Source organism: Mesorhizobium sp. CO1-1-8, assembly GCF_020164875.1.
In the GTDB taxonomy this organism is placed as follows: Bacteria; Pseudomonadota; Alphaproteobacteria; order Rhizobiales; family Rhizobiaceae; genus Mesorhizobium.
Genome location: NZ_JAIUGZ010000001.1, coordinates 504,149 through 557,432, shown reverse-complemented (window position 1 = coordinate 557,432; position 53,284 = coordinate 504,149). Strand labels below are relative to the sequence as shown.

General features: G+C 63.0%; 62 protein-coding genes and 1 riboswitch (2 of these 63 cut by a window edge). Of the genes, 31 read left to right on the top strand and 31 right to left on the bottom strand.

The window, feature by feature from the left end; genetic code table 11:
* A protein-coding gene (locus tag LB558_RS02820; RefSeq protein WP_224696104.1) for an anion transporter crosses the window boundary here: on the top strand, positions 1-949 show its 3' portion. It extends 278 nt beyond the left edge of the window; 949 of the gene's 1,227 nt are visible here — the last part of the coding sequence; its start codon lies beyond the left edge, outside the window; its stop codon occupies positions 947-949.
* Here LB558_RS02820 and LB558_RS02815 read toward each other — a convergent pair.
* Entirely contained in the window at positions 946-1,533 is a 588-nt protein-coding gene (locus tag LB558_RS02815; RefSeq protein ID WP_224696103.1) for a TetR/AcrR family transcriptional regulator, read from the bottom strand. The genes LB558_RS02820 and LB558_RS02815 overlap by 4 nt on opposite strands.
* Before the next feature lie 88 nt (positions 1,534-1,621).
* Between LB558_RS02815 and LB558_RS02810 the strand changes: the two genes are divergently transcribed.
* Positions 1,622-2,503: a crotonase/enoyl-CoA hydratase family protein gene (locus LB558_RS02810; RefSeq protein WP_224696102.1), complete on the top strand. Its 882-nt coding sequence runs from the start codon at positions 1,622-1,624 to the stop codon at positions 2,501-2,503.
* Here LB558_RS02810 and LB558_RS02805 read toward each other — a convergent pair.
* The 5 genes from LB558_RS02805 to LB558_RS02785 all read right to left on the bottom strand — a co-directional run bounded on the left by LB558_RS02805 (position 2,464) and on the right by LB558_RS02785 (position 6,708).
* Positions 2,464-2,772 carry a cupredoxin family copper-binding protein gene (locus LB558_RS02805; protein WP_224696101.1) on the bottom strand — a complete coding sequence of 103 codons (309 nt, stop codon included), beginning with the start codon at positions 2,770-2,772 and terminating at the stop codon, positions 2,464-2,466. The genes LB558_RS02810 and LB558_RS02805 overlap by 40 nt on opposite strands.
* An 11-nt stretch (positions 2,773-2,783) precedes the next feature.
* Positions 2,784-3,308, bottom strand: a complete 525-nt coding sequence (locus LB558_RS02800) for a DUF4142 domain-containing protein (RefSeq protein ID WP_224696100.1) — start codon at positions 3,306-3,308, stop codon at positions 2,784-2,786.
* Between the two features lie 117 nt (positions 3,309-3,425).
* On the bottom strand, positions 3,426-4,100 hold the full coding sequence (locus tag LB558_RS02795; protein ID WP_224696099.1) for an RNA polymerase sigma factor: 675 nt from the start codon (positions 4,098-4,100) through the stop codon (positions 3,426-3,428).
* Between the two features lie 131 nt (positions 4,101-4,231).
* The gene (locus LB558_RS02790; protein WP_224696098.1) at positions 4,232-5,293 is read right to left on the bottom strand and encodes an HPP family protein; all 1,062 of its coding nucleotides are present in this window, start codon (positions 5,291-5,293) and stop codon (positions 4,232-4,234) included.
* Between the two features lie 233 nt (positions 5,294-5,526).
* Positions 5,527-6,708 (bottom strand): cystathionine beta-lyase, encoded by a 1,182-nt coding sequence (locus LB558_RS02785; RefSeq protein ID WP_224696097.1) that lies wholly within the window; start codon positions 6,706-6,708, stop codon positions 5,527-5,529.
* Positions 6,709-7,221: 513 nt separating this feature from the next.
* On the opposite strand from LB558_RS02785, the gene LB558_RS02780 reads away from it, so the two are divergent.
* The 7 genes from LB558_RS02780 to LB558_RS02750 all read left to right on the top strand — a co-directional run bounded on the left by LB558_RS02780 (position 7,222) and on the right by LB558_RS02750 (position 14,296).
* The gene (locus tag LB558_RS02780; RefSeq protein ID WP_224696096.1) at positions 7,222-7,857 is read left to right on the top strand and encodes a DUF1326 domain-containing protein; all 636 of its coding nucleotides are present in this window, start codon (positions 7,222-7,224) and stop codon (positions 7,855-7,857) included.
* Positions 7,858-7,866: 9 nt separating this feature from the next.
* Complete coding sequence (locus LB558_RS02775) at positions 7,867-8,742, top strand: DUF2182 domain-containing protein (RefSeq protein ID WP_224696095.1); 876 nt, start codon at positions 7,867-7,869, stop codon at positions 8,740-8,742.
* A 440-nt stretch (positions 8,743-9,182) separates the two neighbouring features.
* Positions 9,183-10,211, top strand: coding sequence for an amino acid ABC transporter substrate-binding protein (locus LB558_RS02770; RefSeq protein ID WP_023814120.1), 1,029 nt, complete (start codon positions 9,183-9,185; stop codon positions 10,209-10,211).
* 63 nt (positions 10,212-10,274) lie between these two features.
* Positions 10,275-11,462, top strand: a complete 1,188-nt coding sequence (locus LB558_RS02765) for an amino acid ABC transporter permease (protein WP_224696094.1) — start codon at positions 10,275-10,277, stop codon at positions 11,460-11,462.
* Between the two features lie 9 nt (positions 11,463-11,471).
* Positions 11,472-12,629, top strand: coding sequence for an amino acid ABC transporter permease (locus LB558_RS02760; RefSeq protein WP_224696093.1), 1,158 nt, complete (start codon positions 11,472-11,474; stop codon positions 12,627-12,629).
* Between the two features lie 136 nt (positions 12,630-12,765).
* Complete coding sequence (locus LB558_RS02755) at positions 12,766-13,515, top strand: amino acid ABC transporter ATP-binding protein (RefSeq protein WP_031213892.1); 750 nt, start codon at positions 12,766-12,768, stop codon at positions 13,513-13,515.
* Between the two features lie 112 nt (positions 13,516-13,627).
* Complete coding sequence (locus LB558_RS02750; RefSeq protein WP_224696092.1) at positions 13,628-14,296, top strand: TIGR02117 family protein; 669 nt, start codon at positions 13,628-13,630, stop codon at positions 14,294-14,296.
* Positions 14,297-14,311: 15 nt separating this feature from the next.
* On the opposite strand, the gene LB558_RS02745 is transcribed toward LB558_RS02750, so the two are convergent.
* From LB558_RS02745 to LB558_RS02730, 5 genes are all read right to left on the bottom strand, one after another.
* Positions 14,312-14,635 (bottom strand): BrnA antitoxin family protein, encoded by a 324-nt coding sequence (locus tag LB558_RS02745; protein ID WP_224696091.1) that lies wholly within the window; start codon positions 14,633-14,635, stop codon positions 14,312-14,314.
* Positions 14,613-14,729 (bottom strand): hypothetical protein, encoded by a 117-nt coding sequence (locus tag LB558_RS33095; protein ID WP_412033431.1) that lies wholly within the window; start codon positions 14,727-14,729, stop codon positions 14,613-14,615. Before LB558_RS33095 ends, LB558_RS02745 begins: the two co-directional genes overlap by 23 nt.
* Complete coding sequence (locus LB558_RS02740) at positions 14,684-14,902, bottom strand: BrnT family toxin (RefSeq protein WP_412033428.1); 219 nt, start codon at positions 14,900-14,902, stop codon at positions 14,684-14,686. The genes LB558_RS33095 and LB558_RS02740 overlap by 46 nt, the downstream gene beginning before the upstream one ends.
* A gap of 71 nt (positions 14,903-14,973) precedes the next feature.
* The gene (locus LB558_RS02735) at positions 14,974-16,197 is read right to left on the bottom strand and encodes an FAD-dependent monooxygenase (RefSeq protein ID WP_224696090.1); all 1,224 of its coding nucleotides are present in this window, start codon (positions 16,195-16,197) and stop codon (positions 14,974-14,976) included.
* A gap of 19 nt (positions 16,198-16,216) precedes the next feature.
* Positions 16,217-16,462 (bottom strand): zinc-finger domain-containing protein, encoded by a 246-nt coding sequence (locus LB558_RS02730; RefSeq protein ID WP_224696089.1) that lies wholly within the window; start codon positions 16,460-16,462, stop codon positions 16,217-16,219.
* Positions 16,463-16,708: 246 nt separating this feature from the next.
* Here LB558_RS02730 and LB558_RS02725 point away from each other — a divergent pair, with 246 nt between their 5' ends.
* Positions 16,709-18,910 carry an RNA degradosome polyphosphate kinase gene (locus LB558_RS02725; protein WP_224696088.1) on the top strand — a complete coding sequence of 734 codons (2,202 nt, stop codon included), beginning with the start codon at positions 16,709-16,711 and terminating at the stop codon, positions 18,908-18,910.
* On the top strand, positions 18,910-20,445 hold the full coding sequence (gene ppx, locus LB558_RS02720; protein WP_224696087.1) for an exopolyphosphatase: 1,536 nt from the start codon (positions 18,910-18,912) through the stop codon (positions 20,443-20,445). The genes LB558_RS02725 and ppx overlap by 1 nt, the downstream gene beginning before the upstream one ends.
* A gap of 48 nt (positions 20,446-20,493) precedes the next feature.
* On the opposite strand, the gene LB558_RS02715 is transcribed toward ppx, so the two are convergent.
* The 4 genes from LB558_RS02715 to LB558_RS02700 all read right to left on the bottom strand — a co-directional run bounded on the left by LB558_RS02715 (position 20,494) and on the right by LB558_RS02700 (position 23,743).
* The gene (locus LB558_RS02715; protein ID WP_224696086.1) at positions 20,494-20,895 is read right to left on the bottom strand and encodes a DoxX family protein; all 402 of its coding nucleotides are present in this window, start codon (positions 20,893-20,895) and stop codon (positions 20,494-20,496) included.
* A gap of 157 nt (positions 20,896-21,052) precedes the next feature.
* The gene (locus tag LB558_RS02710; protein WP_127289105.1) at positions 21,053-21,472 is read right to left on the bottom strand and encodes a DoxX family protein; all 420 of its coding nucleotides are present in this window, start codon (positions 21,470-21,472) and stop codon (positions 21,053-21,055) included.
* Between the two features lie 237 nt (positions 21,473-21,709).
* The gene (gene fumC / locus LB558_RS02705; protein ID WP_224696085.1) at positions 21,710-23,107 is read right to left on the bottom strand and encodes a class II fumarate hydratase; all 1,398 of its coding nucleotides are present in this window, start codon (positions 23,105-23,107) and stop codon (positions 21,710-21,712) included.
* Positions 23,108-23,263: 156 nt separating this feature from the next.
* A complete protein-coding gene (locus LB558_RS02700) occupies positions 23,264-23,743 on the bottom strand; it encodes a cupin domain-containing protein (RefSeq protein WP_224696084.1) in 480 nt (159 codons plus the stop codon).
* 87 nt (positions 23,744-23,830) lie between these two features.
* Between LB558_RS02700 and LB558_RS02695 the strand changes: the two genes are divergently transcribed.
* Positions 23,831-24,814: a LysR family transcriptional regulator gene (locus LB558_RS02695; protein ID WP_318011601.1), complete on the top strand. Its 984-nt coding sequence runs from the start codon at positions 23,831-23,833 to the stop codon at positions 24,812-24,814.
* Between the two features lie 75 nt (positions 24,815-24,889).
* Here the strand turns inward: LB558_RS02695 and LB558_RS02690 are convergent, their stop codons facing one another.
* Both LB558_RS02690 and betI read right to left on the bottom strand, forming a co-directional pair.
* On the bottom strand, positions 24,890-25,648 hold the full coding sequence (locus LB558_RS02690) for an SDR family NAD(P)-dependent oxidoreductase (RefSeq protein WP_224696082.1): 759 nt from the start codon (positions 25,646-25,648) through the stop codon (positions 24,890-24,892).
* A 123-nt stretch (positions 25,649-25,771) separates the two neighbouring features.
* Positions 25,772-26,410: a choline-responsive transcriptional repressor BetI gene (betI, locus tag LB558_RS02685; protein WP_224696081.1), complete on the bottom strand. Its 639-nt coding sequence runs from the start codon at positions 26,408-26,410 to the stop codon at positions 25,772-25,774.
* Positions 26,411-26,491: 81 nt separating this feature from the next.
* Here betI and choX point away from each other — a divergent pair, with 81 nt between their 5' ends.
* A complete protein-coding gene (gene choX / locus LB558_RS02680) occupies positions 26,492-27,430 on the top strand; it encodes a choline ABC transporter substrate-binding protein (protein ID WP_224696080.1) in 939 nt (312 codons plus the stop codon).
* 20 nt (positions 27,431-27,450) lie between these two features.
* Positions 27,451-28,251, top strand: coding sequence for an alpha/beta fold hydrolase (locus LB558_RS02675; RefSeq protein ID WP_224696079.1), 801 nt, complete (start codon positions 27,451-27,453; stop codon positions 28,249-28,251).
* On the opposite strand, the gene LB558_RS02670 is transcribed toward LB558_RS02675, so the two are convergent.
* Complete coding sequence (locus LB558_RS02670) at positions 28,248-29,027, bottom strand: NIPSNAP family protein (RefSeq protein ID WP_224696078.1); 780 nt, start codon at positions 29,025-29,027, stop codon at positions 28,248-28,250. The genes LB558_RS02675 and LB558_RS02670 overlap by 4 nt on opposite strands.
* 97 nt (positions 29,028-29,124) lie before the next feature.
* Here LB558_RS02670 and LB558_RS02665 point away from each other — a divergent pair, with 97 nt between their 5' ends.
* Positions 29,125-29,799 carry a TetR/AcrR family transcriptional regulator gene (locus LB558_RS02665; protein WP_224696077.1) on the top strand — a complete coding sequence of 225 codons (675 nt, stop codon included), beginning with the start codon at positions 29,125-29,127 and terminating at the stop codon, positions 29,797-29,799.
* Positions 29,800-29,863: 64 nt separating this feature from the next.
* Here LB558_RS02665 and LB558_RS02660 read toward each other — a convergent pair whose 3' ends face one another.
* Positions 29,864-30,457 (bottom strand): hypothetical protein, encoded by a 594-nt coding sequence (locus LB558_RS02660; protein ID WP_224696076.1) that lies wholly within the window; start codon positions 30,455-30,457, stop codon positions 29,864-29,866.
* Between the two features lie 115 nt (positions 30,458-30,572).
* On the opposite strand from LB558_RS02660, the gene LB558_RS02655 reads away from it, so the two are divergent.
* Positions 30,573-31,703, top strand: a complete 1,131-nt coding sequence (locus LB558_RS02655) for a metallophosphoesterase (RefSeq protein ID WP_224696226.1) — start codon at positions 30,573-30,575, stop codon at positions 31,701-31,703.
* A gap of 55 nt (positions 31,704-31,758) precedes the next feature.
* Here the strand turns inward: LB558_RS02655 and LB558_RS02650 are convergent, their stop codons facing one another.
* Positions 31,759-31,947, bottom strand: a complete 189-nt coding sequence (locus tag LB558_RS02650) for a CsbD family protein (RefSeq protein ID WP_224696075.1) — start codon at positions 31,945-31,947, stop codon at positions 31,759-31,761.
* A 191-nt stretch (positions 31,948-32,138) separates the two neighbouring features.
* On the opposite strand from LB558_RS02650, the gene LB558_RS02645 reads away from it, so the two are divergent.
* The 7 genes from LB558_RS02645 (at position 32,139) to LB558_RS02615 (ending at position 35,681) form a co-directional block, all read left to right on the top strand.
* Positions 32,139-32,792 carry a glutathione S-transferase family protein gene (locus tag LB558_RS02645; protein ID WP_224696074.1) on the top strand — a complete coding sequence of 218 codons (654 nt, stop codon included), beginning with the start codon at positions 32,139-32,141 and terminating at the stop codon, positions 32,790-32,792.
* 424 nt (positions 32,793-33,216) lie between these two features.
* Positions 33,217-33,426 carry a cold-shock protein gene (locus tag LB558_RS02640; protein WP_010915421.1) on the top strand — a complete coding sequence of 70 codons (210 nt, stop codon included), beginning with the start codon at positions 33,217-33,219 and terminating at the stop codon, positions 33,424-33,426.
* A 362-nt stretch (positions 33,427-33,788) separates the two neighbouring features.
* Positions 33,789-34,016, top strand: coding sequence for a hypothetical protein (locus LB558_RS02635; RefSeq protein ID WP_013532399.1), 228 nt, complete (start codon positions 33,789-33,791; stop codon positions 34,014-34,016).
* Complete coding sequence (locus tag LB558_RS02630) at positions 34,016-34,423, top strand: hypothetical protein (RefSeq protein ID WP_013532398.1); 408 nt, start codon at positions 34,016-34,018, stop codon at positions 34,421-34,423. Before LB558_RS02635 ends, LB558_RS02630 begins: the two co-directional genes overlap by 1 nt.
* A 1-nt stretch (position 34,424) precedes the next feature.
* Positions 34,425-34,592 (top strand): hypothetical protein, encoded by a 168-nt coding sequence (locus tag LB558_RS02625; RefSeq protein ID WP_224696073.1) that lies wholly within the window; start codon positions 34,425-34,427, stop codon positions 34,590-34,592.
* Positions 34,593-34,596: 4 nt separating this feature from the next.
* Positions 34,597-34,968 carry a YkgJ family cysteine cluster protein gene (locus LB558_RS02620; RefSeq protein WP_224696072.1) on the top strand — a complete coding sequence of 124 codons (372 nt, stop codon included), beginning with the start codon at positions 34,597-34,599 and terminating at the stop codon, positions 34,966-34,968.
* Positions 34,969-35,069: 101 nt separating this feature from the next.
* Complete coding sequence (locus LB558_RS02615; protein ID WP_127260712.1) at positions 35,070-35,681, top strand: LysE family translocator; 612 nt, start codon at positions 35,070-35,072, stop codon at positions 35,679-35,681.
* A 96-nt stretch (positions 35,682-35,777) separates the two neighbouring features.
* Here LB558_RS02615 and LB558_RS02610 read toward each other — a convergent pair whose 3' ends face one another.
* The 3 genes from LB558_RS02610 to LB558_RS02600 are packed head-to-tail and all read right to left on the bottom strand — an operon-like array spanning position 35,778 to position 37,666.
* Positions 35,778-36,164, bottom strand: coding sequence for a nuclear transport factor 2 family protein (locus tag LB558_RS02610; protein ID WP_224696071.1), 387 nt, complete (start codon positions 36,162-36,164; stop codon positions 35,778-35,780).
* Positions 36,165-36,180: 16 nt separating this feature from the next.
* Positions 36,181-36,627, bottom strand: a complete 447-nt coding sequence (locus LB558_RS02605; protein ID WP_224696070.1) for an OsmC family protein — start codon at positions 36,625-36,627, stop codon at positions 36,181-36,183.
* 31 nt (positions 36,628-36,658) lie between these two features.
* Positions 36,659-37,666 (bottom strand): zinc-dependent alcohol dehydrogenase family protein, encoded by a 1,008-nt coding sequence (locus LB558_RS02600; protein WP_224696069.1) that lies wholly within the window; start codon positions 37,664-37,666, stop codon positions 36,659-36,661.
* Between the two features lie 102 nt (positions 37,667-37,768).
* Between LB558_RS02600 and LB558_RS02595 the strand changes: the two genes are divergently transcribed.
* A complete protein-coding gene (locus LB558_RS02595; protein WP_224696068.1) occupies positions 37,769-38,377 on the top strand; it encodes a TetR/AcrR family transcriptional regulator in 609 nt (202 codons plus the stop codon).
* Between the two features lie 96 nt (positions 38,378-38,473).
* Here LB558_RS02595 and groL read toward each other — a convergent pair whose 3' ends face one another.
* From groL to LB558_RS02580, 3 genes are all read right to left on the bottom strand, one after another.
* On the bottom strand, positions 38,474-40,129 hold the full coding sequence (gene groL, locus LB558_RS02590; RefSeq protein ID WP_224696067.1) for a chaperonin GroEL: 1,656 nt from the start codon (positions 40,127-40,129) through the stop codon (positions 38,474-38,476).
* 62 nt (positions 40,130-40,191) lie between these two features.
* Positions 40,192-40,488 carry a co-chaperone GroES gene (groES, locus tag LB558_RS02585; RefSeq protein WP_006203049.1) on the bottom strand — a complete coding sequence of 99 codons (297 nt, stop codon included), beginning with the start codon at positions 40,486-40,488 and terminating at the stop codon, positions 40,192-40,194.
* Positions 40,489-40,653: 165 nt separating this feature from the next.
* Complete coding sequence (locus tag LB558_RS02580; protein WP_224696066.1) at positions 40,654-41,451, bottom strand: class I SAM-dependent methyltransferase; 798 nt, start codon at positions 41,449-41,451, stop codon at positions 40,654-40,656.
* A 198-nt stretch (positions 41,452-41,649) separates the two neighbouring features.
* Between LB558_RS02580 and LB558_RS02575 the strand changes: the two genes are divergently transcribed.
* Complete coding sequence (locus tag LB558_RS02575; RefSeq protein ID WP_224696065.1) at positions 41,650-42,417, top strand: hypothetical protein; 768 nt, start codon at positions 41,650-41,652, stop codon at positions 42,415-42,417.
* Between the two features lie 27 nt (positions 42,418-42,444).
* On the opposite strand, the gene LB558_RS02570 is transcribed toward LB558_RS02575, so the two are convergent.
* On the bottom strand, positions 42,445-43,071 hold the full coding sequence (locus LB558_RS02570) for a TetR/AcrR family transcriptional regulator (RefSeq protein ID WP_224696064.1): 627 nt from the start codon (positions 43,069-43,071) through the stop codon (positions 42,445-42,447).
* 123 nt (positions 43,072-43,194) lie between these two features.
* Between LB558_RS02570 and LB558_RS02565 the strand changes: the two genes are divergently transcribed.
* The 3 genes from LB558_RS02565 to LB558_RS02555 are packed head-to-tail and all read left to right on the top strand — an operon-like array spanning position 43,195 to position 46,818.
* On the top strand, positions 43,195-44,382 hold the full coding sequence (locus tag LB558_RS02565; protein ID WP_224696063.1) for an MFS transporter: 1,188 nt from the start codon (positions 43,195-43,197) through the stop codon (positions 44,380-44,382).
* A 13-nt stretch (positions 44,383-44,395) separates the two neighbouring features.
* Positions 44,396-45,676, top strand: a complete 1,281-nt coding sequence (locus LB558_RS02560) for a D-arabinono-1,4-lactone oxidase (RefSeq protein ID WP_224696062.1) — start codon at positions 44,396-44,398, stop codon at positions 45,674-45,676.
* Complete coding sequence (locus tag LB558_RS02555) at positions 45,673-46,818, top strand: alanine racemase (protein ID WP_224696061.1); 1,146 nt, start codon at positions 45,673-45,675, stop codon at positions 46,816-46,818. Before LB558_RS02560 ends, LB558_RS02555 begins: the two co-directional genes overlap by 4 nt.
* Positions 46,819-46,822: 4 nt before the next feature.
* On the opposite strand, the gene LB558_RS02550 is transcribed toward LB558_RS02555, so the two are convergent.
* On the bottom strand, positions 46,823-47,656 hold the full coding sequence (locus tag LB558_RS02550) for an AraC family transcriptional regulator (protein WP_224696060.1): 834 nt from the start codon (positions 47,654-47,656) through the stop codon (positions 46,823-46,825).
* A gap of 293 nt (positions 47,657-47,949) precedes the next feature.
* A riboswitch (cobalamin riboswitch) is annotated at positions 47,950-48,157 on the top strand.
* Between the two features lie 160 nt (positions 48,158-48,317).
* Here LB558_RS02550 and LB558_RS02545 point away from each other — a divergent pair.
* The 3 genes from LB558_RS02545 to LB558_RS02535 all read left to right on the top strand — a co-directional run bounded on the left by LB558_RS02545 (position 48,318) and on the right by LB558_RS02535 (position 51,226).
* Complete coding sequence (locus tag LB558_RS02545; protein WP_224696059.1) at positions 48,318-49,106, top strand: ABC transporter ATP-binding protein; 789 nt, start codon at positions 48,318-48,320, stop codon at positions 49,104-49,106.
* Between the two features lie 50 nt (positions 49,107-49,156).
* On the top strand, positions 49,157-50,104 hold the full coding sequence (locus tag LB558_RS02540) for an ABC transporter substrate-binding protein (protein WP_224696058.1): 948 nt from the start codon (positions 49,157-49,159) through the stop codon (positions 50,102-50,104).
* A gap of 135 nt (positions 50,105-50,239) precedes the next feature.
* Positions 50,240-51,226 (top strand): FecCD family ABC transporter permease, encoded by a 987-nt coding sequence (locus LB558_RS02535; RefSeq protein ID WP_224696225.1) that lies wholly within the window; start codon positions 50,240-50,242, stop codon positions 51,224-51,226.
* Positions 51,227-51,256: 30 nt separating this feature from the next.
* Here the strand turns inward: LB558_RS02535 and LB558_RS02530 are convergent, their stop codons facing one another.
* The 3 genes in view from LB558_RS02530 to LB558_RS02520 are tightly spaced (each overlapping or abutting the next) and all read right to left on the bottom strand, a layout consistent with a single transcriptional unit that may run on beyond the window.
* A complete protein-coding gene (locus LB558_RS02530; RefSeq protein ID WP_224696057.1) occupies positions 51,257-52,192 on the bottom strand; it encodes a phosphatidate cytidylyltransferase in 936 nt (311 codons plus the stop codon).
* Positions 52,192-52,854, bottom strand: coding sequence for a lysophospholipid acyltransferase family protein (locus LB558_RS02525; protein WP_224696056.1), 663 nt, complete (start codon positions 52,852-52,854; stop codon positions 52,192-52,194). The genes LB558_RS02530 and LB558_RS02525 overlap by 1 nt, the downstream gene beginning before the upstream one ends.
* On the bottom strand, positions 52,851-53,284 hold the 3' portion of the coding sequence (locus LB558_RS02520) for a hypothetical protein (protein ID WP_224696224.1). Its footprint extends 10 nt past the window's final position; 434 of the gene's 444 nt are visible here — the last part of the coding sequence; its start codon lies off the right edge, out of view; it ends in the stop codon at positions 52,851-52,853. Before LB558_RS02520 ends, LB558_RS02525 begins: the two co-directional genes overlap by 4 nt.

Here is a 53,284-nt window from a genome sequence, read left to right as displayed (position 1 = left end):
CGCGCCCTTCATGCTCTTGGTGATGGTGACGCTGCTGACCGGCGTGTTGTCCGCCTTCCTGGTCAACGACGCCATCTGCCTTGTCATGGCGCCGATCGTCGTCCACGTCACCCGCATCATCAAGCGCAACCCGATCCCGTATCTGATCGCCACCGCCACCGCGTCGAATTGCGGCAGCGTCGCCACCATCACCGGCAATCCGCAAAACATGGTCATCGGTGCGCTGTCGGGCATTTCCTATCCGGCCTTTTCGGCAGCGCTCGCTCCGGTCGCCCTGTTCGGCCTCGTCGCGGTCGTCGTCATCATCCGTATCGTCTTCCGGGCCGAATTCGCCCGCACAGTCCAACTGACGCCCGAGGTCTCGCGCGGCCGTATGCACAGGGGGCAGGTGCTGAAGGCGGTGGTGGTCTGCATCGGGCTGGCGATCGCCTTCTTCGCCGGCGTGCCCGTGGCCAAGGCAGCACTCATCGGCGGCGCCATCCTCTTGCTCACCCGCGCCATCAAGCCCGAACGCATCTACCGCGAGATCGACGGGCCGCTGCTGTTCATGTTCGCCGGTCTGTTCGTTGTCGTCGCCGGCGCCGAAAAGACGCTTCTTTCGCCCGACATGATCGCCTCGGCCAAGAACCTGGCGCTGGACGATGTCTGGCGGCTGTCCGGTTTCACCGCGGTGCTCTCCAACATCATGAGCAATGTCCCGGCCGTGCTGGCGCTTCGGCCCTTCATACCCGGCCTCGAAAACCCCGAGCGCGCCTGGCTGGTCGTCGCCATGAGCTCGACGCTGGCCGGCAATTTCACATTGCTGGGTTCGGTCGCCAACCTGATCGTCGCCGAGCAGGCACGGGCCGCCGGTACGACGCTGTCGTTTGGCGCTTTTTTCAAGGTCGGCTTGCCGTTGACGCTGATAACGCTGGCCGCCGGCACGGCGTGGCTGGCTTTCGGGTTCTAGACCTGGCTGCCTGAAATTCGCGCCCGCACCAGCGTCGCCGCGGCGCGTCCGGCGGACTCGATATAATCGGGGTTGCGGTGGATCAGCATGATCGAAAAGGAGCCGTCGATCAAAAGCACGATCTCGCGTGCCAGGGTCTGCGGCTCCGCGACGCCATGGTCAGACAAGGCGCCGGCCAGCCATGTTTCGAAATTAAGCTTGTGCCGCGCACCGACCTTGACCGCCGGATGTCCGGGCATCGAGGCGAGTTCGGCGGCCGTGCGCAGGAAGCCGCATCCTTTCCATTTCGGGTGGCGAGCGGACCTCGCCAGATTGGTGAAGATCGCCTCGACCTTGCGGTCCGCGCCGCCTTCGGCAGCATCGAACCAGCCGGCCATCCGCTTCAGATTGGGTTGGTCGCGGCCATCGAGATAGGCGGCGATCAGGTCGTCCTTGCTCTTGAAATGGTAGTAGAGCGTGCGCTTGGTGAGACCCGCTTCCTCGGCGACGGCATCGACGCTGACACGACCGATTCCTTCTGCATAGAAGAGCCTAGTCGCGGCATCGACAATGCGTTTGCGGGTGGGACTTTGCGTGTCAGGCATGAGCCTAGGTATACCGACTAGTGAATATACACAAGCGAAAAAGGGGATAGTCTTCCGGTTCGTATGCATGATGAAGGAGAAAGAGCCGATGACCGATCTTGTCCTTAGCGAGACCAGGGATGGGATTGCCATCCTCACCCTCAACCGGCCGGATAAACTCAACGCGCTGAACTATGCCCTGATCGATCGCCTGCTTGCGATCCTCGACGACATTGAAGTCGATGACAGCGTCCGTGCGGTCATTTTGACCGGAGCAGGGGAGCGGGCGTTTTCGGCGGGCGGCGACATTCACGAGTTCTCGGCCAGCGTGGCGCTTGGCGTCGATGTCGCGATGCGGGACTTCGTCATGCGCGGGCAGCGGCTGACGGCAAGGCTGGAAGCCTACCGCAAGCCCGTCATCGCTGCCGTCAACGGCATTGCCTTTGGTGGCGGTTGCGAAATCACCGAGGCGGTGCCGCTCGCCATCGCCAGTGACCGCGCTTTGTTCGCCAAGCCGGAAATCAACCTCGCAATGCCGCCGACCTTTGGTGGAACCCAACGCCTGCCCAGGCTTGCCGGGCGAAAGCGGGCGCTCGAACTGCTGTTGACTGGCGACTGGTTTGCGCCGCCGCGGGCGCTTGAGCTAGGTCTCGTCAACGAGGTTGTGCCGCATGCCGAGTTGATGCCGGCCGCGATCGGCCTGGCCAGGCGTATCCTGCGGCACTCCGATCTGGCGATTGCCGGCATCCTCACGGCGGTGGCGCGCGGCCTCAACCAGAGCATCGCCGAAGGCTTGCTGATCGAGGCCGAGCAGTTCGCCCGCATGGCCCCGACCGCTGATCTGCGCGAAGGGCTGAATGCCTGGATGGCACGCCGCGAGCCGGGCTATGACGGCTCGTGGACGCATATCGCGCGTCCCGACGAGGCCAGGCGAGCCTCGTTGGCGCTGGATCAGGGCGCCACCACCAAACGGCCCTTCATGTTGGGGTGAAAGCGGCAGAAATAGTCGACCGGTCCTGCGGCATTCAATGTCAGGCTTGCGGATTTCTTCGGCGGGATCATCACCTCCCAGCCGCCTTTCACGGTGGCCGTGTGGGCGAACACATCCTTGTTCACCCACTCGATCGTATCGCCGACCTTGGCCTCGACGGTGGCCGGAGAGAACACCAGCCTGTCGATGGTAACCTGGATGGTTTCAGCCTGCGCCGGTGCGATACCTGCGGCCAGCGTCAAGGCAATCCACAGATGGCGTGTCGGCATGCTCCCGATCCTTACTTCAGCATGCCGGCGACATGCTCGGCATGCTGCTCATGGCCCTGGAAAATCTTCAGGCCGGTTTCCAGCAGGCTCTTCAGTTCGGCATTCTGCGCCGACGGGATCAAAAGGGTTTCGAGCGCGGCGTTGACCTGCTTGTGGTAGGCGACTTCATTGTCGACATAGGCCTTGTCGAAGGCAGAGCCCTTGAGTTTGGCGAGTTTGGCCCGCTCCTCCGTCGCAGCTTTGGTCAGCGCCTTGCTGGTGGCGTTGTCTTCCGGCGTGACCTTCAGCTTCTTCACCAGGTCGAGGGCCTGCACGTTCACAGCTTCATGGTCGCGCACCATGTCGTTGGCGAAATCCACGACCTCCTTGTTCTTCGATTTCTCGATCGCCAGCTTGGCCGCTTCGACGTCGATGACCCCGGCCGTATAGGCGATGTGGGCGATCTGCGGGTCGGTTGGCTTGTCGGCGGCCTGTGCGAACGGGGACGCGCCAAGCAGCAGCATGGCGGCGAGCGCGGCAGTGTGTCGGATGGACATGGCATCTCCTTCGTCGGAACGCTGAAATCGCGCCGGACTGTGTTTTTCGGTTGACGGTCATTGGATGCTGGTCAGCGGCAAACGTTCCCGCCAAAATCAACTGAATCCGGTGAGGCCTCAGCTTTCCAGCCCGAGCCGCCGCATCACCGCGCTGGTCAGTCGTTCGCAACGCCGGCCGGCGAAGGGGAAGGCATCGAGCAGCACCGGTCCGATCTGGTCGTCCAGCGCCTTGCGCACCAGGGCGCGCGCGCGGTGCAGCCTCGTCTTGACGGTTTGCGGCCGCACGCCGAGGAGATCGGCGGTCTCCTCGATGCTCAGCCCCTCGATCACTCGCGCCACGAACACCGTCCGGTAGACGTCGGGTAGGCTGTCGGTGGCCTGCTCGACCAGTTGGAGGATCTGCCTTTGCGCCATCGTCCGTTCCGGATCGTCGCTGAGATTGAGGGGGAACCGGATGATCTCGGCTTGCGGATTTTCCGGCAGTGCGATCGTTCTGCGCCTTTTGCGCAGGCGGCCGAGCGCCTCGTTGATGACGATGCGCGACAGCCATGTGGCGAGCGAGGAGTCGCCGCGAAACGCATCGAGATGGGCGAAAGCCTTGACGTAGGCCTCCTGCACGATGTCCTCGGCCTCGCTGTCATTGCGTACGACACCGCGCGCGATCCGGTAGAGCCGCTGATTGTGTGTCTTGATGATGGTGCGGAAGGCTTCGCTGTCGCGCGCCAGCGCGCGGCTCACAAGCTGCATCTCGCCTGGCACGGCGGAAGGCACGGCCGTCAAGACAGCAGGCATGGCCAGTTTCCTCAACCCAATCTCCGGACCGGAACCTCGATTGAGAGATTGGACGCTGTTGCCGGCAAAAAGTTCCCGAAGACTTTTCGCGAGGCCCGGCGGCGGTACCTTACCGCGCGAGTGAAGGCTTGTCAGGCAGCCTGCAGGCGCGCCGTGGCCGCCAACAGATCGGTCTGGGTGATCAGCCCGAGAATCCGCTTGTCGTCGTCGACGATGATGACCGCATGGCTGCGGCCGTCGGTGAGCACCGGCAGCAAACCCATGGCGGCGAAGCCGGCAGCGGCTGTTGCCGCGGGCGATATAACGGATCCGACCGTCCCGGAGGCCTGGGTGAGTTCGCGCAACCCCACGGTGCCTGCCAGCCTGGCTTCCGCATTGACGACCGGCAGGGTCCGGATGTTGTGGTCAAGCAGCAATTGGCGCGCCACCTCGGTGGAGGTGTGAGCATCGACCGAGATCACATCGCGCGACATGATGTCCTCGCACAGGAGGGTCTTGTGCGTGCGCACCATCGCCTGCAATTCGACCTGCCGCAGCAGCCGGTCGAGATCGTTGCGATCGATATCGAACGTCTCGTCGAGTGCCCCAAGCGCGGCATCGATGTCTTCGGACCGGAAGCCCACGCGCAGCTGCGCCGGCGGATCGCCGGTACCGTGGCTGTTCACCGGCGCTGCAACCGGTACATGCGGATAACTGCGGCGGGCCAGCCTGTGGAAGCCGTAGCCGAGCGCCACCAGCAGGATCGAGTTCAGCGCCACCGGCACGAATGGAAACAGGAAGCCGGCGCTGATGACGGCAGGCCCTCCCAGCACCGCGGTCAGCGCGGCCGCTCCGCCCGGCGGATGCAGGCAGCGCGTGAACGACATGGCAGCGATGGCCAGTGCCACCGCGATGCCGCTGGCAAGGGCGGTTTCGTGGATGAAATGCGCCACGATCACGCCGACCAGTGCCGATATCGTGTTGCCGCCGATGATCGACCATGGCTGTGCCAGCGGACTGGCGGGCACGGCGAACAGCAGCACCGCCGACGCCCCCATCGGCGCCACCAGCAGCGGCACGTGCGGGCCGTTGCCGAGCACAAGGCTGGCGATCACACCGGTGAGTGCAATGCCGATCGTCGCGCCGATACAGGCGACGAGACGCTCGCGCAGCGTCGCGCCGGCAAGAATGGGAACAAAAAGGCGGAAAGCCATGGGGTCGAAAACTCTGCCGGTATTCCAGGGGAAGTCGAAAATGTGCCGATCGCACCGCAATGACGCGGCATCGTTGAATTTGAAAGCCAAACCGATCCGGGAAACCGCAATTTTAGGGAATAGAATTCCGCTAGTGCATGTCGCCCAAAAGTGACCTCGGTTTTGGGAAAACGACATGCACCAAAACAAAGACCTGATGCGGGTCGCCTGAACCCCTTCAGGCGCGACACGCTTTAGGCCGCCGCAGCGGCGGTCAGGCCGCGCGAGATGTCGGCCTTCAGGTCGTCGACGTCCTCGAGACCGATCTGCAGGCGGATCAACGGCCCCTCATAGGAGGCTTTCGCGACAACGCGGTCACCGAGCCAGACAGGCACGGCAAGGCTCTCGTAGCCGCCCCAGGAATAACCGAGGCCGAAGATCCGCAGCGCGTCGAGGAAAGCGTGCTGCTGCTTCTGGCCGCCACCGGCAAGAACGATGGAAAAGATGCCGCTCGAGCCGCGGAAGTCGCGCTTCCATAGATCGTGGTCCGGATGGCTGGGAAGGGCAGGGTGGAGCACGCGCGCCACGCCCTTCTGGCCCTCGAGCCAGGAAGCGATGGCAAGCGTGCTGCGCTGATGGTGCTCGAGGCGTACGCCCATGCTGCGCAGGCCGCGCAGCACCTGGTAGACGTCATCGGGTCCGGCGCAGCAGCCAAGCGTGCAGAAGCTTTCGTAAAGATGCTTCCAGCAGCTCTCATTGGCCGACACCGTGCCAAGCAGCACGTCGGAATGGCCGGCCGGGTATTTGGTCGCCGCATGAATCGAGATGTCTACGCCATGGTCGATCGGGCGGAAATAGAGTGGCGTCGCCCAGGTGTTGTCCATCATGACGATGGCGCCTGCGGCGTGCGCCGCCTTGGCGATGGCCGGGATGTCCTGCACCTCGAACGTGTTGGAGGCCGGCGATTCCGTGAACACCACCTTGGTGTTGGGCTTGATCAACGCCGCGATGCCGGCGCCGACATCGGGGGCGTAATACTCGACCTCGACGCCCAGCCGCTTCAGCATCGTGTCGGCGAAATTGCGGGTCGGATGATAGACGGTATCGACGATCAGCAGATGGTCGCCGGCCGACACGAAGGCGAGCAGCGGCACCGTCACCGCCGCAAGGCCCGACGGCACCAGGATCGTCCCTGCCGAGCCTTCCAGCGCGTCTATGGCATGGGCAAGCGCATCGGTCGTGGGCGTGCCGCGCGTGCCGTAAGTGTATTTCTGGGTTCGCGCCGCCATAGAAGCCGCGTCGCGAAAAAGCACGGTCGAAGCATGCACCACCGGCGGATTGACGAAGCCGAAATAGTCATGCGGATTGTTGCCCGAATGGGCCAGCCGCGTGTTGATGCCCATCCCGCCGCTAAGGTGCTCGCCGTCTTTCGCCATTCTGCGCCGCCTTGTTTGACAAGCCGCTAGCCATAGTGCGGCGGCATGGACCGTGCAACAGCCACCGTCCGCCAGGAGATGGACTTCGAATATGCCAATTCGTCGCGGCAAAACAGTGATGCGGGGACAGGGTGTTAAACGAAAAAACCCGCCTGTGCGGCGGGTCATTGGCGCAAATCAGCACCATGGATGAATATGTACCATAGCTGAGAGCATGGAGTCAAGAAAAAATTCCTATTATGAAAAGCGACGGCACGAAAGCTGCCGGCAAAAAAGCTGCCGACATCCCCCGAGCTGGTCGTCGTCAGGTCTTTTGTTGACCTGAGTTCGGAGCCCTTTTCCCCACCCATCGGCCTATTGTGGGCGGCTGTGAATGGTATATGATCGCTGCCTAATATTAATCGCCGGATTGCTTCGATCAGATGCTGCCGGATGGTTGCTGCCGGTTGACTTCTGGTCCTCCAGGATCCGGATCGCGCTCACGAAGCGTGAGCGCGGCAAGGGAGGAATGCCATGCCGGACGTGAAATGGGCCATGAAGGCGAGCGAATTCATCAACTGCAACTGCGCCTATGGCTGCCCGTGCCAGTTCAACGCCATGCCGACATACGGATTCTGCCAGGCGGTCGCCGGCATGGAAATCGAGAGCGGCCATCACGGCGACACCAAGCTCGACGGGTTGCGGTTCGTCGGGATTTTCAGCTGGCCCGGCGCCATACACCAGGGCGGGGGCGAAGCCGCGGTGGTTATCGACGAGAGGGCGACGGAAGCCCAACGTAGCGCGCTGCTTCGCATATTGGGCGGTCTGGACACCGAGCCGGGTGCAACGATCTTCCAGGTCTTTTCGACCACGCTGGAGAAATTCCACGACCCGATCTTTGCACCGATCGAATTCAAGATCGATGTCGACGCCCGAACCAGTCAGCTGCATGTCGAGGGTATAACCGACGGTCGCGGCGAGCCGATCCGGAATCCGGTCACCGGGGCCGCGCACCAGGCGCGCATCGACCTGCCACACGGCTTCGAGTACGCGATCGCCGAGGTCGGGCGCGGCTGGACCAAGGCGACGGGCCCGATCAAGTTCGAGCTGGCAGATACGCACAGCCATTTCGCCAATCTGCATCTTACGCAGAGCGGCATCGTGCATTGACCTGATCCAATGGGCGATACGGCCCTCGAGGCGGTGCTGCGGCGCGATCGCGCGGTCGTGATGGCCGCGCTCGTGGTGATTGCCGTGCTCGCCTGGGCCTATGTGCTGTGGCTCGCCGCCGACACGGTCATGCCCGGTTCTCCCTTGCCGGACAGCGGAGGCGGTGACATGGCCGGAATGGACATGTCGAACATGGACGGGTCGAACGCGGGTATGGCCAGCATGGATATGGGCGCCGCAGTGGCGCCCGGCTTCCGCGCCTGGGCATTGGCCGATTTCGCTTTCACTTTCACGATGTGGGCGGTGATGATGGTCGGCATGATGACGCCTTCGGTCGCACCGATGTTGCTGCTCTATGCCGGGGTCGGCCGCAAGGCGCGGGCGGATGGCAGGCCTATCGCTTCGACGGGATGGTTTTTTGCGGGCTATCTCGCTGTCTGGGTCGTCTTCAGCCTCCTGGCGACCGGTGCGCAATGGCTGCTCGCCCGTCTTGCCTTGCTCGATCCCTCGATGGCGACCGGCAGCGCGGTCCTCGGCGGCCTTGTTCTGATCGCCGCCGGTCTCTATCAATGGACGCCGATGAAGGGCGTCTGCCTGCGCCAATGTCAGGCGCCGATCGCGTTCCTGGCCGGCCATGGCGGATTCCGCTCCGCCCCGCTCGGCGCGCTTCGGCTCGGTATGGATCACGGCGTCTATTGCCTGGGGTGCTGCTGGGCGCTGATGGCCCTGCTGTTCGTCGGTGGTGTGATGAACGTGCTGTGGATCGCCGGCATCGCCATCCTTGTTCTGCTGGAGAAGACGGTGCCGACCGGGCAGCTGATTCCGCGCGTTTCAGGCGCGTTGATGGCTGCCATCGGGACCTGGATCGTCTTTCAAGCCTTTTGAGAACAGTCTTTGTCTGCGACATATATTGTTCCGCAGGCGACAGTATATCGTCAGATGACAATCTTGGGACATGGTAATTCCTCGCCGCGGAGGTCAACAACGACGAGGTATTGCCTGGGATGGATCTCGCTGTCGCGGCCCGTATTGGCGCCGCTTTGGCGTTGCATGAGCTTTGCCGCCTTTATTAGCCCTGCCGGCTAAATCGCGGGCGTGTTTGTCTGTAAATCGGGCATTTACGGCAATCGGTTTTCAAACTCTTCGGGTTTGGGTCATTTCCCTTGACCTCACAGGAATTATCGCCTTCGATGACATTTGTGAATGGGAGGCGGCGCGTCGGTTACGATGCGGGGTTTCGGGATGGGCCGGGATGAAGCCGCGTTCACACGGGAGAAAAAAATCAGGATTTACTCCTGAAAAACAGAGAAAAGGGTCTGTGGGTCATGAAACATATTGCTATCGGCATTCTTGGCGCCGCCACGCTTGGATTGATGGCGTCCGCCGCGTCGGCGGCCACTCTCGACACGGTCAAGGCGAAGGGCTTCATCCAGTGCGGCGTCTCCACCGGCCTGGCCGGCTTTTCGGCGCCGGACGACAAGGGTGACTGGCAAGGCATCGATGCGGATTTCTGCCGCGCTGTCGCGGCCGCCGTCTTTGGTGACGGCTCCAAGGTCAAGTTCACGCCGCTCAGCGCCAAGGAGCGGTTCACCGCGCTGCAGTCGGGCGAGATCGACATTCTGTCGCGCAACACCACTTGGACCATCAACCGCGATACGGCACTCGGCCTGAATTTCATCGGCGTCACCTACTATGACGGCCAGGGTTTCATGATCAACGCCAAGAAGCTGCCGGGCGTCAATTCGGCATTGCAGCTTTCGGGCGCCGCCGTCTGCGTGCAGAGCGGCACCACCACCGAGCTGAACCTCGCCGACTACTTCAAGGCCAACAAGATGGAGTACAATCCCGTCGTCTTCGAAAAGCTGGAAGAGGTCAACGCCGCCTATGATGCCGGACGCTGCGACGTCTACACCACCGATCAGTCGGGCCTCTATGGCATCCGCCTGACGCTGGGAGCGCCGGCCGACCATGTCGTGCTGCCCGAGATCATCTCCAAGGAGCCGCTCGGACCAGCCGTTCGCCAGGGCGACGACCAGTGGTACCACATCGTCAAGTGGACCTATTTCGCGCTGCTGCAGGCTGAAGAGCTCGGCATCACCAAGGCCAATGTCGATGAGATGAAGAACTCGGCCAGCCCCGAGATCAAGCGCGTGCTCGGCCAGGAAGCCGATACCAAGATCGGTACCGATCTCGGCGTTTCCAATGACTGGGTGGTCAACATCGTCAAGGCGGTCGGCAATTATGGCGAAATGTTCGAGCGCAATGTCGGCTCGGGCAGCCCGCTGAAGATCGCGCGCGGCATCAACGCGCTGTGGACCAAGGGCGGCCTGCAATACGCGCCGCCGATCCGCTGATCGAAATGTGATCCGGGGGGCAGATCATCTGCCTCCCGGTTTCTCTTTCCAGGGGACGGTCGAATGGCATCGCAGGACGTACTTCGCGAGGAGCCCAGCCGCGGCTCCTTCATCAACGATCCGAAAATCCGGGGCATATTCTTCCAGGTGCTGGTCGTCGTGCTGCTGGTGGCGGGCGTCTGGTGGATTGCCCACAACGTCATCGACAACCTGACGCGGCTGCGCATCGCTTCAGGCTTCGGCTTCCTGAAGGGCCGCGCCGGCTTCGACATCAGCGAGAGCGCCATCGCCTATTCGTCGGATTCGACCTATGGCCGCGCCATTCTGGTCGGCCTCATCAACACGGTCATCGTCGCCATCGTCGGCATCATCACCGCGACAATCATCGGCTTCGTCATCGGCATCGGCCGGCTCTCGCAGAACTGGCTGATCAGGAAGATCTGCACCGTCTATGTCGAGGTCTTCCGCAACATCCCGCCGCTGCTGGTCATCTTCTTCTGGTATTCCGGCGTGCTGGCCGTGCTGCCGGCACCACGCGACAGCATCGGTTTGCCGTTCGGCTCCTTCCTCAACCAGCGCGGTTTCTATTTCCCACGCGCCGTGTGGGGCGACGGCTCATGGCTGATCTTCGTCGCCCTGCTCGTCGGCATCGCCATGGCGTGGTTCGTCGCGCGCAAGGCGCGGCAACGGCAGATGGCGACCGGCCAGCAATTTCCGGTGTTTTGGACATCCGCGGCGCTGATCGTCGGGCTGCCGCTGCTCGCCTATGCGCTGAGCGGCTTTCCCCTGAGTTTCGACTACCCGAAGCAGTCGACTTTCAACCTGACCGGCGGCTTCCAGGTCCGGCCGGAGTTCCTGTCGCTTTATCTGGCGCTGTCCTGCTATACCGCCGCCTTCATCGCCGAGATCGTGCGCGCCGGCATCAGGGGTGTCAGCGCGGGCCAGACGGAAGCTGCCGGTGCGTTGGGGTTACGGTCCGGATCGATCCTGCGGCTGGTCGTCGTGCCGCAGGCCATGCGCATCGTCATTCCGCCGCTGACCAGCCAGTATCTCAACCTGACCAAAAACTCGTCGCTGGCCATCGCCATCGGCTATCCGGACCTGACGGCGACCGCCGGTACGGTGCTGAACCAGACCGGCCAGGCCGTCGAGGGCGTGGTGATCATGATGGTGATCTATCTCGCCATCAGCCTCCTGACCTCGCTTGTGATGAACTGGTTCAACGCCAAGATGGCGCTGGTGGAGAGGTGAGGTAAGGACATGCAAGAACATGATATGTCCTGGGTGCGCACCGAAATGGTGCTGGCGCAGCCGGCGCCCGCCAGCGTCACCGGCCTCGGTGCGTGGGTGCGCAAGAACCTGATCGCTTCTACCGGCGACACCATTTTGACAATCGTCGGCATCGCCCTGGTGGCGATGATCCTGCCGCAGATCATCAACTGGGCGTTCATCAACGCCGTGTGGACGGGACCGGACCGGACCGTATGCGCCACGGTGGCGCAAGGCGGCATCCAGCCGGATGGCTGGACCGGCGCCTGCTGGGCTTTCGTCAACGCCAAATTCGGCCAGTTCATGGTCGGGCGCTATCCCATCGAGGAGCGCTGGCGGCCGATCCTGGTCGCCATCCTGTTCGTGGCGCTGCTGGTGCCGATGCTCATCCCGAAGGTGCCGCGCAAAGGGCTGAATGCGGTTTTGCTGTTCTTCGTGCTGCCGGTCGTCGCCTTCGTCCTGCTGGTCGGCGGCATGTTCGGCCTGCCGCATGTCGAGACCTCGCTGTGGGGCGGGCTGCTGGTAACGCTCAGCCTGTCCTTCGTCGGCATTGCCGTGTCGCTGCCGCTCGGCATCGTGCTGGCGCTCGGCCGCCGTTCCAAGATGCCGATCATCAAGACGCTGTGCGTCGTCTTCATCGAGACGGTGCGCGGCATCCCGCTGATCACCGTGCTGTTCTTTGCCAGCGTCATGCTGCCGCTGTTCCTGCCGGCCGGCGTCTCCTTCGACAAGTTCCTGCGGGCGCTGATCGGCGTGTCGCTGTTTGCCGCCGCCTATATGGCCGAAGTGGTGCGCGGCGGCCTGCAGGCGATCCCCAAGGGCCAGTATGAAGGTGCCGATTCGCTCGGCCTCGGATATTGGCAGAAGATGTATTTCATCGTCATGCCGCAGGCGCTGAAACTGGTCATTCCGGGCATCGTCAACACCTTCATCGGCATGTTCAAGGACACCAGCCTGGTCATCATCATCTCGATGTTCGACCTGCTCGGCATCGTCAAACAGAATTTTTCCGATGCAAACTGGGCAACCGCGCAGACGGCCAGGTCCGGCCTGATCTTCGCCGCCTTCGTCTTCTGGCTGTTCTGCTTCGGCATGTCGCGCTATTCAATGTACACCGAACGCCGGCTCGACACCGGCCACAAACGCTGATGCATGTCGCCCAAAAGTGTATAGCGGTTTGGGGATAACGACATGCATCATAACCAACGATAAAGAAAAAGGGGATCCTGTCATGGCCACCGAAAATGCCGTCAGCGCCGAAGAGATCAAGGTCAACGCCGCCAAGATGCAGATTTCCACCACCGATGTCGCCATCGACATCATCGCCATGCACAAATGGTATGGCGAGTTCCATGTGCTGAAGGACATCAACCTGAAAGTGATGCGCGGCGAGCGTATCGTCATCTGCGGCCCCTCCGGCTCCGGGAAATCGACGATGATCCGCTGCATCAACCGCCTGGAGGAGCACCAGAAGGGCAAGATCATCGTCGACGGCAAGGAACTGACCAACGATCTCAAGAAGATCGACGAGGTGCGCCGCGAGGTCGGCATGGTGTTCCAGCACTTCAACCTGTTCCCGCATCTGACCATCCTGGAGAACTGCACGCTGGCGCCGATCTGGGTGCGCAAGACGCCGAAGAAGCAGGCCGAGGAAATCGCCATGCATTTCCTCAAACGCGTCAAGATTCCGGAACAGGCCAACAAATATCCCGGCCAGCTTTCCGGCGGCCAGCAGCAGCGCGTGGCGATTGCCCGGTCGCTGTGCATGAACCCGCGCATCATGCTGTTCGACGAGCCGACCTCGGCGCTCGATCCGGAGATGATCAAGGAAGTGCTGGAGACCATGGTTGGCCTTGCCGAGGAAGGCATGACCATGCTGTGCGTCACCCACGAGATGGGCTTCGCCCGCAAGGTCGCCAACCGGGTGATCTTCATGGACCAGGGCCAGATCGTCGAGCAGAACACGCCGGCCGAGTTCTTCGACCACCCCCGTCACGAGCGCACGAAGCTGTTCCTGTCGCAGATACTGCACTAAGGCCTCGACAGTCACGAAGAGCCCGGCTGAAACACTGCCGGGCTCTTTTGCGTATGGGGTAACAGGCGGGCGTTCGTGTCGCGCCGGAGCGCGTTTGCAGGGCCGCCTTTCAATGAAAAGACTGGGACGTTTTCTAGGTCTTCTGTTGATTGTCGTCGCACTCGCCGTGACGACGGGCACCCTCGTGCCGCGGCCGCTGTGGCCGGCGGCGGCCGCCATGCCCGCTACGACGCGTCACATCCTGGTGCTGAACAATCCGATCCACACGGACATCGCCATCCCGGTCGACGACGCCGTGCGCCGACGTTTCGACTTCCTGGTCGACGCCGGCATACCGGCCGACAGGCCGGAGGTCCGCTACATCGTCTTCGGCTGGGGCGGCCGCGCTTTCTACCTGGAGACGCCGACATGGTCTGAGCTGAAGGCGGCGCCGGTGATGAAGGCACTGACCCTCGACGCGTCGGTCATGCATGTCGATGTCGCAGGTGACATCCTCGAACCGCGCCCTGATATCGTGGGATTCGACATCGGTGAGGACCGGTTCGCGGCGTTGCTCGATTTCGTCGATGCGAGTTTCCAGCGGGGACCGAAAGGCCCGATCCTCGTTCCGGACGCAGGCTACTCCAGGTTCGACGGCTTCTACGAAGCCAATGGCCATTTCAACGCAGTGGTCGGCTGCAACACCTGGACGGCGGCCGCCTTGCGCACCGCCGGCCTGCGCACCGGCTGGTGGAACCCGCTGCCTGTATCGCTCGGGCTGTCGATGCGGCTGTATAATTGAAGGCCATTCCGGTGATCAGCCGGCCTTGCGATCCTGTTTGGACACATACTCTCGAAGTGCTCTGTTGATTGCACTCTGGTAGCCGCGACCATCCGGTGCGCGCCTTTTGAACCAGGCGACGAGGTCAGAATCGAGACGCAGGGTCAGTTGTTGCTTGACCGGCTTGAAATAAGGATTTCGGACGGCGTTCTGCCAGAATTCCTCGGTCAATTCGGGAAGGTCGCTCGTGTCGACATCACCCTCTGGTCGCGCCTTCAAAGCCGCGATCTCCGCTCTCTGCGCTTCTGTCAGAGGAGGCGGATTGGTTGGGTCAAATTCATATCGAACGATTTTGCGCATAATGCCTTTTCTCTCTGGACGTGGCTCGCCGCGCTGAAATGATGCGGATCACCTCGATCCCGTCTTCCTCTCGATCTGCGTGTGCAACCAGCAATACCAATGCGGTGTCAACCAAGCCGGTTGTCTGCCAACGATATTCGCCCCTTCAATTCGATCATGCTCCAATAGCGCGAAGGGATCGGCGAAAACGCGAACGGCGGTGTCGAAGCTTACGCCATGCTTCCGAAAATTGGACTTCGCCTTTTCGGCGTCCCATTCAAATCGCAATTTGCGCCTCGTTGACTACAAAAATGTAACTACAAATTGCCATTACGTCAAGGTCGATAGATGTAGACATTCTAAGGAGCCCGCCAGCCATAGAGCCAGTCCAGATCCGCCGCGAGTTTTTCCGACGAGCGCACCTTCAGGAACACATTGCGCGCAATCGCCACTGGACCCGAGGCATGCCAGGCCAGCCGGTTGACAGCGCCGCGTCGGGCGACCTGCGCGACACGCGGTCGCCGTGACTGTTCCCAGGTCGCAAGTGCGGCCAGGGGGTCGGCAGGGGAGGCGTAGACGGCGTCGGCAAGCGTCGCCGCATCCTCGATCGCCATGGCCGCGCCTTGCGCCGCGAATGGGGTCATCGCATGCGCGGCGTCGCCGATCAGCGCGATGCCGTTCGATGTTGTCCAGGGCTGTTGTGGGTCGACTGTGTGGATCGGCCATGCGGTCCACGGGCCGGCCTGCTCGACTAGACGGGCAAGTTCTGCCGAGGTGCCGCGCAGGGCTCGGGTCAGGATCCCGGCGTCGGCGTTGCCGGACCAGCCCTCGGCAATGCGGTCGCCCCTGGTGAAGGCTGCGAGATTGAAGGCCGCACCCTTGCTGACGGGATAGGCGACCATATGGAAGCCGGGATGCAGGAAGGTGGTGACGCAGTCCCTGGCGCCGATGGCGGCAAAGCTCCGACCGGCGGCACTGTCGGCCGCGACGGTGGCGCGCCAGGCTAGTTCGCCGGAGAAATGGTTTCTTGGCGAAGCCGACCCCTTGGCCGAATCGGCGAGTGTGCGCACCGACGACCAGACGCCATCGGCGCCGACCAGCAGGAAGCCTTCAGCCTTGATGGTCTTGCCGTCGATCTCGACTGTCGCCGCGATGCCATGGCTGTCAGTGGCAACACCGCTGACGCGCCCGCCGGTGATGAGATGGATATCCGGCATCTCGGCAACGCGCGCGGTCAGTGCGCTCTGCAGATCGGCCCTGTGCGCGACGAGATAGGGTGCCCGCCAGCGCGTTTCGGCGGCTTGCCCCAGCGGCACGCGCGCCAGTTCGCGCAAGGTCGCGGCCTTCAACACCACGGCTTCGGGCCGCACCGCCGCCTGCAGCAGCCGGTCGAGCACGCCAAGCTGGCGAAGGATACGGGTCGCGTTTGGAGAGAGCTGGATGCCGGCGCCGGCAGCTTCCAGGCGCTGCGCCTGTTCGAACACCCGAACAAGGTAGCCGCGCTCGGCGAACGCAAGGGCTGCGGTCAATCCGGCGACACCCGCCCCGGCGATGACAATTTGCCGGGATCGCGTGTCGTTCATCGGGCTAGTCGCGAAAGACTCAGGCGGCCTGGTCGATGTAGATGCAGCCGGCCGGCAGCGTTTCGGTCGCCTTCAGCTTCGGCGAATAGCGGTAGAGCGTCGAGCAATAGGGACAGACTTTTTCATTGTCGTCGCCCATGTCCAGAAACACATGCGGGTGGTCGAAAGGCGGATTGGCGCCCGTGCACATGAATTCCTTGACGCCGATGTCGATTGCCTGAAAGCCCGCATCGTTCTGAAAATGGGGAATGGAACCGCCTGCCATCGTCGTCTCCTTAACGCAGTCTCGTCTGCATCTGGATCATATCAGGTCTCTTTGCAAGTTCGATGAAATCAAACTGTCGCAAAAGCCTGTCAGAGGATAAGTTAAGCCGGTTAACGCATGGCCCCGAAGACCTCCCCCGGTTTTCGGCAAGGACCATGCGTCGCCTTGGAGTGGCAGAGCGTCCTTTGCGCGTCCTGAATGACGCGCGGCGCTTTAACTGGCTGACGGTGTGGAAGAGCGGGAATCATGAACGAACTGAAGCCGGTGCAGAACGAATTCGTGGATGTCGAGGTGGCTCGTCCGGAGGGCGGCAATCCGGATCGCTTCGTCAATCGCGAGTTTTCCTGGCTGCAGTTCAACCGGCGCGTTCTCGAGGAATCGCTGAACCTCAATCATCCGCTGCTGGAGCGCGTCCGCTTCCTGTCGATCTCGGCCGCCAATCTCGACGAGTTCTTCATGGTCCGCGTCGCCGGTCTTGCCGGCCAGGTGCGCGAGGGCATCACGCTGAAGAGCCCCGACGGACGCACCCCCGAACAGCAGCTCGAACAGTTGCTGCGTGAGGTCGAGCGGCTGCAGGAAGACCAGCAGAAGAGCCTTTCGGCGCTTACCGTGCTGCTCAACAAGGAAGGCATCGAGAGCATCACCCGCGATGCGCTGACCAAGGACGAGAAAATCTGGCTGGAAGACCATTTTCAGGGGCAGGTGTTCCCGGTGCTGACCCCGCTGTCGATAGACCCGGCGCATCCGTTCCCGTTCATCCCCAATCTCGGCTTCTCGATGGCGCTGCAATTGCGCCATCGCAAGAACGGCGAAGAGATGAGCGCGCTGCTGCGCCTGCCGGTGGCGCTGAAGCGCTTCATCCGTCTGCCGGACCGCAAGCACCATGTCCGCTTCATCCCGCTGGAAGAGGCGGTCGGCCTCTATATCGGCAAGCTCTTCCCCGGCTACGAGGTCAAGGGCTCCGGCACGTTCCGCATCATCCGCGACAGCGATATCGAGGTCGAGGAGGAGTCCGAGGACCTGGTGCGCCTGTTCGAAACGGCGCTGAAGCGGCGGCGGCGCGGTTCGGTGATCCGCATCGAATTCGACAGGCTGATGCCTGGCGAATTGCGCGACTTCGTGGCAGGCGAGCTTGGCGTGTCGTCGAGCCGCATCAGCGTGCTCACCGGGCCGCTGGCGCTCAGCCAGATTTCCGAGATCGTCGCCGTCCCTCGCGACGACCTGAAATTCATGCCCTACAATCCGCGTTTTCCCGAGCGCATCCGCGAGCATGGCGGCGATTGTTTCGCCGCCATCCGCGAGAAGGACATCGTCGTCCATCACCCCTACGAATCGTTTGACGTCGTGGTGCAGTTCCTGCGCCAGGCGATGGCCGATCCGGAAGTGGTGGCGATCAAGCAGACGCTTTACCGCACCTCCAATGACAGCCCGATCGTGCGCGCGCTGGTCGACGCGGCCGAGGCCGGCAAGTCGGTCACCGCGCTGGTCGAGCTCAAGGCGCGCTTCGACGAAGAAGCCAACATCCGCTGGGCGCGCGATCTGGAGCGTGCCGGCGTGCAGGTCGTGTTCGGCTTTCTCGAGCTGAAAACCCATTCGAAAATGTCGCTGGTGGTGCGGCGCGAGGACGGCAAGCTGCGCAACTACGTGCACCTCGGCACCGGCAACTACCATCCGGTAACGGCGCGCATCTACACCGACCTGTCCTTCTTCACCACTGATCCGACGATTGCCCGCGATGTCGCCCAGTTGTTCAATTTCATCACCGGCTATGCCGAGCCGACGGACGAAATGCGGCTTGCGATCTCGCCGTTCACGCTGAGAAGCCGAATCCTGAAGCACATTGCCGACGAGATTGCCTACGCGGTGCAGGGGAAACCGGCGCGCATCTGGATGAAGATGAACGCACTCGTCGATCCGATCATCATCGACGCGCTCTACGATGCCAGCCGGGCCGGCGTCGAGGTCGACCTTGTCGTGCGCGGCATCTGCTGCCTGCGGCCGCAGGTTCCGGGCCTGTCGGAAAACATCCGCGTAAAATCGATCGTCGGCCGTTTTCTCGAGCACAGCCGCATCTATTGTTTCGGCAATGGTTACGGCCTGCCGTCGGACGAGGCGATCGTCTACATCTCTTCGGCCGACCTGATGCCGCGCAATCTCGACCGCCGCGTCGAAACCATGGTGCCGATCACCAATCCAACTGTGCATGAACAGATCCTTGGCCAGATCATGCTGGGCAACATCATGGACAATCAGCAAAGTTTCGACGTATTGGCTGATGGAACCTCCCGGCGCGTCGTGCTGGAGGAGGGCGAGGAGCCGTTCAACGCGCAGGAATATTTCATGACCAATCCGAGCCTGTCGGGACGGGGTGACGCGCTGAAGTCGCATGCGCCCAAGCGCATTGCGCAGTTCAAGCGCCGCAAGAAGAACGCTGCAGCGTCCGGCTGATGCTGTCTGATTCCCAGGGCCGGCTGCAGGACCGCCGACCGCTGTCCATCATCGACATCGGATCGAACTCGATCCGTCTCGTCGTCTATGAAGGGCTGGCGCGCTCGCCGACCATGCTGTTCAACGAAAAGATGCTGGCCGGTCTCGGCCGGGGCATCGTTTCGACCGGCAAGCTCGACCCCGAGGCCGTGACGCGCTCGATGGAAGAGTTCCGCCGCTTTCGCGCGCTTTCCGACCAGGCCGGCGCCGAAAATATGTATGTGCTGGCGACCGCCGCGGCCCGCGAGGCGGTCAACGGCCCCGATTTCATCCACCGCGCCGAGGATGTGCTGAAGACCGAGATCCGTGTCATCAGCGGCCGTCAGGAAGCCTATTATTCCGCGCTCGGCGTCATTTCCGGCTTCCATCCGGCCAATGGCATCGCCGGCGATCTGGGCGGCGGCAGCCTCGAACTGGTCGACGTCGCCGGCGAAGCGATCGGTGACGGCATCACTCTGCCGCTGGGCGGCCTGCGCCTGCAGGACATGGCGAAGAACTCGCTGGCCCAGGCGGCGAAGATCGCGCGTGACGAACTGGCGAAGGCCAAGCTGTTGAAAAGCGGGCAGGGCAGGCCCTTCTACGCCGTCGGCGGCACCTGGCGAAATCTCGCCCGGCTGCACATGGAAATGACCAACTATCCGCTCGGCGTCATGCACCATTACGAGATCAGCGCCGAGAGCGCGTCGAACTTCCTCAAGCAGGTGGCCAAGGCCGAGATCGAGAAGGTCAAGGGCATCGAAGGCGTTTCCAAGAACCGCCGTTCGCTGCTGCCCTATGGCGCCATCGTGCTGCAGGAGATCATGGCGGCGATGCAGCCGTCGAAGATCATCGTTTCGGCTCTGGGTGTACGCGAAGGCTTTCTCTATTCGCTGCTCGACGAGGCGGAGCAGAAGGCCGATCCGCTGATTTCGGCCTCGGAGGAGCTTGCCCGCCTGCGCTCGCGCTCCGTCACCCATGCGCATGAACTTGTCGACTGGACCGCCAAAACCTTTGCCGCTTTCGGCATCGAGGAGACCGAAGACGAGGCGCGCTACCGCCACGCGGCCGCATTGCTGGCCGACATCGGCTGGCGCGCGCATCCCGAATATCGCGGCAAGCAATCGCTCAACATCATTGCGCATGCGTCCTTCTTCGGCGTCGACCATCCCGGCCGTGCCTTCCTGGCGATGGCCAACGCCTATCGTCACGACGGCATCTTCAACGAAGCCATCGCCCCCGAGATCAAGGCGCTGGCGCCGCCGCGTTATCTGGAGCGCGCCCGCGTGCTCGCCGCGATGATGCGCGTCGTCTACCTGCTGACGGCGTCGATGCCCGGCATCATGCCCAGACTGAAATGGGAACAGCGCGCCAACGGCGTGCTGGCGCTGGTCTTGCCGGCATCGCTGGCCGATCTCTATGGCGAACGGCCGGCCGGGCGCCTGGCGCAACTGGCCAGGATCACCAACCGCCGGCTGGTGCTGGCCGTCGAGGGTGGGCCGAGCGTGTCGGTGAAGTAGTGTCGGAGCAGAGTGGAACCTGTTCGGTCGACGTCTCCAACCAACCTGTCAGGCGCCACGCCCGTCGACCGACCATGCGCCGGCGCCGGCCATGGCAAGCGCCAGGAAACCGCCGGATATCGCAATGTCCTTCATCAGCATCTGCTGGTGCAGGAAGGCGAGCATCGCGTCGCCGCCGCCCTGGCCGTAATGGCCGATGACACCGGCGGCAATGCAGAAGGCGGCGAGCAGCAGCGCCGCGATCAGGGTTTGGAAACCGACCAGGATGAGCAGCCCGGCGATCAGTTCGAACAGTCCCGTGCCCCAGGCGGCAAGTGTCGGCAGCGGCAGGCCGAGGCCGGCGAAATAGCCTGTCGTCCCGGCTATGTCGCTCAATGCATAGAAACCGGAAGGCACCAACAGGGCGGCAAGCAGCAGCCGGGAGAGCAGGAGCAGCGCGTTGCGGGGCATGTTCACCTCCGTTATCGGCCGCCGGTCGGCGTCGTCCCGATAGCCCCGATCCTATCAGAAAACTCAGGCTGGCGGATCGGCTGGCATGTCCCAACAACGAAAAAGCGGCGCGGAAAATTCCGCGCCGCTTTTTCGTTCGGCTATTGCCAGGCTTGGCTCAGCCGCGCTTGGCGTCGATCGAATAGGCGCCGGCGCCCGAGGAGGCCAGCACGAGGAAGCCGCCCGCGATGGCGAGGTTCTTGAGAAACTGGATCATCTGCATCTGGTCGGCCCAACCGGTATGGGCGACCAAACCGGTAGCGACCGTGAAGATCGCCAGCACCCAGGCAACAATCCGGGTCTTAAAGCCGACGAGGATGGCGAGGCCGCCGAGAAGCTCGATCAAGCCGACGACAATGGCCGTTACGGTCGGCAAGGGCAGGCCGAGGCTGCCGAAATAGCCCGCCGTGCCGGTGATGGCGGTCAGCTTGCCGAAGCCTGAAAGCAGGAAGATGACGGCAAGCAGGACGCGGCCGAGGAGAATGGTGGTCGAGGCATTGGATGCGCCGGAACCGGCGACTGAAGTGTTGATGGACATTGGTGGCTCTCCGGGATGGGTTGATACCGGGGAGATAGAGCAAGCCGACTGTTCACCAAAGCCACCAGACCGGCGACACATTGTTCACAGTACTTACGTTTCCGTGATCGGGCGGCCCGCGCAAAATTCGCTTCGGGTCAGGTCGTGAGGGGAGTAAATTCTCCCATCACGAAATACCGGGCTTTTGGTTGACGCGATTCCGGACGGAAAACCGCAAGACACTTTTCCTGGAATTGTCTACCCCGGATGCGTCATATCCTCCGGCCGCACCAGCCGGTCGTAGTCGGCCTCGCTGACCAGCCCGGTGGCAAGCGCTTCCTCGCGTAGCGTGGTGCCCTTCTTGTGCGCGGTCTTGGCGATCTTGGCGGCATTGTCGTAGCCGATGGTCGGCGCCAGCGCCGTCACCAGCATCAGCGAGCGGTCGAGTGCCGCCTTGATGTTGTCTTCGCGGGCTTCGATGCCGACGACACAATTGTCGGTGAAGGAGACCGAGGCGTCGGAGAGCAACTGCACCGACTGCAGGAAGTTGTAGGCCATCAGCGGGTTGTAGACGTTGAGCTCGAAATGACCCTGGCTGCCGGCGAAGGTGAGCGCCGCATTGTTGCCGAACACCTGCACGCAGACCTGCGTCATCGCCTCGCACTGGGTCGGATTGACCTTGCCCGGCATGATCGAGGAGCCCGGTTCGTTTTCCGGCAGCGACAGTTCGCCGAGGCCCGAACGCGGGCCGGAACCGAGGAAACGGATGTCGTTGGCGATCTTGAACAGCGCCGCGGCCGCCGCGTTGATGGCGCCGTGCGAAAACACCATGGAATCATGGGCCGCCAGCGCCTCGAACTTGTTGGGCGCGGTGACGAAGGCAATGCCGGTGATGGCGGCGATGCGATCCGCCACCCTTTCGGCGAAGCCGACCGGCGCGTTGAGGCCGGTGCCGACGGCGGTGCCGCCCTGCGCCAGTTCCTGCAGGCCGGGCAGCGTCAGCTCGATGCGCTTGATGGAGGACGCGACCTGCGCGGCATAGCCTGAAAATTCCTGGCCGAGGGTAAGGGGGGTGGCGTCCTGCGTATGCGTGCGGCCGATCTTGATGATGTGGTTGAAGTCCCGGCTCTTGGCGGCGAGCGCCTTGTGCAGGTGTTTTAGCGCCGGCAAGAGGTCGTACACGATGCGCTCGGCGCAGGCGATGTGCATGGCCGTCGGATAGGTGTCGTTCGACGACTGGCTCATATTGACGTGGTCGTTGGGGTGCACCGGTTTCTTGGAGCCCATGACGCCGCCCAGCATCTCGATCGCCCGGTTGGAGATCACCTCATTGGCGTTCATGTTGGACTGCGTGCCCGAACCGGTCTGCCAGACCACCAGCGGGAAATGCTCATCGAGCTTGCCATCGATGACCTCTTGCGCCGCCTCGACAATCGTCTTGCCGATCGAAGGATCGAGCCGCTTGAGCTCCATGTTGGCCTCGGCCGCCGCGCGCTTGACGATGCCCAGCGCACGCACGATCGACGCCGGCTGCTTTTCCCAGCCGATCTTGAAATTGCCAAGGGAACGCTGCGCCTGCGCGCCCCAATAGCGGTCGGCGGCGACTTCGATCGGGCCGAACGTGTCGGTTTCGGTTCTGGTCTTTGCAGCGGTCACGGGTCTCTCCTTGTCGAAGTCGGCAACGGCGTATCGCGTTGCACAAACGGCTTCAAGCGGAGATTGCGGGCGGCAAGGATGCAAATCGGTTGAAGGCGCGACGCTTCTCTCCTTCTCTCACAAGGGAGAAGAAGAGGGCTGCGCAGATCCGACCTCTCACCCCAGCGGCGGACCGACAATGTCGATGCCATTCTTTGCGCAGATTTGCGTCAGCGCTTCGATCATCTCGGGTGTCGGCCGCGATAGCGGCGGCAACTCCGGCTGTTCGGCGGAACGGCTCGCCTGACGCAGCATCGTCTCGAAATCCGAACCGCGCGTAATGGTGAGCGTACGCGCGCCTTCGCGCGATTCGACCCGGTAGGTGTGCGGCAGGCCTTTCGGCGCAATGACGGTCTCGCCCGCTTCCGCAATGCGTTCGGAGCCGTCGATCTGAAAGCGAAGCCTGCCGTCGAGGATGTGGAACACTTCGTCTTCCCTGCGATGCACATGCAGCGGCGGAGAGTCGCCATAGGGCATGCGATGTTCGACGACGCAGGTACCGTCCTCTCCTGCCGCCGACGAGACGTGGATCGCGACGAGCGTGTTGTTGAACCAGAAGAGTTCCTTGCCTGTGATCGTGCCGGGGGTCATTGTCATGGCTGTCTGATCCTTCTTTTGCCTGTGCCTGCTGTGCCGATGACGACCTAACCAAGGACATGCCGACAACGGAAATCGAATGATCGTATGGGGCGAATTGATGCGATGAATTTGAATGCGCTCGACCTCAATCTCGTTAGGGTGTTCGACGCCCTTCTGCGGGAGAGAAGCGTTACGCGTGCCGGCGAGCAGATCGGCCTCAGCCAGCCTGCCGTCAGTGCCGCGCTCAATCGCTTGCGTCATCTCCTCAACGACCAGTTGTTCGTGCGGCGCGGCAACGACATGGTGCCGACCCCGCGCGCCGAGAGCATGGCCGAGCCGTTGCGCGTGGCGCTGCGCGAGATCGAACGCGTTTTCCAGTCGGGGAAGGATTTCGATCCTGCCGGCCTGGAGCGAACCTTCACCTTCATGGGCGCGGACTTCTTTTCCATGCTGCTGATGCCGCCCTTTGCGGCGCGCGTCGCGGCCGTGGCGCCCGGCGTGTCGTTCCGCTTTCTCGACAGCGCGCGCGGCGACGTTTCGCGGCTGCTCCAGGACGATGAAATCGACGCCGCACTCGAACGCCCGCTGGAGGTTTCCGACTGGATCTCCAGCGCGCCTCTGTTCCATTCGCCATTCTCAATCATTGCCGCGAGGGACAACACCACGATCAGGCAGGCCGGGATCGCGGACGGCGAGCGTCTGCCGATAGAGCTTTTCTGCGAACTGCCTCATGTGCTTCGCTCCATCGACGGTTCGATGTCGGGTTCCACCGACGAGGCGCTGGACAAGATCGGGCGAAAGCGCCGTGTGAGCCTCGCGCTGCCGCATTTTCAAGCTGTCGCATTGGCAGTGGCAAATGGAAACTACCTCTCGGCGGTTCCCAGGCAGTTCGCAGTTTGGGCGGCGAAGACCCTGCCGCTCGTCATCTTTGAACCGCCGCTTCCCATTGCTGTTCCTGAAATCAGGATGTACTGGCACGCGCGTCACGACGACGAGCCACCCCATCGCTGGGTTCGCACGCAGATCCTGGAGGCGGTAGCCGCACTCGGATTTGTGGAAAGCGGCGCCCCTGAAATTGCCGGCGCCTAGCTCTTCGTTTTGACGCAATTCCGTACGGAAAAGCGTGTCACACTTTTCCTGGAATTGCTCTGGCGCCCGGAGGGATCACCCCGCCGTATATCCACCGTCGATCGAGAAAATGCCGCCGCTGGTCCAGGCCGCCTCGTTGCTCGCCAGATAGACCGCGATGCCGGCCAGATCGTCGGGGCGGCCGATTCTGCCGAGCGGATAGCTGCGCTCGACATAGGCTTTCAGCTCCGCCTTTGCCTCGGCCGGCAAATTGTCGACGGTCTTGCGTCGCATGGCGGTGTCGACGGTGCCCGGCGCAATGGCGTTGACGCGGATGCCGCGCGGGCCGAGTTCGAAGGCGAGCGATTTGGTCAGCGAGTTCAACGCGCCCTTCGACAGGGAATAGAGGCTCGACGGCCGCTTCGGGATCATCTTGTTGGCGAAATAGGACGAGATGTTGATCACCGATGCGCCGGTTGCCAGATGCGGCAGCAGGCCCTGGGTGAGGAAGAACACCGCCGTCACATTGAGCGCGAAGGATTCTTGGAACTGCGCCACGCTGACGGTCTCGAACGGCACCAAAAAGGCCACCCCGGCATTGTTGACGAGGATATCGAGAGGCTTGCCCGATTTTTTCACCTCCTCGACGACGGCCGCGATGCCGGCCGATGTGGCAAGATCGGCCGACAGCGTCTCGATAGTGCCGCCGAGCTGCTCGCTGGCGGCATCGAGCTTCTTGGTGTCGCGGCCGACGATCAGGACGTCCGCACCCTCGTGCGAAAAGGCTTGGGCGATCGCCAGGCCGATACCGTCCGATCCACCGGTGACCAGCGCGCGCTTGTTGTGAAGTCTCATGGGATGCTCCGAGATTTCAGCGTCGTCGAGAGCGCCGGACATTGGCGGCCAAGGTCAAGCCGTCAGCCTAACCCACGGTATGAACTTCGACCGCTGCCATCCGGCAGGCCAGCCGAGTCTGGTTTAAGCGCCGGCGGTTGCAAACTCCCCCAAAGCCAGCCGGCCCGCGACATAATTCTTGACCTGGCGGACCGCCTGTTCGCGCGACACGCTGCCCGGCTGCAGGCCGAGCCGCAGCCAAAGCCCGTCGATCAGCGCGGTGACGCCAAGCGCGATGTCGTCGGCATCTCCAGGCGAGGCGAGGCCGTGCAGGCCCGACAACAGGTTCGAGCGCATGCGCGCGTGGATCACCCTCTGGATACGGGCCATCTTCTCGTCGCGCGGCACCTCGGCGCAGAGCGACAGCCAGGCATGGCACAGGGGCGGCTGGAACAGATGCTCCTCGAAATTGCCCTCGATCACGGCATCCATGCGTTCCATCGGCGTACGCGCCCGGCGAAGCCGCGCGATCACCGCCTGACACAGGACGGCGTTTGCCTCGCGCATCGCGTGCTCGAACAATTCCTGCTTGTTGCGGAAATAGTGCAGCACGATGCCCTTGGAGGCGCCGGCCTGCGCCGCCACCTTTTCCAGCGTCGCGCCGGCAATGCCTTCGCGCTCCAGCACGGCGAAGGCCGCCTGGCGCAGCTCCTTGCGGCGTATCTCACTGAGACGCTTGAGTTTCACGGGATCGGTCCATGCATTTCGAATCCACGTTGACATTTTCGTCCGCTCAGATCAAGAATTGACCCATGGGACAATAAAAAGACCAATTGGTCAATTTTACGAACGAGGAGAATCGAAATGTTCCGCATCCTTGCAAGTGGCGTCTGCCTTGCCGCCCTCATGTCGGCCTCTCATGCGGCCCAGGCGGCCGAGGCCGAGCAGTGCAAGACGGTCCGCATGGCCGAACCCGGCTGGAACGACCTTGCCTTCACCACAGGAGTCGCCAATGTCTTGTTGGAGGCGCTCGGCTATCAGCCGCAAAGCCAGGTTCTTGGCATCAACGTCATCTACGAGGGCATGAAAAACAGGGACCTCGACCTGTTCCTTGGCTACTGGGACCCGGCCATGGTCACCTATTACGAGCCCTACAAGAAGGACGGCTCGGTCGAGAATGTGCGCGTCAATCTCGTAGGCGCCAAATACACTTTCGCCGTCCCGACTTACGCCTGGGATGCCGGCGTCAAGGACATTTCCGACCTGCACAAGTTCGCCGACAAGTTCGGCAAGAAAATGTACGGCATCGAGCCCGGTTCAAACCAGTTGATGATGGACGCCATCGCCGATCCGGCCTTTGGGCTGGACGGCTGGCAAGTGGTCGAGTCGAGCGAAGCCGGCATGCTTTCCGAGGTCGGCTACGAGATCAAGGAAAAGCAGTTCATCGTTTTCCAGGGCTGGGCGCCGCATCCGATGAACACGATGTACGACTTCAAGTACCTGACCGGCGGCGACAAGTTCTTCGGCCCGAACTTCGGCGCCGCGACGGTGACGACGCAGGTGCGCAAGGGCTATCTCGATCAATGCCCGAACGTCGCGCAATTCCTCAGGAATCTCGCCTTCGACATCGATTTCGAAAATGTCGGCATGGGTTATCTGATCAATGACGGCATGAAGCCGGAGGACGGCGCGCTGAAGGCTATCACGGCCAACAAGAACCGTCTCGATGCCTGGCTCGGCGGCGTCACCACTTTTGACGGCCAACCGGGCCTCGCCGCGGTCAAGGAAAAGCTCGGCCTGTGAGAGCGGCGGTGCTGGATGCTATGCCGGAACAGGACGCCTGGGCCGGCCGCAAGCAGTTCGTCGCTGTCGGCGATCTCGACATCGCCTATGTCGAGATATCGGGCGCCGAGCCGGCACTGCTGTTGGTGCACGGCTTCACCGACACCAGCCGCAGTTTTTCGCTTCTTGCGCCATATCTGGCCGGCCGCCGGCTGGTCATGCCGGATCTGCGCGGCCACGGCGCCTCGCAAGCGGGCAAGGGCTGCGGCATCATCGATTTCGCCGGCGATATTGCCGGGCTGATCCAGATCTTGCGGCTCGACCGGCCGGTCGTCATCGGCCATTCGCTGGGCGCCATGGTGGCTGTCGCCTTGGCTGGGCGACACAAGGACCTCATCGGTGGACTGGTGGTGCTGGCCGGCACGTTGAAGCCTGATTTCGCGCCGGATCATCCGCTGATCGCGGGCGTCGAGGCGCTGCGCGACCCGATATCACCGGCCGATCCGTTCTATGCCTGGTGGCATGCCTGTAGTCCTGACGTGCCAGCAGCCCTTCTCGCCGGCTTGGCGCATGAGGCCTCGGCGATGCCGACGCCGCGCTGGCGCGCGATTCTCGAGGAAATCCGCCGCGCCGATCTGACCGATGCTGCGCGGGCCGTGCAGGCCCGGACGCTGATCATCGCCGGCGCGTGCGACCCGCTGTTCGGCGAGGCGCACCAGCAGGCGTTGCAATCCGCTCTTGCCGGAGCCGTCTTCGTCCGCGCCGAGAGCTGCGGCCACAACCCGCATTGGGAAGATCCAGGCCTCGTCGCGGAGGCCATCATCGAGGCATATGAAGTCTAACGCCCGACCAGTGATTGCGATGTCGGCGACAGCCGCAAAGTCTCCGTTGGTTCGGTCAGACCAGCTTGCGCGGCCTGCCAAAAATCCTGCCATGCCGGCGAGGCGGCGAGGGCGGCCTTGTGGCGGGCATGCGCTTCAGTGCTGGCAAAACCCATGACGCTGGTGAAGACGTTTTCTTCAGCCCGTACAGGGAGGCGCGGAAAACTGTTTTCGGCATGCTCGGTAACGAAAGCGGCGAGCAGGCGTGCGTCGGCCGTCATCAGGCACGCCGCTTTAATCTCGAAGCGAGTGGCGAAATCTGCCTCCGTGCCGGGCTGCAAATGATGAATCTCGATGACAACGATGCCGGTCAGCGGCTTGTTTTGAATGGGCTTTTCGTCGGCGGCCGGGCTTGGCCGCTGCGCGCCCGCCAGGTCGAAGCCGGCGCCCGGCCACGCCGGTTTGAGAAGCAGCACATCGTCGGAATCGATCATTGTCTCGTTGGCCGCATGGCTGTTCGCCGCCCAGACCGGCCCGCCGTAAAACGCGGCGAGAGCATTTTTCCGCGCATCCATGCCGTCGAAGCCGCGCATCCAGACGAACATGTCCGGGCGGTCGAGGTCTCGGAACTGGCCGATGATGGTCATGCCGGCGTCCTCCTGGCCCTCGATCAGTCTGCCGTCGAAGATGTCGATGAGCGTGTCGCGCCGGCCGGGCTTCAACGTGTATTGCCGCAACTCCACGACAGGCGAGGCGAGCGCCGTGGGTTTCGGCGCCACGTTCTGGGGCAGGTTCATCCGGCACTCTCCTTAAAACAGGGTGATCGTCCTGTTTTCAAAACAGACCGGTTGTCCTGTTTTGTCAACATGCTAAAGTTCGGCAATGTCAGCAGAGATGACCGTCCAGCCAAAACCGCTCCCGGGAAAACGCACCAACGACCCCGAAGGCATGCGCAAGAAAGTGCTCGATGTCGCCGAGGATGCGTTCCAGTCGCGCGGCCATCACGCTTCCAGCATCGGCGACCTTATGGCGGCGGCTGATGTCAGCGGCGGCGCGCTGCATCACCATTTCCCGACCAAGAAGGCGCTGGCGCTGGCTGTGATCGACGAGCGTGTGGCGGCAGCGGTCGAAGAGACATGGATCGCGCCGGTGCTGGCGGCGGCATCAGCGCGCGAGGGCGTGCGCGCGGTGTTCGAGGCCGTGGCGGCGGAACTGGAGCAGCAGGGGTTCGTGCGCGGCTGCCCGCTCAACAATCTGGCGCACGAATTGTCGCTTGCCGATCCCGATTTCCGCATTGCCCTTGCCGGTATTTTTGCCGGGTGGCGGCGCGCGATTGCCGACAAGGTGCGTGCCGACCAGCAGGCGGGCAGGGACGAGGGCACGGACCCCGAACGCTTCGCCGTGCTGACGGTCGCCGCCTATTCCGGGGCGATGTCGATGGCCAAGGCCGCGCAGGATGCGAGCGTGCTGCGCGATTGTCTGGCGGGGCTGGAGCGCAGCGCGCCGTCGCAGGGCGGATTGGCAGCCAGGCGACGCAACAGGATACTGCCACGGCCGAGAACCCCTTGACTTTGCGGCGCTGCGTTCTTCATCCGATGCCCGACGAGGTGGGGAACGCCGGGCTCTGGTTCAGCTACTCGGCCAGCGGCTTGATCGTCTCGTAGCCGTTGACGGATTCCGAACCAGTGCCTTCATCGTAGCGCCGTGCGAGCGCGGCTTGCAGATCGGGCGCATAGAGCGCGGTGAACGTGTCCAGCGTTTCGCCGGCGCCGTTCTTGAACGTCTCCTTGACCGCCAGGACATTGTATTTGCAGTCGCCCAGACTGAATGTCTCCTTGCCCTCGACGACAAGGCTCAGCGTCTTGGTGCCCTTCGGCGGCTTGTTCGGCGACAACTCGACGAACTCTATCGCGACCTTTGCCCCCGCCTTCAGCGGGAACAGTTTTCGCAGATCGGAAAATGGGATCATCGCCTGGCGACCGGTGTCGCTGTCGCGAAGCACCTCGATCAGGCCGGCGAACAAATATTGGGTTTGGGGCGATTGCGATTCGTAGGTGTTGATAACCGACATCATCCCGCCAGCCACGGGCCGAAATTCGCTCTGGATGTCGGGTCTCGCCAGAACGAAACCCTTCCTGGCGGACTTGGCATCGACGCAACCGGCGGCATGCGCGGTGCTCGCGCACAACATCGCGGCCAGAACCATGCAGATAGGTGCGGCTTTCATTTTTCGTCCTCCTCCGCTTGCGCAAGGAGAGACATGCCAGACCCGTGGCGTCATGTCGATGATGGCGGCGCACAGAGGCGCTGGACGACCGGCCGCTGCCATGCTGAATCAGCGTATGATGAATCGCCGTTCGAGTGGATCGCTTTCTCGACGCAGCTTCCTGGCGCAGGCTGCTGGATTTGCCGCCGCCGGCGCCTTGTCGCGCCCGGCCTTCGGCCAGACCGGACAACGCGTCCAGTCGATCGACGCCACCTTCCTGTTCATCGCCGATGTCCATGCCTGCCGCATGGCGAGCGGGTTGAGCCCCAACTGCCTGCAGGAAGGCAAGACCGATGCCGCGCTGCTGCGCAACGTGGCGGTGCTGAATGCGCTTGGCGACAAGGACTGGCCGGCGGAGATCAATGGCGTCGCCACCGGCCTGCGTTCAGCCGGCAGGATAGGCACGCCGCTCGGCCTTGTCGTCGGCGGCGACATCACCGACGATGGCGGCGGCCAGATCACCCAGCCGAGCGAGGGCACCCAACTGCTCCAGTTCAGCCAGCGTTACAGCCAAGGCGTCGGCCCGGATCGCGTGCACATGCCGGTTTATATCGGGCTCGGCAACCATGATCTCGACCAGAACGGCCCGCCGCACCATGTCGACTGGTACCGGCGCGAACTGCGCGACTATGTCGAGGTCAACCACCGCGCCGGCGTGTTCTTCAAGCCGCCAGTGCCGGCCACCGACTATGATGTCGAGACCGACTGCTACTCTTGGGATTGGGGCGGCCTGCATCTGATCCAGACGCATCGTTTCGCTGGCGATACCGGCCACGGCGCCGAGAGCAGCCTGCCATGGCTGAAGCAGGATCTGGCGACCTATGCGGCGGACGGCCGTCCGGTCGTCCTGTTCCAGCATTATGGCTGGGACACTTTCTCGGTGGAACGCTGGGACGCCGCGAAGAGGCACTTCGATGATGATGGTACCGGTGCGCCGCACTGGTGGAGCGAGGCCGACCGGCAAGCGTTGCTGGCGGCGCTGAAGGGCTACAATGTCGTCGGCATTTTCCATGGCCACCAGCACGAAACGCCGCTGATCTATCGCAGGGATGGGATCGACCTGTTCAAGCCGAAGGCTGCCTATATGGGCGGTTTCGCGCTGGCCAGGGTGACCAGCGACGGCATGGACGTGGTGCTGGGCGAAGCGACCGGTGACCACGGCGAGGTCGCCTTCACCAATGCTTTCAGCAAGGGTTGGAGCACCTGAAAAGGCGGCCGTCGCGACCGCCTTTACCTCGAGAAAGCGCATCTCTCGATGTGGATCAGAGCGCCTTCTTGGCCTTGTCCTTCACGTCGCCATAGGCCTTCTGCACCTTGCCGGCGCTCTTGTCGGCCGTGCCTTCGGCCTGGGTCTGCCTGTTGCCGGTTGCCTTGCCCGCGGCTTTCTTGACCGAGCCCTTGACCTGCTTGGCCACGCCCGCAACCTGATCCTTGTTCACCTTTTTGCGCATCTCCTGGGATTCTGAATTCGGGGGAATTCATTGCGGGTAGCTAACGAGCCGATGTCGGTTAGGTTCCAGGCGTCGCCCGGACGGCAGATCAGGTCGCGCGGCCGCCGCCTGGGGCAAGGTCGGTGGGCTAGGCTGTGAACACGCGCCGACAATGGGAATTGGGTGGCCAGGCGTGCGGGGAGAAAAGAAAAATGGCAGAATTTACGCTCTTTATCGGCAACAAGTGTTTCTCCTCATGGTCGCTGCGGCCATGGGTGGCGATGAGGCATCTGGGGATCCCGTTCGAGGAAGGTTTCGTGCGGCTGCGCACGCCTGAAACCTTTGCCAATCTGGCAAAAGTGTCGCCGACCGGTCAGGTGCCGGTGCTGAATCACAACGGCAAGATCGTCTGGGAAACCCTTGCCATCCTTGAATATCTTGCCGACCTGTTTCCCGAGAAAAAGCTCTGGCCCGCCGATATCGACGCTCGTGCGCTGGCGCGTTCGGCCGCGACCGAGATGCATTCCGGCTTTCGCGAGGTCCGCTATGGCTGGCCGATGAATTTGCGCCGGTCCAAGGGGCACAAGCCGCTCGATGCCGAGGGCGAGGCGCAACGCGCCCGCATCGAGGCGCTGTGGCGCGAGTGCCGGGAAAAATACGGCAAGGGTGGCCCGTTCCTGTTTGGCCATTTCACCGCGGCCGACGCCATGTATGCGCCTGTCGTCACCCGTTTCGACACATATGGCGGCACGCTGGCGCCGGATACGCGCGCCTATGTCGATGCCGTGCTGGCAACGCCGGCAATGCGGCACTGGTATGCCGAGGCGGCCAGGGAAACGTGGCCGGAACCCGGCCCGGACGAATAGGGGACAAACGAAAACGCCCCTCGCACCTTTTATCGTGCGGGGGGCGTCTTTGCCATCAACTGTTCTTTCGATTGCTCTCATGAACTGCTGGTGACACGGAATAAATGCGCGGCTGCGCCGATGGTTCCTGGATACCGCAAAAATTTTTTCAGGTTGGCGCAAGCGCGCTGTTTGGCGCCCGTTTTGCTCCATGCCAGGTGTTTTGGCCAGGTGTTTCGGGAGAATTCCGCAGCTGTGGCTTTATGCAAATTTGACAGCGCGCCAAAAGAAGCCTATAAGCAAATTGTCGATATTTGTTTGACTGACTTTTGTTATCCGCGCTTTCGAGCGCGCCTTTGACGAACTTCCACATCAAAAATCGGGACAAACGACGTTGTGCATCCGCATGGCGTCGAACGAATATTTGCCATGGAAAGGGTTCGTCATGAGCACCGGCACAGTTAAATGGTTCAACGCCACCAAAGGTTTTGGTTTTATTCAGCCTGACGACGGCTCTGCCGACGTTTTTGTCCACATCTCGGCCGTAGAGCGCGCCGGCATGCGTGACATCGTCGAGGGCCAGAAGCTCGGCTACGAGATGGTCCGCGACAACAAGTCGGGCAAGATGTCCGCCGACCAGTTGAAGGCGGCCTGAAAAACGAATTCAGCTCTCCCGGTGACCACGGATGTACTGGCACCGGTGAGTGGCGAATTCGGGCACATGGCCGCGGAGACCTGAGTTTCCACGGCATATCATGTGCGTAAGCAGGGCGTTCCCGTGCATCCCGGTACATCCTTTTGGATGTCATCTGGTTGCGCGACGCTCTCATGAAGGTCAGGCGGTGCCTGGCCTTTTTCATTTTGCCGCCTTGCCGCCGAAAGTGCGCTGCGCGCCGGCCTGGACGTGCTAAGGGACGCTCCAGCAATTTGAATTCGCCGCGCGTATTGCTTTGTGCGTGATCCTGACCGAAGACCCGGTCTCGCTCCATCGGCACAGGCTCCTGACAGGAGAAAGATTTGACCACCAGTTCAAAGACAACCGTCGATCAGGCCGTGTCCCTGTTCAGCAAGACGCAAACCCAGTCGATGTCGCTCAACCGCATCAATTCCGAGCGCGACGCCGTCAGCGAGGCACGCGAAGCCAAGACCGCGCGTCTGCGCGAATTGCGCCTGGAGAAGGAGGCCGACGAGATGGCCGCTGCCGCCGCGCTAGCCGCTTTGCCGAAGCGGGCCGGAAGACGCTGATGGCCACCAAACGCGTACCGCCAACACCGATCGCCGCCGACGCAACCATTGCCGATATGGTTGAAGGCCTCGACAAGCCGGTCGAATTCGTCCGGCGCGTGCTGGAAAAGCTCGAACGCTGCAAGCGTGCCCACGGCGATGCCCAGGTGCGCGTCGGCGTGCGCGGCCGCGCCGAATGCCCGAACTACCTGATCGAATATGTCCGCGAAGACGCCAAGACCCATGAGCGGGTGACTTATCAGGACGCCGCCTACAGCGGCAGCACGCATCGCGAGTTGGCGGCCCATCACATCGAGGCGGTGAAAAACTGGTCGCCCGAGGAAATGAACATCACGGCCGTTTCGGCGCTGATCGGCCGCCTGCGCAATCCGCGCGCCCCATCATCGCGCTTCGCCGACGAGGACTGACATGGCCATAAAATTCTCCTCCAAGCATCAGCCGGCAGCCTCGGGTGCTGCGGCAAAACCGGCCAAGCCGGTTGCCGCGCCGAAAGCCGGCGACGCCACCGAGGCTGCGACCGATCTGTTCAAGTCGCCGGCGGATTCGCCGAAGGGCAAGACGGCTAAGAAGAAATAGCGCCTTGCCGCAAGACGCCGATCGCAACCCCGCCGCGCCAGGGCTGTCCGCTCTGGTAGCCGCCGCAAGCGTTTTGTCGTCGCAACAGGGCACCTTCGATTGCCAAAGCTGCGGTGCCTGCTGCTCCTATTCGGCCGAGTGGCCGCGCTTTTCCACCGAGGATGACGCACAGCTCGACCGTATCCCGGAAAAATATGTCGCATCTGACCTGTCAGGCATGCGCTGCGAGGGCGTGCGCTGCTCGGCGCTGTCCGGCGAGATCGGCAAGTCGACCGCTTGCGGCATTTACGAAGTCCGCCCGGACGTCTGTCGCGCCTGCATGCCCGGCGACGAGGAGTGTCTGATGGCACGCCAGGCGCTCGGATTGCCGGTGTAACCAATCTCTCCACAAGTGGGAGATTAAGCCAGTCGCCGCCGCTTGTGCGTAGACCCTCGTCTCGATACCTTCCGCGCCGGGCAGGGCAGCGGAGGATTTTCATGAGCATCGAATTTCTGTTGACGTCCCTGATTGTCGTGGCTTCGCCCGGCACCGGCGTTCTCTACACGCTGAGCGCCGGGCTCTCGCGCGGTGCGCGGGCCAGCGTCATCGCCGCCTTCGGCTGCACGCTCGGCATCATCCCGCATATGGCCGCCGCCATCACCGGCCTTGCGGCTCTGCTGCACACCAGCGCGGTCGCCTTCGAGACGCTGAAATATCTCGGCGTCGCCTATCTGCTTTACATGGCCTGGAACACGCTGAAGGAAAAGGGTGGCCTCAGCGTCGAGCAGGATGTGACGCCACGCTCGGCCGGCAAGGTCATCGCCACCGGCATCCTCGTCAACGTGCTCAACCCGAAACTGTCGATATTCTTCTTCGCCTTCCTGCCGCAATTCGTCAGCACCACGGAGCCCAATGCGCTGTCGAAGATGCTGGAACTCAGCTCCGTCTTCATGCTTTTGACCTTCGTGGTTTTCGTCGGCTACGGCATCTTCGCCGCCTCGATCCGCAGCCACGTCGTCTCGCGGCCAATGGTGCTGACCTGGATGCGCCGGACCTTCGCCGGCGCCTTCGTCATGCTCGGCGCAAAACTGGCGCTGGCGGATCGGTAGCGCCACGGGGAGCGGTTCAGTCTCGCTGATCCGCTCCTCTTTGTTGGGCTGCCGGGCGAAAAGCCGTTATGCCTTTCGGGGAATTGCTCGGGCACGCTACCCCTTCACATAGCCCATCGCTTCGATGATCCGCCCGTCGGCCACGCGCATGAGGTTGACGCCGCGCAGCGAATTGCCGTCGGTCATGAAATAGCGCCAGCGGATCGTTGCCCGGTCGCCGGCAACGAAGGTTTCCTCGATATCGAAGCGCGTGCCGGCCTGGGTTGCTATCGCCGTCCAAAGCCCGACGCACGCCGCTTGACCGGCATAACGGGCGCCGTCCGGCGCTGGAACGGTGTTCTCGATCACGCAATCCTCAGCCACCAGTTCGGCGAGTGCCGAAGGATCATGGCGTTGGAATACGTCGTTGTAGCGCCGCATGATCTCGGCCGTCTGCTGGGACAGGGAGTACGCGGTTGCGTCCATGACCAGTTCTTGTGTCATCTTCTTTCTCCTGGCTTCATTGGCCTTTGGTGGCTTCGACGAGTGTTGCCTTGAGGGTGATCTGAGACACGCCGGCAAGGGCCCGCGAGACGAGGCAGCCCGCCTTGGCGGACTGTGCAAGGCGCTCGAATTCATCTTCGGCAAGTCCCGCGACCTCTGCCTCGGTTTCGAGCTCGATGCGGGTGATCGTCGGACCGGCAGCGGTTGCGCCAAGATGCACCTTGGCGACGGTGCTGATGCTTGTCGGGACATGATTGGCGTTGCCCAGTATGGCGCTCAGCGCCATCGAGAAGCAGCCTGCATGCGCTGCGGCGATCAGCTCCTCCGGGTTGGTGCCCGGACCGTTCTCGAAACGCGACGGGAAGGAATAGGCGCCTTCGAAAACGCCGCTGCCGAGCCGCAACCGGCCCGCCCCTTCCTTCAGCGTCCCTTGCCATTTGGCCGAGGCTTCACGAATTGTCATTGTCGTTCTCCTTGGTTTGAGGACTGATGGGTCAGGCGCCGTCGATGATGACCTTCCCGAAGACGTCGCCCTGCTGGAAATAGCGGTAGGCATCGCCGGCCTCGGTGAAGGCGAAGACCTTGTCGATGACGGGCCGCAGGCGGTGCTGCGAGACGGCGCGCAGCATGGCTTCGAGATTGATCCGGTTGCCGACGAACAGGCGGCTGATGGTGGCGAGGCTGCGCTGGTAGAGTGCCGCCGGCAGCTGGATCGATCCGCCTTTGGCATCCTGCAGCGTCAGCAGTACGATGTGCCCGTAAAGCGTGCTGGCGATCAGCGACTGCGCGAAGGTCGCCGGGCCACCGGTCTCGACGACGAGATCGATGCCGCCGGTCTGGTCGCGGACGGCCGCGCCCCATTGCGGCATATCCGATGTCGAGATCACCAGGTCGGCGCCCAACGCCCGCAGCCTGTCGGCTTTCTCGCCGCGCGAGGTGACGGCGGCGACACGGCAGCCGAGCAGCTTGGCGAACTCCAATGCAAAGAGCGAGACGCCGCCCGAGCCGATGACCAGAACCCATTGGCCGGGCTTCGGAATTCCGGCGCCCGTCACCGCGTTCCAGGCAGTCAGGCCAGCGCAGGTCAGCGTCGCCGTCTCATGCCAGTCGAGATGATCGGGCAGCCGCACCGCGCATTGTTCGTCGAGAACGGCGTATTCGGTCAGCATGCCGTCCAGCGTGCAGCCGAGCTGATCGATGAGCCCCGCATTGATGCGACCATCGATCCAGCGCGCGAAATAGCTGCCGGTGACACGGTCGCCGACGGCAAAGCGGGTGACTGCATCGCCGATGGCGACAATATCACCGGCCCCGTCGCTCAGCGGAACGACGCCTTGGCGCGGCGGCAGCGGATAGGTGCCGTTGAGAATCATTGCATCGCGCCGGTTGAGCGAGGTGGCGCGAACGCGCACCACGATCTCATGCGGTTTCGGCTCCGGCTGCGCCGCGTCGCGCATTATCAGGGATTCGGCCCCAGATCCTTCGAGACGGTAGCTTCGCATGTCGATCCTCTCAAGGAATATATAGACTGATCTACATATTATGTAGACCGATTGTCATATTCTGCGCAAGGCCTATAATGATTCCTCCTGACAGAGGTTGACATGGCCAACGACACCCGCACCCGCATACTCGAGACGACTGGGCTGCTGCTCAGGCAGCGCGGCTATTACGGCACCTCGCTCAACGACATATTGAGCGCCAGCGGCGCCCCGCGGGGCTCGCTCTATTTTCATTTTCCCGGTGGCAAGGACCAACTGGTCATCGAGGTGACGCGCGCCAGCGTTGCCGACGTGACGAAGAGGCTGGGCGAAGCGCTGGCTACCGAAGAGGACCCGGCGGTGGCCGTCCATCACATCTACCAATCGGTGGGACGTATGCTGGAGGACAACGAGTTTTCGCTGGGCTGTCCGATCGCGCCCGTCGTGCTGGACTCGCCGACCGACGTGCCGGAACTGGTGGAATTGTGCCGCTCGGCTTTCGAGCAATGGATCGGCCTGCTGCGGGACGCCTTCGTCAGGGCAGGGATGCCCGAGCGCCGCGCGCAGGCATTGGCACTGCTGGTCGAATCGTCACTGGAAGGGCTGATGGTGATCGCCCGCGCCACCCGCGACCGCGCCCCGGTGCTCGCAGTGGCTGACGAGGTCGCGGCGCTGATCGAAGCAGCGGTGCTTGCCGGCGAGGTAAAGCAACCCGCGAATGCTGCCGTCTGAGAGGACCGATAGAGGCGCGGCGATAGAAGCTCGCGCCAAACAAAAAGGGCGGCATCTCTGCCGCCCTTTCCGTATCTGAAGGCTGATAGGGCTGGATTAGAAATCCATACCGCCCATACCGCCCATGCCGCCGCCCATGCCGCCAGGCATGCCGCCGCCGCCAGCCGACTCCTTCTTCGGAGCCTCCGCGATCATGGCTTCGGTGGTGACCAGCAGGCCGGCGACCGAGGCCGCGTCCTGGAGAGCCGTACGGACAACCTTGACCGGATCGACGATACCCATGGCGATCATGTCGCCATATTCGCCGGTCTGGGCGTTGTAGCCGAAGGTCAAGCCCTTGTTCTCAAGGATCTTGCCGGCAACGATCGATGCTTCCGCACCGGCGTTGGCCGCGATCTGGCGGGCCGGAGCCTGCAGCGCACGACGAACGATGTTGATGCCGGCGGCCTGGTCGGCGTTGATGCCGGTGGCCTTGATGTTGGCCGAAGCGCGCAGCAGGGCTACGCCACCACCAGCAACGATGCCTTCTTCGACGGCCGCGCGGGTCGCGTTGAGGGCGTCATCGACGCGGTCCTTCTTTTCCTTGACTTCGACTTCCGTCGCACCGCCGACGCGGATCACCGCAACGCCGCCGGCGAGCTTCGCCAGACGTTCCTGCAGCTTCTCCTTGTCGTAGTCCGAAGTGGTCTCTTCGATCTGCTGCTTGATCTGGGCGACGCGGCCCTGGATCTCGGCCTTCTTGCCGGCGCCGTCGACGATGGTGGTGTTCTCCTTGGAGATCGACACCTTCTTGGCGCGGCCGAGCATGTTGAGGCCGACGTTCTCGAGCTTGATGCCGAGGTCTTCGGAGATGACCTGGCCACCGGTGAGGATGGCGATGTCTTCCAGCATGGCCTTGCGGCGATCACCGAAGCCCGGCGCCTTGACGGCGGCGATCTTCAGGCCGCCACGCAGCTTGTTGACGACCAGCGTGGCCAGAGCCTCGCCTTCGACGTCTTCCGAGATGATCAGCAGCGGCTTCGAGGTCTGCACGACCGCTTCGAGGACCGGCAGCATGGCCTGGAGGTTGGACAGCTTCTTCTCGTGCAGGAGGATGTAGACGTCCTCGAGCTCGGCAACCATCTTGTCGGCGTTGGTGACGAAGTAGGGCGAGAGATAGCCGCGGTCGAACTGCATGCCTTCGACGACTTCGAGTTCGGTCTCGGCGGTCTTGGCTTCTTCAACCGTGATGACGCCTTCGTTGCCGACCTTCTGCATCGCTTCCGCGATCATCTTGCCGACCGACTCGTCGCCATTGGCCGAGATCGTGCCGACCTGGGCAACTTCCTCGGAGGTCTTGATCTTCTTGGCAGCCTTGCCAAGTGCTGCGACGACTTCGGTCACGGCCAGATCGATGCCGCGCTTCAGGTCCATCGGGTTCATGCCGGCGGCAACGGCCTTGTGGCCTTCCTGGACGATCGACTGTGCCAGAACGGTCGCGGTCGTGGTGCCGTCGCCGGCGATGTCGTTGGTCTTCGAAGCAACTTCGCGGACCATCTGCGCGCCCATGTTCTCGAACTTGTCCTCAAGCTCGATTTCCTTGGCGACGGTGACGCCGTCCTTGGTGATGCGCGGGGCGCCGAACGACTTGTCGATGACGACGTTGCGGCCCTTGGGGCCGAGCGTGACCTTCACCGCGTCGGCGAGGATGTTGACGCCGCGCAGCATGCGCTCGCGGGCATCACGGGAGAATTTTACGTCTTTGGCAGCCATTTTTAGCTCCTGGCAGGGGCTTTGATCGAGCCCGGGAATTCAGTTGACGGAAAGGCCTGATATCAGCCGATGATGCCCATGATGTCGGATTCCTTCATGATCAGAAGGTCTTCGCCATTGAGCTTGACTTCGGTGCCCGACCACTTGCCGAACAGGATGCGGTCGCCGGCCTTGACGTCCAGCGGGACCAGCTTGCCAGCTTCGTCACGAGCGCCGGAGCCGACGGCGATGATCTCGCCTTCCTGCGGCTTTTCCTTTGCCGTGTCGGGGATGATGATCCCGCCAGCGGTCTTGGATTCGGATTCGACCCGGCGAACGACCACGCGGTCATGAAGCGGGCGGAACTTCGACTTTGCCATTTTTTCTTCCTCGATGAGAACGGTGAGAAACAGTTCCTCCATCCGGCGGCGCCGGACATGTGGTTAGCACTCACCAAAGGCGAGTGCTAACGTGGCGCTGAAATAGGCTGGCGGCTCGCCGGAGTCAAGGCACTCGGAGCACCTCTTGGCGTGATGATGATGAACTTACCGGTGCCTGGCCGAACCGAGCACCAGCAACGGGCACCGTTCCGCCAGCGGATAGCTGCCGCTCGGCACGACGCGCACCTCGCCGAACCAGTTGGCGGCCTCTTCGATCAGCGTGGCCAGCGTCGCGAAGCTGTAGCTTATGTCCGAACCTGCATAGACGTCGATCGTGTTGATCGACGTCATGCTCCATCCTGTTTGCGCGGCAAGAGCTTCGCGGTCTGGGAACAGGCTGCCGAACGTATCGCGGATCGTTGCCACCTTGATGGCGAAATCGCGGTCGTCGGTCGTGGACGCCATCGCTATCCGCCATTTGAGCGCGTGGAAATTCTCGATCCCGCCGGCCAGAACCAGAGCTTCGATGCCGCGCAGATTATCCGCCGTTTCCGGTCGTGCGAAGACGCGGATCGCTGCGCGCCTGCCAGGCTTCAGCACCCTGGCGATCTCGCTAAACAACGAACTGCGCGCGGCCTGGGAATCGACCGCCGACAGGCATCCGTCGCCGATGACGGCGTCGATGCTTGCGTGATCCACCGGCAGGTTAAGCCAGTTGCCGGCGATTGCCCTTCGCGAGCCGTCGTCGCCGGCCCATACGCCGGAAATCATGGCCGCCGACTGGTCGACCGCCAACATAGACCTGCCCAGAATTGCCAATTCCGGGGTAACCCCCAAGAGAAGGACATCGGCATTTCCGAGATCAAGTTCGCGATCGAATATAGCGACGGTTTCCGCTGTTGGCCGGAGTGGCGCTTCCAGAAGTTTCCAATGGCGGTGGTAATCGTCCCAATGATTTGTCATGCAATGCTATTCGCCCCTGGACGCCTGGATTTTAGATACCACCGGGGCTTAATAGAGGTCGTTGGACAAGCCAAGACATTTCAAGACAACTACAGACAGTCCAGGGGGTAGATAGTGGCGCGCATCGCTGTGATAACGCATGAGCATGACAGGTTCCTGGGCAGGCGCGACATTCTGCTGCGCAGGAGCAGCCCATACATGCTGTTCGACATTCTTGCGGAATTGAAAAGGCGCGGCCATTCGGTTCGGGTTCAGCAAGGCCTGTCGAAGCCGGTCAGCGCGGATATGGCGGTATTGCATGTCGATGCCACGGTGACGCCCACGGACTATGTCGACTACGCCCGGAGTTTTGCATTCTGCCTCAACAGCGGCGCCGCCGACATATCCAAGCGGCGGATCAGCGGTGCATTGATCGACAAAACGGACAGCTGGCAAGGTCAGGTGATCGTCAAAAGCAATCTCAACAATCGGGGTATTCCGGAGACACTCCTCAACCGGCGATCCGAGCGCGCGCGCAAACAGCCGCCGTTTCCGCATTTGCCAATCTTGCATCCCTATGAGATCCATGGATCTCTCGGCGACGTTCCAGATGGCGTCTTTGATTGCGACGATCTCGTCGTGGAAAAGTTCATTCCGGAGAGAGAACCCGACGGTTTTGCTGTTCGTTTCTGGGTGTTTTGCGGAGAGCGCGAGCGCTGCACCCGCTATATCTCCCCGAACGGCCTGGTCAAGGCATCGGAAACGCTCCGGCGCGAGCCCGTCCCGGTGCCCGACGAATTGCGTGAGCGTCGGCGTGAACTCGGCTTCGACTATGGAAAATTCGATTTTGTCATGCACGAGGGCAGGGCCGTCCTCCTCGATGCAAACAAGACTCCCGGTCGTCCGCAAAATCTCGTCAAGATGTTCGCGGCCGGCGCCTCCGATCTGACACACGGCTTCGAAGGCCTGATCCATCGGGCGAAATAGGCGCGGCTGAGATCGTCATCGGACGTTCTAGAGAAACAGCCGCAGCTGCGTGTGAATGATCGACCGGTAATCCTCGATCGTCCGGCGGCTTTCCGCTTCGCCCTCGGCGAGCGCCAGGCGCACCACGCCGCCGGCGAGCTGGAAGATCAGGACAACCATGCGTTCGAACTGCTCGCGCTTCTCGGGTTCGATCAGGGCGATGACGTGGTCGCAGAACATCTTTGCTTGATGCCGGGTTTCCGCGATGTCGAGGTTCTTGAGCGCCTTGTCGGCCTGGATGGCGTTCTGCAGATCCTGGATGGCCGGATCGCCGGCGACACGGCCGAGATAATCGTCAAGCAGCCGGTCAGCGGCCACGATGACATCTTTCGCCTCGTGGATTTCGGCGATGATCGTCGTCAGCCGTGCCCGGCTGACCTCTGAAAACCGATCATAGAGCATCGCCAGGATCGCCGACTTGTTGGGAAAATAATGGTAGACGGTGGCGATCGGCCCGCCCGCCAGCATGCCGACCTCCTTCATGGTGACGGCGTCGATACCCTTTTCTCCGATCAGCCGCATGGTCGTCGACAGGATCGCGTCGATGCGCTCGCGGCTGCGTTCCTGCTTGGGCCTGCGCCTCGGCTCGGTCGCCATTCTCTTCAATTCCGTCATGCACCGATCTTTCGCACGGCTTTTAGATTCCGGTTGACAAGAAATATGATCAAGTATCAGTTTCTGAAATACTGACAGATTGTCAGCTTTTTTGCCGCGCGGCAAGGACGTTGGGAGGCGCCTTTGGCTTCGACAGATACCGGCCATGCAGGCAGTGGCGATTGGCTGGTCGGCAATCCGACCGGCTGGCAGCTCGCCTCGGCCCTGTGGATCGGCTCGGTCGGCTTGCTCATCCTCGGCCTGCAGCCGGTGCTGCTTGGCGCCCTCTACACGGAGGGCCATGTCAGCGGCGACGAACTGGCGCTGGTCGCCACCGCCGAGATGATCGCAATTGCCATCGGTTCGGCCGTCGTGGCGATGCTGCTTTCGGCCCACAATATGCGCTGGAAAAGTGCCGTCCTTCTGCTCCTGCTGGCGCTGGCCAATGTGTGGACGGCCTATGCCGCGAGCACCAACATGCTGATTGGGGCCCGCGCCCTTGCCGGGCTCGCCGAGGGCGGTCTGGTCGCCATCGCCACCGAACTGATCGCCCGCTCGCGGCGCGCCGAGCGCATCGGCGGCTATTTCGTCACCATGCAGACGCTGGCGCAATGCGCGCTCGCCCTGTTGCTGGCGCTCTATGTCATCCCGGCCGCCGGGTCGGCGGGTGGCTTCATCATTCTTGCCCTCGTCTGCGTCGTGTCGCTGGCAGTCGCTTTCACAGTACCCGGTGACTATGCCGACCTGCCCAAGGAAGAGAATTTGGCCAATGTGCTGACTGTTCCCTCGATGACCGCGCTGTTGTCGGTCTTCTGCTACTTCATGTTCTTCGGCGCGGTCTGGGCTTTTCTGGAGCCGCTAGGCGCGCAATACGGCATCGATGGCCGCACCGTTGGCCTGATCGTCTCGGCCAGCCTCGCGGTGCAGGTCCTGGGGGCAATGACCGCGACCGCGTTCGAGGCGCGCATCGATTATCGCCTTGCCATCGCGGCGATCGGCGTCGTCGCGCTTGTCAGTTCCTTGGTTCTTGCCAGTAGCCCTGGCCTGACGACGTTCTGGATCGCTGCCCTGGCCATGGGCTTTATCCTGCTGTTCATCGTGCCCTACCAGATCCGTCTGGCGATCACCGCCGACGAGACGCGCACCGCCGTGCTGCTGGTGCCGGCAGCCCAACTTTTCGGCCTGGCGATCGGACCGATCGCGGCGTCGCTGCTCATCGATGGCAAGGATTTCCGGCCGGTGCCGGAATTCGCCGCCGCCAGCGCGGTGGCAAGCGTGGCGCTGCTCGGTCTCTTCGTCCTCGTGTCACGTCGCCGTCGTGTGGTTGCCTGAGCGGGGATGTGGCATGTCAAACATTTGGAGCAACTGGTCGGGCTTTGTAAGTGCCGAGCCCAGGCTGATCGCCAGCCCCGGCGATGCCGGTGAACTCGGTGATCTCGTCCGGACCGCGCCTGGCCCGGTGCGCGTCGCCGGTGCCGGTCATTCCTTCACGCCGCTGGTGAAATCGCAGGGCACGATCCTGTCCCTGGAGAGACTGGAAGGGCTGGTCTGGCACGACGCGCAAAAACATCAGGCGCGGGTGCGGGCAGGGACCCGGCTCGGCGCACTGATGCGCATCCTGCAAGACATTGGCCAAGGCCTTCCCAACATGGGCGATATCGACCGCCAGGCGATCGGCGGCGCGCTGGGCACAGCCACGCACGGCTCGGGACCGACGCTCGGCGCCTATCACACGCAGCTGGAGACGGTGCAGATCGTCGACGGGCTTGGCAAGGTCCGCGACTTCAAGCGGGCAGGGGATCAGGACATGATCCATGCCATCGGTGTCGCGCTCGGCGCTTTCGGCGTGCTCACCGAAGTGACGCTGAACAACATCGCGACCTACCGGTTGCGCCGCCGCAAATGGGTGCTGCCGATCACCGAGATGCTGCGCGATTTCGAGGCGATGATGGCCGCGCATCGGTCGGCCGAATTCTACTACATCCCGTTTTCCGGCTATGCGCAGTTCATCGCCAGTGATCTCAGCGACGCAGCACCGACCCCGCGACCGCCGGAAGGGGATGAGGCCGGGTTGAGGACACTGCGCCGCCTGCGCACCGGGCTTGCCTGGCTGCCATCGCTGCGCGGCCGGCTGATCCTGGGCGCCATCGCCAAATTGCCGGCCGAGGACTACGTGCAGGACTGGCTCAACGTCTATGCCAGCGACCGGCAGACCAAGTTCAACGAGATGGAATATCACCTGCCGTTCGAGGAGGGGCCGAAGGCGCTGGCCGAGATCATCGAGCTGACCGAGAAGCGTTTTCCCGAGGTCTATTTCCCGATGGAGGTGCGCTCGGTCGCGCCGGACCAGTTCTGGCTTTCGCCATTCTACAACAGGCTGACCTGCTCCATCGCCATCCACCATGATGCCGCAAACGATCCTTTGCCGTTCATGCGGGCGGCAGAGCCGATCTTCCGCAGATATGGCGGCCGGCCGCATTGGGGCAAGATGCACAGCCTGAAAGCGGCGGAGCTGAAAAAGCTCTACCCGCGCTGGGACGAGGCCATGGCGGTGCGTCGCGACATCGATCCGCAAAACCGCTTCGTCTCGCCCTACATGGCCAGCCTGTTCGGCATCGAGAAATGAGCACCTATTTTTCCACCCTCTCGGATGCGCTGAAGACCGCCGGTATCTTCCAGCCCTGCCTGCTGCTCGATCGCGACCGGCTGGACGGAAACATTGCCTTGGTAAAAGGCAGACTGGATCCTGGCCTGGCCGTGCGGCTGGTCGACAAATCGCTCGCCTGCCTGCCGCTGCTTGCGCATATAGGCAAGGCGCTCGGCACCAATCACGTCATGACCTTCCATCCGCCGATCAGCGAGGCGGTGCTGAAGGCGTTTCCGGATGCCGATCTGCTCTACGGCAAGCCGATGCCGATCGGCGCGGCGAGAGCGGCGCTGGTGAAAGCTGACGCCGGCTGGTCGCGTGTCTGCTGGCTGATCGACAGCGAGGAGAGACTGGCGGAATATGGCGCCCTCGCTGACGAACTCGGCATCGGCCTGCGCATCGCTTTCGAGATCGATGTAGGGCTGCACCGCGGCGGCTTTGCCGATCCCGAAGCCTTGTCGAAGGCAGTGAGCGCTTTGCCATCCCACAAACGGCTGCATTGCGAAGGCGTCATGGCCTACGAGGCGCATGCGCCGCTCATTCCCGGCCTTTTCGGCGGACCGACGAGAGCCTTGGCAAAGGCGTCGGCGCAGGCTGCGGCGTTCGTCGCCTGTCTCGGCGCCGACCAGCGCCGTATCCTCAACATCGGCGGCAGCAAGACCGCGCTGCTTCATCATGGCGGCGCGGCCAACGAGGTGTCGATGGGCTCGGCCTTCGTGCTGCCCAGCGATTTCGATACGCCAGGCCTGGAAGGCTTCCAGCCGGCGGCCTTTATCGCCACGCCGATGCTGAAAATGGTCGAGCCGATGCTGCCCGGTCCGCCGGCCGTCACCCGCCTGCTGCAGGCGCTCGGCCGGTTTCCGCGCAAGGGCTGCTATCTCTATGGCGGCAAGTGGATGGCCGAGCCGGTGTTCCCCGAAGGTATGAAGGCGAACGGCCTGCTCGGCCTGTCCTCCAACCAGCAATTCATGGGCTTGCCCGCCGACGCGACCGCAAAGCCCGGCGACTACGCGTTTCTAAGGCCGACGCAGAGCGAAGCCGTGCTGCAGCAGTTCGGGTCGATCGTCGTGTTTTCCGGCGGCAGGATCAGCGAGCGCTGGCCGGCGCTGCCGATGGCGTGATCGCCTACGCCTTCACCGGTATCCAGATCTCCAGCCCGCCATTGCCGCTGTGGGCATCGAACTCCGGTCCATAGCGCTCGAATTCCGGCGCGTCCGCGATCTCATGCCCGGAGGCCGGCAGCCATTTGTTCCAGATCGTATTGACCGTACGGCGGATGGTCGAGATGTGTTCGCGGTGGGCAAAGATCGCATATTTCTGCGCCGGCACCCGGGCCCGGCTGAATTCCTTGGGCAGGTCGGAAAAGTCCGACACTTCGACGCCGGCGATGTAGTCGAAATTGCCGGCATCGTCGCCGTTGACACAGACACCATAGGCGACGTCGCCTGTCTCGCCCGGAATGTTGCCGATATAGGGGCCGAAGCGCTGCCATTGCATCGGAATGGCAGCGCTGCTTTCGCAGCTGTAGCGTTCGCCGAGGCCGGCAATCAGGAACGGCCGGCTGGTCTCGAAACGCGGTGGTTCGAGATTGGTGAGGAAGGACTGGTCCATCAGGATCGGCTCCACGAGATCGAGCTTGTCGAGTGTGCCTTGCGCGCGCACCAGTTCCGGCGTGGTGCCGAACTGATCGCGGAAGGCGCGGGTGAACGCCTCATGCGAGTTGTAGCCGGCGTCGAGCGCGACGGCGAGGATGTCGGGCGCCCCGCCGGCCAGCTTGCGCGCCGCCTCGGTCAGCCGGCGTGAGCGCATGTAGCCCATCACCGAGCGGCCCGTGGCAGCGCCGAAAGCCCGCGTCACATGAAAACGCGACACGCCGCTGCTTTGCGCGACATCCTCGAGTGTAACAGCCTCCGGCAGATGACTTTCGACGAACCACAGCGCTCTCTCGGTCGGGTTCATTTTGCTCCTCGCATTGGCCAGATCATCCTGCCGTTTCCTGGCGCGGCCAATTTGATCGAAATTGCGCATCCCGCGCAATCGCACCGATCCCGTCACAGTCGCACACCGATCTGGCCAGCGTTCGAGCGCCCCTTGCCGCCGACGAGCCAAATTCGGCAGGCTTCGCTTGACAGCGCCAGGCGGGGTCTTCTACGTAAGTAATGTTATTACATATCGAGACTGTGAAATGCCTGTTCCCATAGCTGGTCCGCCACTTCGTCCGAGAAACCCATTGCGAAGCGATGGGTGGAAATCTAGGCTAAGGCCGTGATGGTCCCCGAGTCGAAAGGCGAGGGGTGAAAAGGGAACACGGTGAGATCCCCAGGGGTCGAGGCCGTGGCTGCCCCCGCAACTGTAAGCGGCGAGCAAAATCCGTGAATGCCACTGGCCGGCAAGGCTGGGAAGGCAGGATGGCGCAACGACCCGCGAGCCAGGAGACCTGCCATCACGGAGTTGACCGGACGGGGTGTGCCGGGAGGAAACGCGATCCCGGTCTTGTCGGCCGCTTCGCCAGCTTCCTTCCGTCGCCAGTTTTGGAAAGTGACGGAAAGTTGGACGGCTCCATCCATCGCATCATCGCATGCACGCTTTGCCATCCCGGCAATCCGGCGGGCAGCAGCCAATGACCGCAGCGCTTCTCGAAGCACATAATCTCTACGCCATGGCGAATGGGCGGGATCTGGTTCAGGCGGTCAGCCTGTCGGTGGCATCAGGCGACCGCCTCGCCATCATTGGTCCCAATGGCGCCGGCAAGACGACGCTGCTGCGCATGCTGTCGGGCATGCTGCGGCCAAGTTCCGGCGAGGTGAGGCTCGGCGGGCGCCGGCTGGACAGGATTTCGGCCGCCGAGCGGGCGTTGCATATCGCCGTTGTCGGCCAGACCGACCAGCCCGATCCGCGGCTGGCGGTGATCGACTATGTCGAGCTCGGCCGGGTCCCGCACACCGGGTTGAAGCGCAGGAGCGAGGAACGCGACATTGTCGTCGATGCGCTGTGCCGGACCGGCCTGCTGCCGCTGCTTGGCCGCACCATCGGCTCCCTGTCGGGCGGCGAGCGCCAGCGCGCCCAACTGGCGCGTGCCATCGCCCAGCAGCCAAAAATCCTGTTCCTCGACGAGCCGACCAACCATCTCGACCCGCGCGCCCGCGGCGAACTGCTTGACCTCGTGGCCGGCTTCGAGACGACGGTGATCGCGGTGCTGCACGATCTGGCGCTGGTTGCGCCTTTCGCCACCAGGGTGGCGGTGATGAACCATGCCCGTCTGCAAGCGCTCGCCGCACCGCGCGAAGCGCTGGCCCAAAAGCTGATCCGCGAGATTTTCGGCATCGATGTGCTGCGTCTGCGCCATCCGACCGAAGACCGCGAACTGACGGTGTTCGATGTGCCGAACCGTGCCGCGCCGCCATCCTGATTGAAGCCGTTCCGCAGTCGACCCGATCCCATCCACAAGGAGCAACACCCGTGACACGCCTGGCCTTTTCGCTTGCCTTCTCGCTGCTGGCCTCGACAGCCCTGGCCTTCCCGGTGACCGTCGATAGCTGCGGCAAGCCGCTGACCTTCGACGCGCCGCCGAAGCGCGCCGTCATCCACGATCTCAACATGGCCGAGATGGCTTTCGCACTGAACCTGCAGCCGTCGATCGTCGGCCTGACCGGCATCACCGGCTGGTACAAGGTCGGTCCCGAATTCACGACCGAGCAGGGTTCGATCCCGGAGCTGGCGCCGAAATACCCGACGCTCGAAAACCTCGTCGCCGTCGAGCCCGATTTCTTCTTCGCCGGCTGGTATTACGGCATGAAGCCCGGCGGCGAGGTGACGCCGGACACGCTGGCCCCGCATGGCGTCAAGACGCTGGTGCTGACGGAAAGCTGCGTCCATCTCGACAAGAGCCGCCCCGCCGCCTCGATGGACCTGCTCTATGGCGACGTCGAAAAGCTGGGCAAGATTTTCGGCAAGGAAGCAGAGGCTGAAAAGCTTCTCTCCGGCTGGAAGACGCAGCTCGCCGAGATTACCGCCAAGGTCGGCGACCGTAAGGGAACGCGGGTGTTCCTCTACGATTCCGGCGAGGACAAGCCGTTCACCGCAGGCAAGTTCGCCATCCCCAGCGCCATGATCACTGCCGCCGGCGGCGATAACATCATGGCCGACATGGACACCAGCTGGGGCAACACGGACTGGGAAACGGTGGCGTCGCGCAATCCGCAATTCCTCATCCTGCTCGATTACCAGGACGGCGGCGGCTACAAGAAGCTGCTCGATTTCCTGAAGGCGCATCCGGCGATGAAAGAGACGGACGCGGTCAAGAACGGACGCTTCGTCGCATTGCGCTACGCCGAACTGACGCCCGGACCAGCCAACATCGAAGCGATCGACAAGATCGCCAAGGCGATGCATCCGGAAGCGTTTTGATGCCTGTCGCCCAAAAGTGCGCAGCGGTTTTGGGGCAACGACATGCATGAACAAAAGACTCTGGAAGGGCGTCGCGCGCATCCTGACAGATGTGACGCATTTCCAGGCTTGCGCCATCCGTCATTTGCGCTGGCCATGCTGGCGGGGGCGGCGGCGATCGCCGCTCTCGCTCTGCTGTCGATCGCCTATGGCTCGACGCTGATCCCGTTGACCGACGTTGTTGCAGCACTTGGCCGTGCAATCGGCTTTGGTGGGCACGACGTATCCGGGCCGGTCGGCAAGATCGTCGTCGATCTGCGGCTGCCGCGCACGATCCTGGCCGTCTGCGTCGGCGCGGGCCTCGGCGTCGTCGGCGCGTTGCTGCAGACGGTAACCCGCAACGATCTCGCCGATCCGTTCCTGTTCGGCCTGTCGTCGGGCGCCGCCGCCGGTGCCGTGTCCGTCATCACCGTCTTCGGCGACAGTTTCGGCATCTGGACGCTGCCGGTCGCGGCCTTCACCGGCGGCATCCTGGCTGCCGGTGTCGTCCTGCTGCTGGTCGCGCGGGTGAGGGGGCAAGGCCCTGAGCGGTTGATCCTTGCCGGCCTTGCCGTCTCGTTCATGTTTACCGCCTTGACCAACTATCTGGTCTTTGCCGGCGACCAGCGCGCCGCCCACTCCGTGCTGTTCTGGACGATGGGCGGCCTTGGCCTGGCGCGCTGGGACAATATCTGGTTGGGCGCGCTGGGTGCGGGCACCATTCTGGCATACGCGCTGTGGAACCACCGACGGCTTGATGCTTTCCTGGCCGGCGAAAACGCTGCCGAAAGCCTGGGCGTGCCAGTGGCGCGCATGCGCCGGATGACCTTTCTCGTCGCCGCCTTCTCGACGGCCATCCTGGTTTCGGTGGCCGGCGTCATCGGATTCGTGGGGCTGATGATCCCGCATCTGTCGCGGCCGCTGGCGGGTCCCTTGCATTTGCGCCTGGTTGCCAGCTGTGCCGTGTTCGGGGCGGTGTTGTTGCTGGCCAGCGATCTTTTGGCCCGAACGCTGCTGCCGCCGCAGGAACTGCCGATCGGCATCATCACCAGTTCGGTCGGCGCGTTCTTCGTCGTCACCATGCTGATCCGCAACCGGCTGTGATTGCGGCAGGCAGGTCGCCGGCTCAGGCTCTCAGACCGTCCAGAAATAGCGTACAATGTGGAAGAACACCGGCGCGGCGAAGACCAGGCTGTCGGTGCGGTCCATCATGCCGCCATGGCCTTCGATGAGATGGCCCCAGTCCTTGACGCCCTGGTCGCGCTTGATGGCCGAGGCGACCAGCCCGCCGAGGAATCCCATCGAGCAGGCGACGAAGGCCACGGCTGCCGCCTGCAGCGGCGAGAAGGGCGTCACGAACGACAACAGCGCGCCAAGCAGGCTCGCCGACACCAGTCCGCCGATCAGGCCTTCCCAGGTTTTGGACGGCGAGACGTTCGGCGAAAACCGGTGTTTTCCAAAGAGCTTGCCGAAGATGTACTGCAGCACGTCGCTGCCTTGCACGACGATGATCAGGAAAGCGATCAGCAGCAGGGTGCGGCCTTCGAAGCCCGGCACGTCGAGTGTCAGCAGGGCAGGGACGTGGCTGACGCAATAGACCGAGATCATCACCGCCCATTGCTGCGCGGCGATGCGCTCGAGGAAGCGTTCGGTGTCGCCATGCAGCGCCGTGATGGCCGGCATCAACAGGAAGCAGTAGACCGGAATGAAGATGACGAAGAGCCCGTACCAGGCGGTCCACACCAACCAGTACTGAAACGGGATGATGATGCCGAACATGCCAAGCAGCACCCAATGGTCGCTGCGGCGCGTATGCGTCAGCGTCACGAATTCGCGCAGCGCCGCGAAGGAAATCAGCGCAAACAGGATGGTCATGCCGTAGCGGCCGAAGAAGAAGGCGACCGTCATCAGCGCCACCATCACCCACCAGGCGTTGATGCGCTGGGTCAGATTGACCAGCGTCGAGCTGAGCGGTTTTGGCGCCCGCGCCGAAAGGATGGCGGCGACGATGCTGGCGGTGGTCAAAACCGCCAGCAGGCCGATGATCAGGATGGAGATCTCGTGGCGCATCAATCGTCTCGCTCGGGACGCGGGTTGAGCGCCAGAAGCGTGGCGTGGGCGCGTTCGAGGAAGGCGCGGCGTTCCTCGCCCGGGCCAACCGCGACCGGCGCGCCGAAGACGACGCGGCACAGCAGCGGCACCGGCAGGAACTGGCCCTTGGGCAGCACGCGCGACATGTTCTCGATCCAGCACGGGATTAGCTCGACCTCAGGCCGCGCCGTCGACAGATTGTAGAGCCCGGAGCGGAAAGCCAGCAGCGGCTCTTCGGTCATGTTGCGGGTGCCCTCGGGAAACAGGATCAGCGAGTGGCCCTGGTCGAGAACCGACAGCATGATCTCGATCGGGTTTTCCTCAGGTTTCGTCCATTGCCGGTTGATGAGCACGGACGACAGCATGTCCTGCGCGATGAAGCGGCGCAGCCGCGACTTCCCCCAATATTCGCCTGCGGCAACCGCGTGCGTGATCGCGCGCTCCCTTTCGCTGAGACAGGCCGACAGCAGGATGAAGTCGCCATGGCTGGTGTGATTGGCGAAATAGATGCGCTGCCGGTCGGACGGCAGGCTGCCGCTCCAGATCGGACGCACGCCGGTCACCATCCAGGCCAGCGCCGAGAGGCCGACGGACGTCACGGTCTGCAGCAAGGTGAAGGTTCTCAGCGAAAGCTTGTTCATCGCGGCGCCCAAAACCCCGCCGCCAGAAGCGCTGCGGCAAACAGCGCCAGGGCCGCGCGCTGCTTGAACAGCAGGCGGTTTGTGCCGGCCATGCGGTCATCGAGCGAGCGTGTCGCGGACGGGGCCGGTTTCAGGCGCATGCGCGTCAGCATGTCATCCACCGCGGCACCGCCGGCAGCTTCGTCGTCAAGGCTCGCCATCACCCGGAACAGCAGCGCGTCGAATGCCAACAGCGCCGACAGCGCCAGCACGGCGACAGCGCTCGCGGCGGTGATCGACAAGGCGATGGCCGCCGGCAAGTTTTCGAAAGCGCCGCGCGTCGAGGCAGCCAGCGGCGCAAGAATATTCGCGGCCACCACGAGTGCGGCCGGCCAAGCGGCCTGCCTTATCAGCATGCCGGCGAAGCGGTCGGTACGGTCCTGATAGGCAT

Bases quoted from the DNA above. Each gene is read 5' to 3' on its own strand.
- LB558_RS02815 (WP_224696103.1), bottom strand. From the start codon at position 1,533: ATGCCTGACACGCAAAGTCCCACCCGCAAACGCATTGTCGATGCCGCG.
- LB558_RS02810 (WP_224696102.1), top strand. From the start codon at position 1,622: ATGACCGATCTTGTCCTTAGCGAGACCAGGGATGGGATTGCCATCCTC.
- LB558_RS02805 (WP_224696101.1), bottom strand. From the start codon at position 2,772: ATGCCGACACGCCATCTGTGGATTGCCTTGACGCTGGCCGCAGGTATC.
- LB558_RS02800 (WP_224696100.1), bottom strand. From the start codon at position 3,308: ATGTCCATCCGACACACTGCCGCGCTCGCCGCCATGCTGCTGCTTGGC.
- LB558_RS02795 (WP_224696099.1), bottom strand. From the start codon at position 4,100: ATGCCTGCTGTCTTGACGGCCGTGCCTTCCGCCGTGCCAGGCGAGATG.
- LB558_RS02790 (WP_224696098.1), bottom strand. From the start codon at position 5,293: ATGGCTTTCCGCCTTTTTGTTCCCATTCTTGCCGGCGCGACGCTGCGC.
- LB558_RS02785 (WP_224696097.1), bottom strand. From the start codon at position 6,708: ATGGCGAAAGACGGCGAGCACCTTAGCGGCGGGATGGGCATCAACACG.
- LB558_RS02780 (WP_224696096.1), top strand. From the start codon at position 7,222: ATGCCGGACGTGAAATGGGCCATGAAGGCGAGCGAATTCATCAACTGC.
- LB558_RS02775 (WP_224696095.1), top strand. From the start codon at position 7,867: ATGGGCGATACGGCCCTCGAGGCGGTGCTGCGGCGCGATCGCGCGGTC.
- LB558_RS02770 (WP_023814120.1), top strand. From the start codon at position 9,183: ATGAAACATATTGCTATCGGCATTCTTGGCGCCGCCACGCTTGGATTG.
- LB558_RS02765 (WP_224696094.1), top strand. From the start codon at position 10,275: ATGGCATCGCAGGACGTACTTCGCGAGGAGCCCAGCCGCGGCTCCTTC.
- LB558_RS02760 (WP_224696093.1), top strand. From the start codon at position 11,472: ATGCAAGAACATGATATGTCCTGGGTGCGCACCGAAATGGTGCTGGCG.
- LB558_RS02755 (WP_031213892.1), top strand. From the start codon at position 12,766: ATGCAGATTTCCACCACCGATGTCGCCATCGACATCATCGCCATGCAC.
- LB558_RS02750 (WP_224696092.1), top strand. From the start codon at position 13,628: ATGAAAAGACTGGGACGTTTTCTAGGTCTTCTGTTGATTGTCGTCGCA.
- LB558_RS02745 (WP_224696091.1), bottom strand. From the start codon at position 14,635: ATGCGCAAAATCGTTCGATATGAATTTGACCCAACCAATCCGCCTCCT.
- LB558_RS02735 (WP_224696090.1), bottom strand. From the start codon at position 16,197: ATGAACGACACGCGATCCCGGCAAATTGTCATCGCCGGGGCGGGTGTC.
- LB558_RS02730 (WP_224696089.1), bottom strand. From the start codon at position 16,462: ATGGCAGGCGGTTCCATTCCCCATTTTCAGAACGATGCGGGCTTTCAG.
- LB558_RS02725 (WP_224696088.1), top strand. From the start codon at position 16,709: ATGAACGAACTGAAGCCGGTGCAGAACGAATTCGTGGATGTCGAGGTG.
- ppx (WP_224696087.1), top strand. From the start codon at position 18,910: ATGCTGTCTGATTCCCAGGGCCGGCTGCAGGACCGCCGACCGCTGTCC.
- LB558_RS02715 (WP_224696086.1), bottom strand. From the start codon at position 20,895: ATGCCCCGCAACGCGCTGCTCCTGCTCTCCCGGCTGCTGCTTGCCGCC.
- LB558_RS02710 (WP_127289105.1), bottom strand. From the start codon at position 21,472: ATGTCCATCAACACTTCAGTCGCCGGTTCCGGCGCATCCAATGCCTCG.
- LB558_RS02700 (WP_224696084.1), bottom strand. From the start codon at position 23,743: ATGACAATGACCCCCGGCACGATCACAGGCAAGGAACTCTTCTGGTTC.
- LB558_RS02695 (WP_318011601.1), top strand. From the start codon at position 23,831: ATGGGGCGAATTGATGCGATGAATTTGAATGCGCTCGACCTCAATCTC.
- LB558_RS02690 (WP_224696082.1), bottom strand. From the start codon at position 25,648: ATGAGACTTCACAACAAGCGCGCGCTGGTCACCGGTGGATCGGACGGT.
- betI (WP_224696081.1), bottom strand. From the start codon at position 26,410: ATGTCAACGTGGATTCGAAATGCATGGACCGATCCCGTGAAACTCAAG.
- choX (WP_224696080.1), top strand. From the start codon at position 26,492: ATGTTCCGCATCCTTGCAAGTGGCGTCTGCCTTGCCGCCCTCATGTCG.
- LB558_RS02675 (WP_224696079.1), top strand. From the start codon at position 27,451: ATGCCGGAACAGGACGCCTGGGCCGGCCGCAAGCAGTTCGTCGCTGTC.
- LB558_RS02670 (WP_224696078.1), bottom strand. From the start codon at position 29,027: ATGAACCTGCCCCAGAACGTGGCGCCGAAACCCACGGCGCTCGCCTCG.
- LB558_RS02665 (WP_224696077.1), top strand. From the start codon at position 29,125: ATGACCGTCCAGCCAAAACCGCTCCCGGGAAAACGCACCAACGACCCC.
- LB558_RS02660 (WP_224696076.1), bottom strand. From the start codon at position 30,457: ATGAAAGCCGCACCTATCTGCATGGTTCTGGCCGCGATGTTGTGCGCG.
- LB558_RS02655 (WP_224696226.1), top strand. From the start codon at position 30,573: ATGATGAATCGCCGTTCGAGTGGATCGCTTTCTCGACGCAGCTTCCTG.
- LB558_RS02650 (WP_224696075.1), bottom strand. From the start codon at position 31,947: ATGCGCAAAAAGGTGAACAAGGATCAGGTTGCGGGCGTGGCCAAGCAG.
- LB558_RS02645 (WP_224696074.1), top strand. From the start codon at position 32,139: ATGGCAGAATTTACGCTCTTTATCGGCAACAAGTGTTTCTCCTCATGG.
- LB558_RS02640 (WP_010915421.1), top strand. From the start codon at position 33,217: ATGAGCACCGGCACAGTTAAATGGTTCAACGCCACCAAAGGTTTTGGT.
- LB558_RS02630 (WP_013532398.1), top strand. From the start codon at position 34,016: ATGGCCACCAAACGCGTACCGCCAACACCGATCGCCGCCGACGCAACC.
- LB558_RS02625 (WP_224696073.1), top strand. From the start codon at position 34,425: ATGGCCATAAAATTCTCCTCCAAGCATCAGCCGGCAGCCTCGGGTGCT.
- LB558_RS02615 (WP_127260712.1), top strand. From the start codon at position 35,070: ATGAGCATCGAATTTCTGTTGACGTCCCTGATTGTCGTGGCTTCGCCC.
- LB558_RS02610 (WP_224696071.1), bottom strand. From the start codon at position 36,164: ATGACACAAGAACTGGTCATGGACGCAACCGCGTACTCCCTGTCCCAG.
- LB558_RS02605 (WP_224696070.1), bottom strand. From the start codon at position 36,627: ATGACAATTCGTGAAGCCTCGGCCAAATGGCAAGGGACGCTGAAGGAA.
- LB558_RS02600 (WP_224696069.1), bottom strand. From the start codon at position 37,666: ATGCGAAGCTACCGTCTCGAAGGATCTGGGGCCGAATCCCTGATAATG.
- LB558_RS02595 (WP_224696068.1), top strand. From the start codon at position 37,769: ATGGCCAACGACACCCGCACCCGCATACTCGAGACGACTGGGCTGCTG.
- groL (WP_224696067.1), bottom strand. From the start codon at position 40,129: ATGGCTGCCAAAGACGTAAAATTCTCCCGTGATGCCCGCGAGCGCATG.
- groES (WP_006203049.1), bottom strand. From the start codon at position 40,488: ATGGCAAAGTCGAAGTTCCGCCCGCTTCATGACCGCGTGGTCGTTCGC.
- LB558_RS02580 (WP_224696066.1), bottom strand. From the start codon at position 41,451: ATGACAAATCATTGGGACGATTACCACCGCCATTGGAAACTTCTGGAA.
- LB558_RS02575 (WP_224696065.1), top strand. From the start codon at position 41,650: ATGCTGTTCGACATTCTTGCGGAATTGAAAAGGCGCGGCCATTCGGTT.
- LB558_RS02570 (WP_224696064.1), bottom strand. From the start codon at position 43,071: ATGACGGAATTGAAGAGAATGGCGACCGAGCCGAGGCGCAGGCCCAAG.
- LB558_RS02560 (WP_224696062.1), top strand. From the start codon at position 44,396: ATGTCAAACATTTGGAGCAACTGGTCGGGCTTTGTAAGTGCCGAGCCC.
- LB558_RS02555 (WP_224696061.1), top strand. From the start codon at position 45,673: ATGAGCACCTATTTTTCCACCCTCTCGGATGCGCTGAAGACCGCCGGT.
- LB558_RS02550 (WP_224696060.1), bottom strand. From the start codon at position 47,656: ATGAACCCGACCGAGAGAGCGCTGTGGTTCGTCGAAAGTCATCTGCCG.
- LB558_RS02545 (WP_224696059.1), top strand. From the start codon at position 48,318: ATGACCGCAGCGCTTCTCGAAGCACATAATCTCTACGCCATGGCGAAT.
- LB558_RS02535 (WP_224696225.1), top strand. From the start codon at position 50,240: ATGCTGGCGGGGGCGGCGGCGATCGCCGCTCTCGCTCTGCTGTCGATC.
- LB558_RS02530 (WP_224696057.1), bottom strand. From the start codon at position 52,192: ATGCGCCACGAGATCTCCATCCTGATCATCGGCCTGCTGGCGGTTTTG.
- LB558_RS02525 (WP_224696056.1), bottom strand. From the start codon at position 52,854: ATGAACAAGCTTTCGCTGAGAACCTTCACCTTGCTGCAGACCGTGACG.